This is a genomic window from Desulfomicrobium norvegicum (assembly GCF_900114595.1).
GTDB lineage: Bacteria > Desulfobacterota > Desulfovibrionia > Desulfovibrionales > Desulfomicrobiaceae > Desulfomicrobium > Desulfomicrobium macestii.
On record NZ_FOTO01000018.1, the window covers coordinates 1 to 57,242 of the forward strand.

The following is a 57,242-nucleotide window of genomic DNA, read 5'->3' on the forward strand; positions in this document are numbered from 1 at the left end:
TCGTCATTCTCTGCTCCCTAATCATTTGCGTTTGAAGGGGTCGGGACTAGCAGAGTTCCCACCTAAAGGCTTGTGCAAATTTCCGGGGCCACTTCTGTTGAAGAGGCACTTACCTTCGGGCACCCTCGTTTCATTATTATCCCCGATCCCAAAGGCTAGAGAACCAGCACCTGCTTGCCCATCATGGCTCCACTCTCCTGCCTGAGGTGCATCTGTCTGATATTCTCGGCCGTCAGTCCGTTCAACGTTTCGGAACAGGTCGACCTGATCGTGCCATCATCAAGCAGGGCGGCAACCCGAGCAAGCAATGCGCCCTGCTCGGCCATGTCCTCGGTCTGAAACATCGACCGGGTGTACATGAATTCCCAGACCAGGGCCACGCTCTTCATCTTGAAGATGGTGATATCAAGGGCGCTCGTCGGATCGTCAATAAAGGCCACCCTGCCCTGCGGGCGGATGGCCTGGGCCATGGCAGCCCAATGGCTTTCGAGGTGGGTCGTGCACAGGATGGCGTCAACCTGATCCGTCCCAGCCACCTTGAGTTCCTCAACGATGCCCTTGCGATGATTCAGGACAACGTCGGCGCCGAGACTTTTGCACCAATCCGCTGTTTCGGGACGCGATGCCGTGGAAAAAACAGTCAGCCCGACCCAGTGCGCCAGCTGTGTGGCGATGGACCCGACGCCGCCTGCGCCGCCGATGATGAGAATGCTCCGGCCGGAGTTGGCCCCTGCCTCGGGAATGAACTGAAGACGCTCGAACAGCGCTTCCCAGGCCGTGATGGAAGTCAGCGGCATGGCCGCCGTCTCCGCGTCGCCCAGGGATTTCGGGGCGTGAGCCGCGATGCGTTCATCAACAAGATGATACTCGCCGTTGGTTCCGGGACGGGTCAGGTCCCCCGCATAGTAGACACGGTCGCCCTTGGCGAACCCGATCACATCGCTCCCGACATCTTCCACAATACCGCAGGCATCCCAGCCCAGCACCTTATCACCTTCCATGCGTTCACGAACCTTGGTATCGACCGGGTTCATGCCGATGGCGGCGATCCGCACCAGAATGTCACGCCCTTTCGCCTCGGGAACCGGCTGTTCCCGGAGGACGAACGCCTCAGGATTACTGGCGGCAGAACCGCCTTTTGCGACAATAACCTTCACGACAACCTCCATTTCTTCAAAGTACTTTTCTTCATCGTCCCAGCCTCATGCGAGCACGCGGCATCACAGGCCCAACCCGTAAAACACGTGACTGGCTAAATCCAGTTCCTGCGATGGTTGTGAAATATCTCTTCCAAATGTACTGGATTGTACCCCTCCATGGCCCTTTTGACCATGGCACAGCGGCCTGTGTCTTCCATATCGTCCAGGCGGGCGTAGAACCTTTCCCTGCGGCCAAAGATGAAATGCCGCCTCGCTTCAGAATCCAACGCCAGGAAGCGCTCCATGACGGCCAGCATCCCGGCCTTGTCCCGGGGCAATTCGCCCTGCAGTTCAGGCAGAAGATTCACGGCGTGGTAGTTGCCATACGTGCATCTAACTCTGTCAATCAGCGACAGGATCCTGTGCTGTTCCTCGATCATCTCCGCCTCGGACAGCATGGTAAAGCTGCCCTCGCGCACCATGCCGTCCAGAACGCTGCCGGGCTTCACGGCCAGCGTGAGTACCCGTACCCCGGAGGGATCAATGGCATTGATGAGATCCGCCGTCCCCTTGGCATGGTCCATGGTCAGTTCCCTGCCCCCCAGGCCGAGAATGGTGAACAGCAAAACATCCATGCCGGCGTCCCGGGCCAGTACGGTGGAATTGCGGATGGCTTCGGCCGTGGCCCCCTTGCGCACCTTCCTCAAGACGTCATTGGAGCCGGATTCCATGCCGCAGTACAGCAAATTGAGTCCGGCGTCAGCTATCTCCCTGATCTCAGTCGGCGACTTCCGGTTCATGGACTGAGCCCGACCATAGGAACTTATCTGCCTGAGCGCAGGAAAGGCGTCCTTGAGAGCGCGCAGAACCTCGACAAGGTCCTGTGTTTTCATGGCAAAGGAGTCGCCGTCCTGGAGAAAGCAGCGCTCCACGTGGCGGCCGTCATGAACTTCCCTGGCTGTTACAATATCCTTCTTGATATCCTCCACGGAACGAATGGAAAAGGAAACGCCCTTGTAGAGCGTACAAAAGGCGCACCGATTCCAGGGACAGCCACGGGTCGTTCGTATAAGAAGACTGTCGGCTTCATCCGGCGGCCGGATAGGACCGAGTTCGATATATCCACTGTTCATTGTGATCTCTTCCTGTCTTTATTGGACGATCCGGCCCTCGCGCGCCCGGCGAGAAGGCCGGACCCATGCGCCCAGCTACGCGATCCGGGTCATCTCGTTCAGGGTGAAGCTGACGACATGACCATCCGTGGAACGCATGTATTCGGCGAGATGGGCTTTGCCCATGTGCGCCTGCCAGAGGTCGCGATCAATCCAGTTCTCATAGAACACAAAGACTTCCGGCTGCATGTTGTCCTGGTGCAGGTCGTACTGGACACAACCTTCTTCCTTGCGCGTCACGTCGATGAGCTTGAGCAGTTCGGCTTTCACCAGTTCCACGCTTTCCTTCCTGGCTTCGATACGGGCGACAATTGTCAGTGCCTTGTTCATAATGTCTCTCCTTTGGAATTGTACTGTCTGTGCAAACGAAAATTGCACCCAAGCTTTGATTAGTAAAGCGAGTTGTTTTAATGCTATCTATGAGGATTACAAATCAATGACAGGTAAAAAACATGGAACAAAAAAACGCCAAATACGTCTTGGACGCTGACCTGATCACGCTGAGGTCGGTAGTCTCGGTAGTTGACGAGGGCAGCTTTTCCGACGCGGCCAAACGGGTCGGTCGCTCACAGTCCGCTGTGAGCCTTCAGATCGCCAAGCTCGAAGAGCGCATGCATATCCGATTGTTCGAGCGAACCAGCAGATCGGTGACGCTCACACCTGCAGGCGAGGTGTTCACGGCCTACGCCCGAAGAATTCTGGCCCTGGCGGACGAGGCTTACGCCGCAGTCAGTTCACCCGTGATCAAAAACCCCCTGCGCATCGGATTCGCCGAATACCTTGTCCCGCACCATCTCTACAAACTCCTGACACGTTTCAAACGTCTCCATCCCAATGCGTCCGTCGAACTCACCCTGGGAGTCGGGAACTCGCTTGTCCGGGATTTGCGGGAGGGTCTGCTTGATATCGTTGTGGCAGGACCCGAGGGAGAAAAGGGCGTGCTCCTGATGGAAGAGGCTTTGGTATGGGTCGGACCACACGATGAACACATTGAATTGGGCGAGGGAAGACTTGAACTGATTTTGATGCAGCCCCCATGCAGCTACCGGAAAGTCGCCTTTGAGGCCCTGGCGGGGTACGAGCGTCCCTGGAACCTCTCCCTGAGCGCCAACTCCATTCAGGGCACCCAGTCCGCAGTTGCTGCAGGGCTTGGCGTTTCGGTGATCCCCAAATCGGCCGTCAGCAAGGATTTGAAGATCCTGACACATGGCCTGCCCGCACTGCCCCGGACAAGCATCCAGGCCTTCAGCAACGCTGCCGACTCCCATCCATTGATCGAACCGTTCATTGCCTTTCTCAAGGAGGAACTTGCGGAAGTCGGAGTGGGCTAGGCCAAGAAAATGGCCGTACCGCCTTGGTCACGGCCAAAAATCGGTGATTCGCGCATGAGTCGCCAATTTATTTCATTTCTTCATAGATAATATTTAAACAACTCGTTTCACTTCTCGATACAAAACGCCTACATCCTCAACTGAACACAAGCAATTCGTCACAAATTGTGCCACCTTCGCGCAGGAAAGACAGCTTGCGTGCCGACGGCATGACCGCAAGCCTCGGGTTCATCGTGACAGTTCCGTGGTGTCCACGAGAGCCCCCTGGCCCTCCACGGACAGGCCACCGGCACCATCGCATCGCCGGACGAAAAAACCGATGCAAGCTGCCCCGTGATGCGCGTGGAGGTGACGTTTTTTTCTGACCAACCATCAAAAGCAACGAGGACACAGCAATGGACGCCATTCAGATGATCAAGGAACGCAGAAGCGTTCGCAAGTACAAGAACCAGAAGGTTGACCGCGAACTCATGAAGGAAATCATCGACATCGCCCGGTGGGCACCGTCCTGGGCCAATTTCCAGGTTGCCCGTTACACCCTGGTGGACGATGCGGAAACCATCAAGAAGCTCGCGACCGACGGGGTGAAGGGCTTCACCTACAACATCAAGACCCTGGAAAATGCCCACGGTGTGGCCGTTCTGAGCTTCGTCAAAGGCAAATCCGGCAAGCTCGATCCTGAAAAGGATGAATACGCCACAGAAAAGACCAACATCTGGGAAGTTTTCGATGCGGGAATCGCCTGCCAGACCTTCTGCCTTGCAGCTCATGCCAAAGGCGTCGGCACCTGCATCTTCGGCGTCATCGACGAAAACACCATTCCCGGCATCGTGGGACTGCCCGAAGACGAAACCGTGGCCGCGCTGATCACCTACGGTTACCCCGACGAGCAACCCCCGGCCACCAAGCGCAAGAACGTCGAGGAAATACTTCGGTTCATCTAGCCTTAATCCTTCAAATAATACTAACTTGCCGGGGGAGTCTGTAGTGGTCAAGATAGTTGCACAAGCCTTATAATTGGTACAACCACGTAGTATCTAAATGAGTATACCTACACATCAACCCCCGGCATCAAGGATGACATGGTCAACGCAGGCGCCACTTGAGTAGACAAGGAAGCTATATTAATCACTGCTTTAATGGGCATATTATCTTTTTTTTGCACTGATTGTATTGCGAGTCACAACAACTGCTTCTTCTTAAAACATTGACTCCATAGTGAAAACTTTACAACTCTCTGAGTCAAACATCAACCACTGTAACAAATACAGTTCTAGGCGACGATACTCCGAATTTTTTATATTGGCATATAAAAAATACCATCGCTTAAAATGACTCTAAATTTTTCAGATATGATCACTTCACCCTTTTAACAGCGCGTCGATTAATTCATGACTCGACTTTCGGGGTTAGCAATTAGCAGCTAACCCCGAAAGTCGAGAAAATGAGGTGTCCGGTTATTCCAAGCGAAAACGCCTGACCAATTTTTCCAATTGAATTGACAATGCGGATAGATTGCTTGCGCTGACATCCACCTCCTTGCTGGCGGCGGTCATATCAACAGTGGTCGAGTGAACCTCGGCGATATCTTGGGCAATTGTGCGGGAAACACTAGCGCTTTCTGTCATGAGATTGTTTACATTTTGAACGCCAAGTGTTGCTTCCGCAATGTTCAGGACGATTTCACGAGTAGTGGCTGCCTGCTCATTGATGGACGTGGTAATAGTTTCGATGATTTCGCCTATATCATCTACGACCGTGGTAATGTCCTGCACCACGAGCTGGGCAGAATCCGTGGAGGCTTGAATGGCTGTGACACGTTGCCGGATGTGATCGGCAGAACCCGTGGTCTGTCGCGCCAGTTCCTTGATCTCATTGGCGACAACGGCGAAGCCCTTGCCAGCATCTCCGGCCCGAGCAGCTTCAATGGTTGCATTGAGTGCGAGTAAGTTGGTTTGAGAAGAAATGGCGGTGATAGTTTCCGTGACCTTGCCGATATCTTGGGCTGTCAGTACCAACTGTTGCATAATCTCGCTCATACCTTTGGCTTTTTGCGTGGCGCTGCTGCTAGTGGAACGGGCTTTAACTGAAAACCCAGCGATATCATTGATGGTAGTGCTCATTTCTTCGGCCGCTGAAGCCACTGTGGTAAGATTGGCGGAGGTTTGCTCCATACTGGCCGCAACGGAAGATGTGTTGGCGCTCATTTCTTCGGCGGCGGCGGATACTGTGGAAGAACGTTCAGTTGTGTCCGTTGCTCCAGCGGAAACCTGAGTGGAAAGGCTGGCCATGTGCGTGCTTGTCTGGGCCAGAGAGGTTGCATTAGCTTGAATGTCGACCATCATGTCTTTTAAATGCTGAACGAAGCTATTGAAATATTTAGCTAGCATGCCCAATTCGTCTGTGCCTTCAGGCAAACGTACGGTCAGGTTGCCATCCCCTTCGGCGATATCCTTGAGGGACGCGACAACCATGTTGATGCGTTTAACGATATTGTAGGCAAAGAAACTTGTGACTACAATGGCGCATACCGTCAACAAAGCCATCAGGCTGAGGCTAATGACCAGTGTACGAGTCATGTTCGCCTGTTCTGTCTCCAGACGTCCACCAAGCCTAGAGCTTTCGTCGAGAATGACCTGATCAATGTCGTCAATTTTAAGAGTCATCTGCTGAAAAAACGTGGACCCTGGAATATCGAAGCCACCGCTTTGCGTTTTTAAGAGCAAAACGTGTAAGATTCTATCAACTTCTTGCCAAGGTTTGGTATCAGGCAGGCTTCGAAGTTTTTCTTTGGAGTCTCGGCTTAGGACCAGAGCCGGAGAACTTAACCCCACATCAACTTCGCTTTTCAAACGGATGATGAGCGCAAATTGATCATTGGATAAAGGGGCATTCAACGCCAGCAAGCTCGAGCCATTAGCGCGTAGCAGGCCAGCACTTTCTTTGGCCACTTCTAAAGTCATAAGCGATCCAAGAACTTTACCTAACCCGCGTGCGGTGGGACCATTGGGAATTTCTCCCTGCATCCCAATAAGTCCTTGAATCAATTCCGTGTATCCGGCAATCTGCTGGATACGCAATTCTGGCTGTTTCTGGGAATACTCGGACCTTAGCTGCTTCAAGCTGATAACAATTTGGGCCTGTTTTTGCTTGGTGTTGTCTGGGAGGACGGCGTGTAACAGCGTTTGTTCAAATGCAGGCAGGGCGGAATCAGTTCGCTGCCGGAGTTCTTGGATCTGTGCGAACTCTAAACCGCCAGACAAAAACAGGGCTGTTCCCCCGCGTTCACGCTGTAGATGTCCAACCAACGCCGAAGTTGCCTGAAAAAGATGGATATTTTTTCCCATCGCGCTGAATATCGAGTGGTCCTTGAGTGTTTGAGATAGATTTACGCCAATAATAATGAAGAATGCGAACAGCGGAACAAGGCCGACCAACAGAATTCGGTGTATAATTTTCACGAAGATTTTCCCTTTTCGAAAAAAAAGTTCAAGGCCGGGGAGGCCATTCGATTTAGTCCGGGTTGGATTAGAAGGCAAATTATCTATTATTTATAATAGTAATTGTAAACATTTTTTTCGTTACGATTGGGACATTTCGAGTAAACCCAGACATTATCCGACTCCGCAAATCGTATGAATCAAAAATGCTTCTTGTTATCGAAAATCCATCTCCCAATCCTGGCCTCCAGATCCTCCAACCGTACGGGTTTGGACAAATAATCGTTCATACCTGCGTCTAGAAAAATCTGTTTGTCATCTTCCATGGCATAGGCGGTCAGAGCAATAATGGTATTTGCAGAATCTTTTTTCTCGATAACCAATCTTAAAAAATACGGAAAATTTCATACTAAGGCTCTCGCTGACAGAAAATCCCCCCCCCCCCAGAACTAATTGCGCCTCTCTGCATTATTTTTCGCTGCGAGGCGATAACAACAATCAACCGAATAAAAAACCCTTAAAACAGCAGCCGAACTGCTACTATCTGATCCTTGCGAAGTTTACCCAAAAATTTAACTTTCACTTTCTGGCCAGTCAATCGCTCATCTTGAATCTCAGGACTTATATTGTTGCACTGTAATAAGGACACCACAGCATCGAGACAGCCACGAGGCAGACCTAGATGCTGTGGATAATTTTCTGCGCAACCGATAATGCGTGCTTTATTCCAGACAGGCAAGCGCATAGCCTGAGCCTTACGAAATTCCGGGTTCTGAAAGGCTGCGATCCGGACCAACCGATTTGTCAGTTGTTGGGAGATATCTGCTTTAGCGATGAAAATCTGATTTGCCAGCACCAAAGTCAAGAATTCGGGCAAGCTTCCGACAATCATGCTTGGCACTGACTTCTGGCGGTGCCAAGGTTTGTGATTCTCTTCCTCAGTCGCAAATGCAACGTCCAAGGGATGACGACCGCCGCTGGCATGCAATATGGCTGCGTCCAGCGCACATCGTGTCATTGGTTGGTTTGATGCCAAAAACGACCACTGATCTTGGAAGGACACGAGATGTTCATCGACAAACACGCTCCGTCCCAATTCCCGAGGCTGTTTCTGTAAGGGAAGCGCGATCAGATTACCAAAGCCACCCTTTGGAAGGCTATCCTGATTGGGAAACAGTCGGTCGTAGCTGACCAAGGACAATTGACGAGTGCGATCGCAAGTGTAACTGATCAGTGCGGCACCGAGCTGTCGTGCCTCTCGGGCCGATACTGACTCAGCAAAAAAAATCCAAACGTGCGCACCATTTCCGGAACGGGAGATTTCCAGCGCCGCTGGAATATTCAAATCTTGGCAGGATCGCAGGAAGGCCCTAGCGTCCTCCCTCCAGTCTGACCCATCAAAGTCAACCGCCAGAAAAAACACGTATCATCATCTAATAACGGATAAACTCCAATGGCTTGCTTACCAGACAGGTGATCAAAAATTACCTGATCGGTCACCGGCAACAAATGACGCTGATCACAGTCACTACATTTGACCTTTGGTTTTTTGCATATCCCAGTCTTCCACTCATTGCCACATGTCGGCGAATAACCAGACGCCCCCTTTGCTGATTCCCAGCGATGAGGGTAAGTATCGGGGCGCCCCCGAAAAAGTTTTCGGAATAAAACTATCTTTTCTGTAATAGAAAATTGGACTTGTGGAATCAGTGATTCTGTTGTTTCGCAATTACTCGTTGCAAATTGAACATCATCAAATGAAATACCATGGCGATTCAGCAGAACTTTAAGGCGTTTATTTTCTACTCGAAGCCGCAATAATTCTTCTCGAACTACAGCGCTATTTTCTCCAGAAATATCACCATCATTATTCCGACACATTTGTTAACTTATCAAATAAATATAAATTATAAGATATGAGCTAAGCACACATCAGCAATAAAGTATGAATAAAAAATAGAACATGTGGCATTTAACAAATAAATACATTAGAAATATTCACGATGCTTGACGGTATGGTAATTGAAAATTTCCAGCAAAAATGCGGGGGTGTAAAATATTTTGTGTAAACGGTCAGTTGTCGATAATCGACCACCCCACAAGGAGACGACATGACCGCACGCAAGCCACTACCAGTCGAACTGATCGACGCCCTCCTGGCGGATTACAAGAAGCCTGAAGACCTCATCGGCGAGGAAGGCCTTCTCAAGCAACTGACCAAGGCCCTCGTCGAGCGGGCCCTCAACGCTGAAATGACCGACCATCTCGGCCACTCAAAGCATGCTCCCGTCGCCAACCTCACCGGCAATACCCGCAACGGCAAGAGCCGCAAAACCCTCAAGGGCGATTTCGGCGAACTCCCCATCGAAGTGCCCCGTGACCGTATGGGCACCTTCGAACCTCAACTCATCGGCAAGCACCAGACCCGCTGGACGGGCTTCGATGACAAGATCCTGTCCCTCTATGCCCGGGGCATAACCGTCCGCGAGATTCAAGCCCATCTGATGGACATGTACGGGACGGAGGTTTCGCCGACGCTCATTTCCACTGTCACCGACGCGGTCATCGAGGACGTCAAGGCCTGGCAGTCTCGCCCGCTGGAAGCCTTGTACCCCATCGTCTATCTGGATTGCATCCACGTCAAAGTGCGGGACAGCGGGGCCGTGCGGGTCAAGGCCGTATATCTGGCCTTGGGGATCAATCTGCGTGGGGAGAAGGAACTGCTCGGTCTTTGGATCGCCCAGACCGAAGGTGCCAAGTTCTGGCTCCAGGTGGTCACGGAACTCAAGAACCGTGGAGTGAACGACATCTTCATTGTCTGCGTGGACGGCCTCAAGGGCTTTCCTGATGCCATCGCAGCGGTCTTCCCGCATGCCGACGTCCAGCTCTGCCTGGTGCACATGGTGCGTCACAGCCTCAAGTTCGTGAACTGGAAGCAGCGCAAGGAAGTCGCCGCCGATCTGAAGGCCATTTATACGTCGACGACCGTCGAGGCTGGAGAACAACGACTCACGGAGTTTGAAGAGAAGTGGAACCAGACGCTGGCGCCCATCGGGCAGTCCTGGCGCAGGAACTGGGAGCGGATCATCCCGTTTTTCGGCTATCCACCCGAAATCAGGAAGGTTATCTATACCACCAATGCTATCGAATCGATCAACATGAGCCTGCGCAAGATCACCAAGAACCGGGGCTCGTTCCCGAGTGATGACTCCCTTGCCAAGCTCTTCTATCTGGCCCTACAGAACATCAGCCGGAAATGGACTATGCCGATTCGAGATTGGAAAGCTGCGCTGACCAGATTCAGCATCCAATTCGAAGACAGGATGATCAACCTCTAACACTGCCGTTTACACAAAATTCAGTACACCCTCACCCCAGAAGATGGTGTCGAGGATCGAGTTGATCGATCAGATCTGGGCAGAGGAAGCTGCGCTGACGGTCCGATTTTTTGGGCTGCATCGTTGGTAACCTCGGAGTGATTTCGACCAGAAAAAATGCATTTTTCACTGCATTACTGGTTATTTGAAATACATTATCTCCGATTAAATTTCAATTAATTTCGACATGTTGTCCTGTTTTTCAGGGCTGACTACTTAAGCACCACGCGCTCTGCCGGGGCACAACGGAAGCGGGCCGCCCCGGATGGAGCGGCCTCGCGTTTGCTGTCACCGGCTCGGGTTATTTCGGCACTCTGTTCAGATCGATTCCCAGGGCCTTCGCCACGCCAGCGCCATAGGCCGGGTCAGCCTTGAGGCAGTTACCAATGTGGCGGATCTTGATCTCGTCGGGCGCGTCACCCATGGCGCGGGCCGTGTTGCCGAACAGGGCCTCCTGCTGCGCGGGGCTCATGAGTCGGAAGAGCTTGCCGGGCTGGGTGAAGTAGTCGTTGTCGTCCTCGCGGAAATTCCAGTGGGCCGCGGCGCCATCCAGAGCCAAGGGCGGCTCGGAGTAGTCGGGCTGCTGCTGCCACTCGCCGTAGCTGTTGGGCTCGTAGGCCAGGGTGCTGCCGTGGTTGCCGTCCACGCGCATGGCCCCGTCGCGGTGATAGCTATGGAAGGGGCAGCGGGCCTGGTTGACAGGAATGAGGTGGTGGTTGACGCCCAGACGGTAGCGTTGCGCGTCGCCATAGGAGAAGAGGCGGCCCTGGAGCATTTTGTCCGGGGAGAAACCGATGCCGGGCACGACGTTAGCCGGGTTGAAGGCGGCTTGCTCGACCTCGGCGAAGTAGTTCTCGGGGTTGCGGTTCAGTTCCAGCACGCCCACCTCGATCAGTGGCGCATTCTTGTGATACCAAACCTTGGTCAGATCGAAGGGATGGTAGGACAACTTTGCGGCCTGGGCCTCGGTCATGACTTGGACGTACATGGTCCAGCGCGGGAAATCGCCTTTCTCGATGCTCTCATAGAGGTCGCGCTGGTGACTTTCGCGGCACTTGCCGACCAGGGCTTCGGCCTCGGCGTCGGTCAGATTCTTGATGCCCTGCTGGGTGCGGAAGTGGAACTTGCACCAGAAGCGTTCATTCTTGGGGCTGATGAAGCTAAAGGTGTGGCTGCCAAACCCGTGCATGTGCCGGTAGCTGGCCGGGATGCCACGGTCGCTCATGACCACGGTGACCTGATGCAGGGCTTCGGGCAGGTTGGTCCAGAAGTCCCAGTTGTTCTTGGCACTGCGCAGGTTGGTACGCGGGTCGCGCTTCACGGCGTGGTTGAGGTCCGGGAACTTCAGAGGGTCACGCAGGAAGAAGACCGGCGTGTTGTTGCCGACCATGTCCCAGTTGCCTTCCTCGGTGTAGAACTTGACGGCGAATCCACGGATGTCCCGTTCGGCGTCGGCCGCGCCGCGCTCGCCGGCCACGGTGGAGAAGCGCGCGAAAAGCTCCGTCTTCTTACCGATCTCGGAAAAGATCTTGGCCTTGGTGTATTTGGTGATGTCGTGGGTCACGGTGAAGGTGCCGTAGGCGCCGGAGCCCTTGGCGTGCATGCGCCGCTCGGGAATGACCTCGCGGTCGAAGTGGGCCAGCTTCTCCAGAAACCAGACGTCCTGCAGCAGTTGCGGTCCGCGCGGGCCGGCGGTCATGACGTTCTGGTTGTCGGGCACCGGGGCGCCGGCGTTGGTGGTCAGCTTTTTCTTGTCGCTCATGGGTTCCTCCTGTTGGCGGTTGGCGGTCGGGTTGGTCTGAAACGTTGGGCAGCGCCTGGCGAAAGCGGCCCTGCCGCATGGGAAAATGCATCTACAAAATAATTAATATCAGAAGATAATCATTCTTTAAAAGAGGCAAAAAAAAAGCCCGTCCTCACTTTTTCTGGCAGTCGGGGCACAGGCCGAAGAAGTCCAGACGGTGCGTGGTGATGCGAAATCCCGTCTCTCGCGCCACCTCTTCGGTCATGTCGCGCAGCATGGACAGGTCCGGGTCCATGATCTTGCGGCACACGGTGCAGATGACATGCGGGTGAGGGTAGGGCTTGTTGCCGTCGTAGCGGTTGCTTCCGTCGGCGAAGCCCAGTTCCAGCACCTCGTCGAGATCCTTGAGCAGGGCGACCGTCTTGTAGGTCGTGGCCAGGCTCGTGGTGGGGAACTTGGCCCGCACCTTGGCATGGATGTCCTCCACGGACGGGTGCCCCACGCTCTCGGACAGAATCCTCAGGATCTCCAGCCGTTGCGGCGTGATCCGCAGGCCTTGCTCCTTGAGACTGTCGAGCATGCGTTCGAGGCGCTGCGCGTTGGTGAGGGGATCGTGGGACATTTTTCCACCGTTGTTTAAAGAATGATTATTTTTTAGTATAAATTATCATTTGCGTCAAATCTTCTTGATATTAGACGTGAGGATGAGTGGCGTCACCCTGAATTTTCAATGCCCGGTCCGAAGAGGTGGCCGAGAAGCCGACCTGGCGCCACAGTCTACGCAGGTTGCGCTGTCTGATGCCTGCAGGTGGATGGTACGAGTTGAACGAATACGAACTGGTGAGGAGCGACTCAGGACGACAGCTAAAACAGCCCTACTTGATCTCCGCACCGAATGCGGATGCGGATGCTATCGCCTTCGCAGGGCTTTGGGCAGTTTGGACAGGACGGCACTCACGCCTTGCTCTCCAAGGCGGCATCGCCAGGCATCGTGCATATCCATGACCGCATGCCCGTGGTCCTCAAGCCCGAATACTTCGAGGCCTGGCTGGACCCTAACACGCCCGGACCGGACGTCCAGGAGATCATCGCCGACTCACGGAACGAATTCGCCAGCTACCCAGTGAGCACCAGGGTCCAACACTCGCAACGACTTCCCGGAACTCTTGGATGCTTATGTGGTGCCAAGTTCGTCCAACTAAGAGACAGCAGATGGCTCCACCCTGTGCCGACGTCGCAGCACCTCGTCGATGATCCGACTTAGGTCAGCCATACAGACAGGCTTGGCGATGTAGTCATCCATGCCCGCAGCCAAAAATCGGTCCTTATCACCGTCCATAGCGTAGCCCGTCAAGGCGATGATAGGAATGGTGCGCCGGTCTTCAAGGCCAAACTCACGTATGCGCCGGGTGGCCTCTAAGCCGTCCATGACTGGCGTCTGCACATCCATGAGTACGAGATCGAAATTCCGTTTCTCCAAGAGGTCAACAGCCTCTTTGCCATTACTCACTGTTTCGACGACGCACCCTCTTTTTTCCAGCATTTTGCGTACCGCGAAGCGACTGACCTCATCGTCTTCGACTACCAATACCCGTCCGTGCAAGGCTGAGGAGATCTGCCGCTCGACAGGGGAATCGACATTTAACTCGGTGGCTCGTTCGACTGTGATGCTGAAATGAATGCTCGTGCCAGTCCCAACTTCGCTTTCCACCGCCATATTCCCGCCCATAAGGGTCACAAGACGCTTACAGATTGAAAGCCCAAGGCCAGCCCCCTGCTGGCTACGCGCGTATCCCTGACTTGCCTGGGTAAAGGGGGAAAAAAGACTAGGCAATGCCTCATCAGGAATGCCACAGCCAGTGTCTGAAACAGTGAAAAGGATACGTGCCTGCCCTTCGACCTTTGCGGAGAAGGCGGAAGCTTCTACAGACACATGACCTCTGGGAGTAAACTTAAAGGCGTTACCGATGAGATTGACCAGGACCTGCTGCAGGCGCACGGGATCTCCCTCTACCCAGAGAGGGAGGGACGGATCAGTGAGATACTGGAGTTCCACGCCGGACTGTACTGAGATGGGCTCGAAGAGGTCAACTGCCTGCCGGATAATCTCGGGCAAATTGAAAATCTCAGAGCGCATCTGCATTTTACCAGCCTCTACCCTAGACAGATCGAGGATATCTGTCAGTAACTGGGTAAGTCGGTCGGTGGATTGCAGAGCCATGGAACAATACCGTAGAGGCTCCGGATCTGTGATCGAACTTTCAAGAAGTTGGAGCATGCTGACGATCCCGTTCAGAGGAGTTCTGATCTCGTGGCTCATGTTGGCAAGAAATTCCGACTTGGCGATGCTGGCCGCTTCGGCCTGGGTTTTGGCTTGCAGCAGGTCGTCCTTGACCCGTTTGCGGGAGGCGCTATGTTCAGCTAGGTCAGCGGCCATAGAGTTGAAAGCGCCTTTCAGGGCATCCACTTCGCCAATTTCAGGGACGCCGCTGACCCGCACGGTGTAGTCCCCAGCGCCAATGCGCCTGGCTGCAATGGCAATTTCCTCCAGACTCCGGCTAAGCTTCTTCCCGCCTAAAAACCAGCCACTAACGAACGTTAGACAAACAGCGAAAAGGAATACGCCTAGGTCCACCAACAGGTTCTGCCGGGCTGTAGAGTGTACTGCAGCTACAGGCATTCCCGCGAAAAAAAACATGTAGGGCGCGCTGTCCTCATCCAGGCGGATCTGGCGAAAGGCGATGATGCGTTTAATGCCATCCGACCCCACATCGAATTTCAGACCTTCGGACCAGTCTTGTCTGGCGATCTCAAACACGGACGAGCGGACGGGCCCCCCTATGGGTGTTTTGTCGGTGGCGGGAAAGCGGTACAGACGCAGGCCGGCATGGTCGCACACGCCGACAAATGATTTGTCAGGAAAACGCATGTTCTGAAATAGTTGCTTGTAACGGTCGAGATCAATGGAAGCGAGCAGCATGCCGTGGACTTGGTCCTGCGTGGTCAACACCGGGGCGGCGAAGGGGAAGATCGGTACGGGCTGAAGCCGGCCAATCATGAATTCGCCCACGGCAAAGCTCTTGGTTCGAAGGGCGTCCCGAAAATGCTTGCTCATGGACATATTGGCAGTCATCTGGGGCCGCGTGCTCGCCACGACGTTACCCGCTGGATCGGTCAAGGTGATTCCCGCGAGGTGTGGGCTTAACTGCAAGGCGTTCGCGAAAATTTCCTTGCAGGCTTTAGCATCGGCCTGCCGCACGGCCGGCATGCGGGCAACGTTATCCAGCAGCAGTCTGGTCGATAGCGTAGCCTGTTGCTGGATTTCCGCTATCTGGTTAACGAATCTCAAGAGGTCAGTTTCGGCCTTGGAAACCGAATCTTCATATTCTTGTATGCCATACAGCAGTAAGACGACAAAAGCGGGTAGAGCTGCAGCCAAAAAGAGAAAGGCAAGTGTTTTACGGATGGAACCGTGCAGAAATCGTGGCGTCATGCAGCCTCCGAATGCAAGCGTTCGCGGCGGCCGGCCTTCATGGCGCCTTGCAGGATCGTTTTCTTGGCGCGGGAGGCCCAAGCGGAGAGCGAGTACCCAACTCCTGCGCTTGTTATTAACTTTCGCACACACCCCCCTAGATGTCTACCGCGACTACGATCATGCCGTGTCTGAGGGCTACACACTGTCGACGACAATAACGTCCTCACCCCGGATGCACTCACCTGATCCGCCGAATTTAAACTCTATTTTTTACCTCACTGACTTTGGAAATGCTTGCGGTTCAGGTTGAAGACCAGCCAAATGGTCATGAACTGGATCGCCACAGCCAGCGCTGAAATCGTCCAGTACGCAACCGAAAACTTGTCGATAAGCCCGGCATCCACGAGTCCCCTGTTCAGCCAAAAATGGATCATCACCGCCAGTGCCACGCCTGGGCAGACAAGGGCGTAGGAGCCCGCCGACGCATCGCGTCCGTTGATGAACCTGTCCACATAGCCCAGGCGGCACAGCACGAGCCCGGTCAGGAGAGCGAAAAGCAACTGAGCCGAGAGATACTGCGACAGCATCATCAACCGCTCTGCGCCGCCGCTGGCCAGTCCAAAATGCTCGTCGAGGCCGTGGTTCTGGCGCAGGGACAGGATACCGATGATTGTCAGCAGCGGGATGAAGACCGAGAGGGTCGGGGCCGTCTCAATGTTGGCCCCGTTCTCTGCCAGGGATCGCAGGCCTAGGACCAAAGCGATGCCCGCGATGAGGACGGAGGCGATCAGGAAGAACGTCGACAGCACAAGTCCGATGCCGGCCACCAAAGGGGTTGAGGACAGCCCGGCGGGCGCGGCCAGCCCGACGCCGATCATGGCCAGGGCGAAGGCAGGCAGGGCCTGGGCAAAGGAGTTGTTAGAGGCGCAGCTAAACCCCCCGGACGTCAGTACCCGGCCCAGGAATCTCCCGAACATGCGGAAGGCCAGCACGCCTATGGCCAGGAAGGCAAGTATCGCCACAGGGAAGAGATATTCCACAACTGTCCACAGACCCGGCACGAAGACCATCCCGAGGATGAAGCAGACGTTTACGCTCATGGCCAGGGCCAACGGCATGGCCAGTATCTGCGTCTCGGCGTTCGTAGAGGACAGCTGGGCATATGCGGGCGTCCGCTTCCAGAGCCCGAAGCGGGCCAGGTTCCAGAAGAGGTACTTGAGGTTCAGGAACGCGTAATAGGCTATTCCGGCGACGGCCAGGACGATCATGGTGCGGCTGGCGACACCGCCTGCAGAAAATGCGGCGACGATGTTTTCGAAGACGGGCACGGAGCGGCCGGGATGCCTGGTCCAGTGCATGAGCCACATGAAGAACGTCACCACCAGGCCTCCGGAACCCAGGGAGGTCAGAAAATACAGCGGCGAGTAGGTCTCGGACGGTCTGCCCGAAATTGCATCCATGGTGTTTCTCCTTTTCGTTCTTTGGCTGAAGCCTACTTTCTCAGACGTCGCATGCACGCTGTCCGGTCCGCAAAAAGACGAGCGGCACCCGTATGAACAGGCGCCGCTCCGCTGGTTTCCACATCGTATCTAGTCGAAGGCCTTGTCGACGCTCCAGACTTCCCAGACCTTGCCGACGAGGCCGGGGCCGGGCTTCAGTGTTTGCTTGCCCGGCCGCCAGCCCGAAGGCGTGGCCTGGGTGCCCTTGCTCTCGCGCACCAGCTGGAAGGCCTGGATTTCTCGCACGGTTTCAAGAACGTTGCGTCCCACCGGAGGGGCCAGCACCTCGAAGGCCTGGATGACTCCGTCCGGATCGATGAGGAAGCGGCCACGCACGTCCACGCCGCCAGCCTCGTCATAGATGCCATACATCTTGCCGACGTTACCGCCGCCATCGGACAGCATGGGGAAGGGCACCGTCTTGGCGGTGATCATTTTGGAGAGCTCGTCGTCCACCCACATCTTGTGCACGAACATGCTGTCCGTGCTCATGGACAGGACCTGCACGCCAAGCTTGGCAAATTCGTCATGCTTCTCGGCGACCGCCGAGATCTCAGTCGCTCAGACAAAGGTGAAATCACCGGGGTAGAAACAGAGCACCACCCATTTTCCGAGGTAATCCGAGAGCTTGACCGAGGTGAACTTGCCGTTGAAGTAGGCCGGGGCGGAAAAATCCGGGGCTTTCTTGCCGATCTGGATCATGGGACGGGCTCCGTGGATGACTGGTTCTGCTTTGGTCTGGGACTCAGGCTCCTGCTGTTCGACTTCCGCGGTCGGGCGGGTGCAGCCGACCTCCAATTCTTCTTCCATAATGACCTCTTTAAGTTATGTTGGTAAACACTCATAATTAAGTCCAATTCTCAATAGCCTATCCAATAGAAAATCCTTATGCAAGAAAACTCAACAAATCTATTAATCGTACTGATCATGTCAGAAAACATATTCTTGAAGGAACGAAGACTTTAGGGCATAAAAAACTGTCTCATGTATGCACGCTTGGTAAATTTTTAAATGATATTACGTGTATTAATTTTCTTACTTTTTTAGGAGGTTGTCATGACGGATAAAATATCCAGAGAAGAGCGAAAAGCCCGTGTGGTGGAAGTACTGAACCAAGCAAGATCCATGGAACTCTTTGCCATTACTCAGTATATGAATCAGCACTATAATCTTGACGACATGGATTACGGCGAACTGGCAAAGAACATGAAACTCGTCGCAATCGATGAAATGCGCCACGCTGAGATGTTTGCTGAACGCATCAAGGAACTAGACGGTGAACCGACCACTTCGTATGAAGGCGAGTTACAGAAGGGCCAAGACGTGAACGTCATATATCCCTATGATACCCAACTTGAGGACGACACCATCGATGTCTACAGCCAGTTCCTTCTGACCTGTCGCGACAACGGCGACTCCATCAGTGCTAAGCTTTTCGAGACCATCATCGAGGAAGAGCAAGCGCATATGAGTTACTTCGACAACGTGGGGAACCACATCAATACCTTAGGCGACACCTACCTGTCCAAAATCGCAGGAACCTCCGCGTCCACAGGGGCTTCCACCAAGGGCTTCATAATCAGCGGTCAGTAAGCCAGTTAGGGGCTTCCAGCGTATCGAAATCGAGGCGTGCGGAGATCCGTGCGCCTCTTTTTTAATTTTATCATGTTGGACTATTCAGGAAGCTGACGAACATGACTCCTACCTGCTTCCTATTTCCCACGGAATATCGTTCAACAACAGAAGTAGTCCCGGAGATTTGTACAAGCCTTTAGGTGGTTATTCTCCAAGATTTGCTCAACGCGTTAACCGCGGACATGACTATAGAGATTCATTCCATGTATACCCTTTCTGGGCACTGTTATGGGCACGGGAATTCGTGCCCATAACTATTTGTTTTTGAAATTTTGGGCACACTGATTGTTTACATCTAGATCATTTTTGGGCACGCTCGACCCTACAAAACGCGAATTTCAATTCCGAGGATGCCGATGAAGGGACGACATGTAGGGTATGTCAGGGTGAGCACGCACGACCAGAATACAGTCCGCCAACTGGCCGACTGCACGGTCGATTTCTGGAAGATCTATGAAGAGAAGGCCTCCGGAAAGAATACCGACAGGCCTGAGCTCTTGGACTGCTTATCGCGCTTGGACGAGGGCGACACCTTGTGGATCCACTCCATCGACAGATTAGCCCGGAGCCTTCAGGATCTGCAAAACATCATTAGCCAGTTGATTGCAAAAGGCGTCACCGTAAAATTCGTGAAGGAAAACCTGACGTTCACCAAGGATAACCACGACCCTTTCACCAAGTTGCTTTTCGATGTCCTGGGCAGCTTCGCGGAATTCGAGCGCAATATCTTGAGGGAGCGTCAACGCGAGGGCATTGAAAAAGCCAAGGCAGCGGGAAAATATGCCCATGGCAAAGGCGGCAGGAAGAAAAGCGTGGACCGGGTCAAGGTGCGCACCCTGAGAGAGGAAGGCATATCGTTTCGCAAGATCGCTGAACAACTCGGTTGTAGTCTCTCCAGTGTTCAGCGTGTCATTTACGGCGAAAAGCAGTTACCTACTCCAGCGGTGACTGTGGAGGTATGACGAATATGCATCCCATGCATTCCTTGTGAAAAATTAATTTTTCTGCGCGACAATTGACATAGGTACGATTTATGCTTGAGTAACGCCTACGAAATTACCTCAGACCATCAGGAGACGCCATGGAAGATTATCTCAAGCAAGCAATCGAAATCGTCAAAGCCCAGGCATCGGTCCGCAACATGAACGAGGAAGAGATCACGTCCATGATCAAATCCTTGGCTGGAAGCATTCGCGGTGTCGCGGAAGGTGTCGCGCCTGCCGTTGAAACTGAAGCCGCTGTCGATCCCAAAAATGCCATCCGGGAAAAAAGCGTCATCTGCTGTGAGTGCGGAAAGTCATTCAAAGTTTTGACGAAGCGCCACTTGGCTACACACGGCCTCACGCCGGAACAGTACAAGGAAAAATATGGCTACAAGAAAGGCACTTCCCTGGTGGCGAAGTCCTTGGCGCGAGACCGCCGCAAGACCATGCAGGGCATGAAACTCTGGGAGAAACGCAAGAAGGCACCCAAGGCCGAATAAGTTGCTTCATCAGGCCGGCCTCCCCTCACCAAGGGAGCCGGCCTCTTGCTTCCTATCATCGGTGGATACTGCCTCTGCTGAACCCAAGCGCACGAGATGCCCATGTGCGGACGATTCTCCCTTCCAGACGAAGCAGCGGTTGCGCATATCCTGAAAATTGACCGCTGGAATTGGCATTGGCCGGAGCCGCGTTTCAATGTGGCTCCGACAACCCGTGTGCCCATGGTCTCCAGGGCCGAAGACGCTTTGCTCGAACTGAACGGCGCGCGTTGGGGGCTCATTCCCCATTGGTGGAAGAAGGATGCGTCACCCTCCCTGACCTTCAATGCCAGGTCCGAAGAAGCGGCCGAGAAGCCGACCTGGCGCCACAGCTTGCGCAAGTTGCGCTGCCTGATGCCGACACGCGGATGGTACGAGTGGAATGAAAAGGAACTGGTCAGGAGCGACTCGGGCCGGCAGGTGAAGCAGCCCTACTTCATCTGCGCACCGAATACAGAAACAATCGTCTTCGCCGGGCTTTGGGCCATCTGGACAGGACAGGAAAGCACCCAAGTGCTTTCCTGCGCCCTACTCTCCAAGGCGGCAGCGCCGGACATCTTGCATATTCATGACCGCATGCCTGTGGTCCTCAGGCCCGAAGACTTCGACACCTGGCTGGACCCAAACACACCCGAGCCGGCCGTCCAGGAGATCATCGCCGATTCACGGAACGACTTCGACAGCTACCCCGTAAGCACCAGGGTCAACAACACGCGCAACGACTTCCCGGAACTGCTCGTACCCCTCAAGGCCTGACTTTTCTGCGCCAAGCAAACGCTCCAGGCGGAATCGCTCACAGAAAGTCACCGATAGCGTTGCCTGGCCCAAGGACCTTCAGAAGAGCAACCGAACCGCTTTGCGAAGAAATTTCTCGCCCCACGATGTCTCATGTGCCACGACTTGCGCCACACAGCGGCGACAAGGCTTGCACAGGCAGGGACAACATTGCCTGACCTGCAAGCTCTTGGTGGCTGGAAGTCCCCAATCATGGCACTGCGCTACGCACACGACGACAAGCGAACCAAGCGCAAAGCCATGGCCGCTTTGGAAGCCATGACCCAAGTGTCATCTGGAAAGGTTGTGGAGATATCCGAAGGCAAAAAATAATTTAGACTCTGCAGCATTTCAGACACGGCTTCATCCCAGAACAGGCAGTGAATTTGTCTTCCCAGGCCGCAATGGCGGCTTGAGAAAAGATGTCAAACATCAAGCAGCCCGAATAAAACGCCGCGCCGGGCTTCCTGAAGATTTTCGAGCTCTGCATGGACTCAGGCATGTATATGCTTCAATGTTAGCCAGCTCTGGTCAAGTTGATATATATACACTACAGAAGCTATTGACACACAAATCTCCGCAAATGACACAGCGCTACGCACATCTTCGCGACGAAGCTCTAAAACGAGCAGCTGAAGTGGCAGGAGATTTATTTGCGAAAATTGAAAAGCCAAGCAATTCGATAGATATTGAAAATCTAAAAAAAGCATAAATCTTAAAATTAACGCAACGACATTATACAGCAAATATATCTTTATTATTTAATACAAATTTCGCAACACTATTTATTGAGGCTACATATTCTACACGCCGCACAGGCTGCTCCAAACCCGTTGTCGATATTCACTACAGTCACGCCGCTGGCGCAAGAGTTGAGCATGCACAGAAGAGCCGAAAATCCTGACAGAGCGGCGCCATACCCGACCGATGTCGGCACGGCCACCACTGGCCCCGATACCAGTCCGCCAACCACGCTGGCCAGTGCGCCTTCCATTCCCGCCACGACAATGACCACGTCAGCCCGCCGGATGTCTTCCAGCCTGTCGAAAAGACGGTGGATGCCGGCCACTCCGACGTCGGAAAACACGCGCGCCCGCGTCCCGAACATCTCGCAGGTCACCCGGGCCTCCTCGGCCACGGGCAGGTCGGATGTCCCGGCGGTGACGATGGCCACCGCCCCAGGTTTGGGGGTAATGTCCTCGCATGTGCTGGCCAAGGTGCGTCCGAGCGCGTTGTGCCGCACATGTGGACAGCGGCGCAGAACGTACTCTGCCATCTCCGGCGACACCCGCGTGGCCAGGACGTTGGACTCGCCCCGCAGGCGCTCAAAGATGTCACCGACCTGCTCGGGCGTCTTGCCCTCGGCGTAGATCACTTCTGGAAAGCCGTTGCGTGTGACGCGGTGCATGTCGAACTTTGTGTGCCCGAGATCGATATAGCCCTTGTCCTGCAGACGTCCCGCAGCCTGCTCCACATCCAGTTCGCCGCGCTGCACGGCGGCGAGAATATTTCGTATCATATCGTGATTCATGTTCATTTTTCCATTTCCGTCTTCGAGGAGTGCGGCCCGGCAGCATTGAAGCTCCCTTTTCAGTAGCCCGCCAGATCAACCGTCACATACGCATACCCTAACTCCCTCAGCCCGGCTTCCACGTCATGTTCCAGACCGACCCGAACCAAATCCCGGACGCTCCCGGCAGGCACCTCGATGCGGGCCAGATCGCCATGCTCGCGCACCCGCACGTCGAAAAAACCCAGGTCATGCAGCAATGCCTCGGCGTCTTCGAGACGCCGCAGACGGGATATCGTGATATCCGTTCCGTGGGGGAAACGTGTCAGCAAACAGGGCTGGGCCGGCTTGTTCCATGTGTCCAGGCCGCGCAGACGGGACAGTTCCCGCACGGCGGCCTTGTCCAAGCCTGCCCGCAGCAGCGGACTGCGGACTCCCAATTCGCTCACCGCCCTCATGCCCGGACGATGATCGCCCAGGTCATCGGCATTGCTGCCCTCGACGATGTGCATAAAGCCTTGATCGGCCCCCAGAGCCTGAAGCCGCCCCAGCAGATCGCGTTTGCACACATAGCAGCGCTCCAGCGGATTGGTTCGAAGTTCGCCTGGAAACGGGACATAGACCACTTCATGCCGTACCCCGAAAGCGATCGCCAAGCGCTTGGCGTCGCGAATCTCTCTTTGCGGTACATAGGGCGTGGCCAGGGTCGCGGCCAACACACGCGTCGGTCCCAAGGAATGCAGACAGGCATCGAGCAGCAAGGTGCTGTCCACTCCCCCGGAAAAGGCCACCACGACCGAACCAAGCGGCCGTATCTCCGCCAGCAGGCGCTCGTACTCTTCGATGTGGCCGGTCATCTGTGCTCCGCCCGGCCCTGGGCGATACGCGCGCAGACCTCGATCAGAGGGATGCCGTGCAGAACGGACAACCTGCGGCAGTCCTCCAGTTCCGGCTTGGAGCGGACGACCTTGCCGTTCCGAAGGGCGTGCTTGAAGGTCACCGGGCCAAGGGGCGTCTCGATCTTCTCGAACGCGATTTCGAGCACAGATTTGCCGACCGGGAAGCTCTTGATCCCCAGCGTCGTGGTTTGGCTGAAAATGAGATCCGTGAAGCGTGCCTCATCCTTTTTCGTGCACAGAAGCGACAGGCATGTGGCCGGGCGGTTCTTCTTCATCTGGATCGGCGTGAAATGAACATCCATGGCACCTGCGGCCATGAGATCCTCAATGACCACGCCGAGCATTTCGGCCGTCATGTCGTCGATATTGCATTGCAGCAGGCTGGCATCCCGGCGGATCCAGGCTTCCGGACCGTCCTCGACACGGGCCAGATGGACCCGCAACACGTTGGGGATGTCCGAATGCCGGTGCCCGATGCCGTAAGCGGTCCTGTCCGCGACCATGCGCGGCGAATCCGTGAATCTGTCCACCAGGGCCGCGAGGACGGCCGCGCCCGTAGGAGTGGTCGTCTCCTGGAGCACGGCCCCGCGCGTGGTCGGCACGCCATGCAGTATTTCCACCGTGGCCGGAGCCGGGACCGGGATCGTACCGTGGGCACAGTGCACGAAGCCACCGCCCAGCTCCACCGGCGATGCCCAGACCGCGTCCACGCCGAGACGATGGAAGCAGATGGCCGCGCCGACAATGTCCACGATGGAGTCGGTGGCGCCCACCTCATGGAAATGGACCTCCTCGACCGCTTTCCCATGGACCTTGGCCTCGGCCTCGGCCACCCGGCGGAAAATGGCCAGGCTCGTTTCCTTGACCGCCGGGCCCAGGGAGCTTCCCTGGATGATGGCCTCGATCTTCGCGAGATTGCGGTGTGGACCGTGCGTCTGCCCATGATCATGCGCATGGCCGTGAGCATGTCCACACTCATGACTGGCGTCACCATGATGGCGCCCGTGATCGTCGTGGCCATGATGATAGCCGGCGTGGGGCGTATCGCCGTGGATATGGCCGTCATGCAGATGCTCGTCGCCGCCGTTCTTCAGAACCACGTCCACCCGCGTTCCGTGGATGCCGTGGCGGGAGTCTTTGGCAATGACCAACTCAAACTCATGGTCCAGCCCGAGCCTGGAGAGTTCGCAGCGCAGATAGTCGGGCTCCACGCCCAGATCGATCATGGCGGCCAGGTTCATGTCGCCGCTCACGCCGGCGAAACAGTCGTAATAAAGTATGTTCATCGATCGATGCGCTTTTCGCGCCTGTTTTGGTTTTTCCGTGACTGCGTCATGAACGCAGTGAGAGAAGGCCATTCCTGCTCAAAAATGATCTAGGCTGGAGCGACGAGTCTTGAGACACGCCGCCCCGGTCAAGAACTACTTGAGTTTGGTCTTGAAGTGGTTCCTGATCGCGTCCACCCGCGTCTGAAAGTCCGGGCCTTCCATCTCGGTGGCGACTCGTTCGAGAACTTCCGGAATTGCGATATCCTGCGGACATTTCTCCACGCATGCGCCGCAAGCCACGCATTGCGAGGCGAATCCGGGCTCTGCGTTGCTCGTCACGCCTCCAGCAAAGGCGATATAGAGATATTTCGCCTCCTCAACGTTCCCGAACATGTGCATCTTGTTGAAAAAGTCGAAACACTTGGGAATCTGGACGCCCATTGGGCAGGGCATACAGTATGCGCAACCCGTGCATCCGACCTGCATCAGTTCCTGATACTTGACTCGCACGCGCTCGACCAAGGCCAATTCTTCCCCGGTCAGGGAGGCGACCTGGGCCTGGCCTGCGATGGCCAGGTTCTGCTCCACATGGGCCTCTTCGTTCATGCCCGAGAGGACCACCGTGACTTCCGGATGATTCCAGACCCAGCGCAGAGCCCATTCCACCGGGGAACGCCGAGTTTTGGCCTCGTCCCAAATTTCGGCCACGGCCGGGGGCGGGGTAGGCAGACCCAGATTTCCCCCGCGCAAAGGCTCCATGATGATCACGCCGATATCTTTTGACGCAGCATACTTCAGGCCTTGTGTTCCGGCCTGTAACTTCTGATCGAGGAAGTTGTACTGGATCTGGCAGAACACCCACGGGTAGGCATCGACGATTCGGTTGAAATCCTCGGGCAGCCCGTGAAAGGAGAACCCGGCGTTGACGATGCGCCCGTCCGTTTTGGCCTGATCGAGGAACTCACGGATGCCGAGGGGCTCGATGCCGTCCCAGGAGGTTCCATCCAGGGCGTGGACCAGATAATAGTCGATATGGTCCGTCCCCAGCCGCTCCAGCTGGGCGTTCAGGTAGCGGTCCATGTCCTCGCGGCTGCTGACCAGCCAGGTCGGCAGCTTGGTGGCGACCTTGACCCGCTCGCGATATCCGTCCCGAAGGGCCTTGCCGAGCAGGGGCTCGCTCTGCCCTCCAAGGTAGGGCCAGGCCGTGTCCACGTAATTCACCCCGTTGTCGATGGCGCCACGAATCTGGGCGATGGCCCGCGCCTCATCGATCTTTCCGTCCACCATGGGCAGCCGCATGCACCCGAAGCCCAGGATGGAAAGTTCATCGCCGTTTTTCGGCATTTTTCTGTACAGCATCACACTCTCCTCAAGGTCAAATTCTCGATTCTCCGAGCGCCTTATCGGCGTCCTGACATCACTTCATGGACACACCCGACTGCCACTCGTGCAACTGGTCCAGGCCGTCCAAACGTATCAATGAGTAGGTAGTACTCCCGACCTGTCTCATGAAGACACAATCCTGTTGATTTCTTGCCTGATTCTCCTGCACGCCTCCCGGCCTCCTCCTTCCATTGTCGGCAAGCATTCTTGCACCGAGACAATCTTTCCGGAGAATCGGGCAATAATCCCGGAGGATCGTGTCTGGTTTCCTTCACAAGACACAGCTAAACATCAAAAATGACATCATGAAACGGAAGGGGCCATCTATTGACACATCCCGGAATTTCGAGCGCCATCATACCGAACCAGATAACCGACATCGGTTGGTGGACCTGGGGTCTCAACTGATTATTTTCCATCACCGACGTACCTAACCCATCAACCAGCAGGCTGTTCACAAGCCCATCAGGACTGTATGCGACTCTTTCTCCCATCCTTGTTTCTCTTCATGTACGCGTTCTTGAGCCTCGTTCTTCCCCTGCGCTGGCCGTTGCCCGGCAAGGCGGCCGCGGCTGTCGCTCTTTTGGCTGCCAGCATGAAGTACCTTCTGTACGAACAACTCGGCGGCTCCTTTTTTGCTCCGGACCTGCCGCGCCCGGTCATTCTGACCATGGAGGCGCTGTACGCCACTCTGGTCATCCTGGCCGTCCTGCTGCTCGTGAAGGACGTAGCGGCGCTGGCGGCATGGCTGGCTCGTCAGGTCGGCGCCACATGGCGGCTGCCCCTGACCCCTGCCTTCCGAAGCACGTTCCTGCTCGCAGCCGCACTGGTCATGGCGATCTGGGGCACGTGGCAGGCCGTGAAGGTTCCGGATATGCGCAAGGTCGAGATCACCGTGCCGAAACTGCCTGCCAGCCTGGACGGATTTTCCATTGTCCAGTTGTCGGACCTCCATATCTGGCCACTGGTGCGCAGGGACTGGCTGCAAAGCGTGGTCGAAAAAACAAACAGCTTGCAACCGGACGTCATCGCCGTGACCGGAGACATGATCGACGGCTTGCCGGAACTGATCGGGCGCGAGGTCGAACCGTTTGGGGATTTGCGGGCAAAGTACGGCGTGTTCGGAGTGACCGGAAATCACGAATACTATTTCCAGGCCGACGGGTGGCTCCCGGTCTTCGAAAGACTTGGCATCGACATGCTGCACAACGAGCACCGGGTGCTGTCGGTCGATGGAGAGGAGATCGTCATCGCAGGCGTTCCGGATATCCAGGCGCAGCGTTTCGGCGGAGAAGGGCCGGATGTGAACAAGGCATTCCGCGGCGCTCCGGATACGACACGTATCCTTCTCGATCATCGACCCGGCACGACCGGCAGCACTCTGGCCAATGTTCAGCTCTCTGGGCACACGCACGGCGGCACGATGTTCTTCATCCAGAAGCTGATCGCAAATTATAATGGAGGGCTGGTCAACGGCCTGTATGACGTGAACGGCATGCATCTCTATGTCAGTCCCGGCACCGGAATCTGGGGAGGATTCGCCAGCCGCATCGGCGTGCCGTCGGAAATAACGCGCATTGTTTTGAGAGCGGAAAAGGCGTAGCCGGAAAATAGTCTTTCCGGCTATGTGACCTGCTTTGGTAATCCGACTCCCGCCTGTCAGATGTCGATTGAGACCAATGCATACTTCTGGCTGCCCAAGCCGAGGCTTTCGGCATGCTCCAGTGTATGCGCGCCGCTTCTGGACTCGATACGTTCACGCAGGGCCGCGCTCCTGGTTTTGTCCGCCGCATAGACCAGGTCCACGCATGCCCTGTCCAGGGCAACAGGATCGAATGAGGCAAGTATGCCGATGTCATCCAGTTCAGGGGCGGCAGGATTGTTGTCGCAGTCGCAGTCAACAGACAAATTGTTCATCAGGTTGATGTACACAAGATTGCCGTCCATTTTTTTCATGACCGACCCGGCGGCTTCAGCCATGGATTCCAGAAAAAGCTTCTGATCGGTCTTGAAGCAGCGGCTGAAATCATCGAGGCTTCTGGTCACCCCGGCGGTGTGAATCCACATCTTCCCCTCGCCAGAGGCAATGCCGATGGACATGTTCTTGATGGCGCCACCGAAACCGCCCATGGCGTGGCCTTTGAAATGGGACAGGATCAGGCAGGAATCGTAGTTTGCGAAACCGGCGCCGACAAAATTCTCCTTGAAATTCTTGCCTCCCGGACACGGCAGGCTGAGGGAACCGTGCTCGTCCATGATCTCCACCGGAGCGATGGCGGTAAAACCGTGGTCCGCAAGTGCCTGCTTGTGATCCGCTGTCTTGAACCGCTTGCCCGGATAGGCGGTATTGCACTCGACAATGGTACCACCGACGGACTGTACCAAGCCTTTGATCAGGACCGGTGCTGGATAATGATGGCCTCCGGGTTCACCGGAATGAACCTTGAACGCGACCTTACCGGGCAGCCTTCGTCCTTGCATGAGTTTGGAATAGATGTTCGACAAGCCCGCCGGGCTGAGATCCTTGGTGAACAAGACCTCCGATCCCTGACCTTCGGCGGCGAAAACGCCATGGCCGCTTACAGCCAGGGCCCCCAGTGCGATGGCACTGCTCTTCAGAAAACTGCGGCGAGAAATATGGGTGTCCATTTTACCTCCTCGATAACGTTAGCGACGATGCAAACCGCTTTGCATTTTCCTTTATTTTGCATCGAAACGTCCTGGGATAAATAGACGATCCTCCGGAATTCTTGCCTGTTTCTCTCATGAATATGGTTGATCCGATGAGAAGAGAACGCAGGATTCCCTGCGTTCTTTTAGATTACGACACCGACGGATTCCACTCAGACAATCCGCTGCACCGCGAGCAGGGTAATATCGTCAGACTGAGGAGCCTTTCCCGCGAAATCGAAGACCTGCTGCCGAATTCGCTCCAAAAGATCTTTGGCGGAGCTCATCGGCTGGCCGAGAATGTCCTTGACCCGGCTGCGGGTGAACAGCTTATTTTCGGCGTCGAAGGCCTCGGTCACGCCATCGGTGAGACCAAGCAGCAGGTCGCCGGGTTCAATCTGCAAACGGTGCGCTTCCACCTTGAGATTCTCGATGACCCCGATCACGGGGCCTGTCGGGCGCAGTTCTTCCTTAACGCCATCCTTCCCGATGATGTAGAGCGGTTCATGGCCGCTATTGACGTAAACGAGACTTCCGCTGGTAGGGTCCAGCACACCGAAAAACATCGTCGCGAACATTCCGTCCTGGCCATGGTTCCGCACCAGGTAGCTGTTGGTCCGCCGGATTACCTCCAGTACCCGGTCATGCGCATGTGTACTTTCCCCGCTCGAACCGCTCTGCTTGGCAGAGGGTTGCACAGTATCTTCGGGGAGGATCTGCTCGGAAAAGACACGGACAAGGCTGCGAATCAGGGCCATGTACAGCGCCGCCCCAACTCCTTTTCCCGAGACGTCCGCGATCACGAGGCCGAGGAACCCTCCGGGAAGATCGAACACGTCGTAAAAATCGCCGGCAACTTCATTGGCCGGATAAAAGCTGGTCGCAATGTCCCAATTGGAGACACGAGGGAGCTCGGTTGGCAGGAAACTTTGCTGAATTTCCCGCCCTTTTTCCATCTCGACTTCCATTATCTTGATCCGCTGCCATTCACGGAGCCCCATGATCATCGTGTTGAAATTGCGCCCCAGGTCGCCAATCTCCGACTGACCCAATGCAGGCACTTGGGGACTCAGATCGCCCTTCGCAACCTTTGCGGCGGCCGCCGAAAGGATTTCAAGCGGAGCGGCAACCCGTCTCGCAAAAAAATATCCGATGCACCGCAACAGAAACAAGACTGCAAACGAAATCGCGAGGAAATTGAGCGCGCGATTGCCCAGCAGACATGTCACCCCCTCCCTGTCGATAATGACCTTGTAATAATACTGCCCTCTGTCTGCAGGGGTGGTGATGTTGATGAACACGGCCATCTCGCTTCGACCCAAATACAAATCAGAATCCGGCTGAATAAAATATTCCTTCAAGCCGGTGCTGAGATGCTGAATGCTTGATTCATCCAAAGAGGAAGTTCTCAGGGTACGGTTTTTATCAAGATAAAGACGCTGCCAATCTTCTCCTTTGGTCAGCCGAGCGTAAATGGACACATCCCGTATGGTGTGACTGCCTGACGCAAAGCTTGTCAGTACTTGCGCCAAGGACAGCAAACCCTGCTGCTCCTGACCCACTAATCCCCACCAGGCGTCAGGCTGGTCCATGCCCTGTATCTCGGAGATTTGGGCGCGAACGATGCGGGTTACGGAATTTACAAGATACGACTTTGTGATCAATAGATAGGCGAACGAAGTAATATAGAATACCAATAGACCAAAAACAGCAAAATAGAGCGTGATCTTCCGAGAAATTGTCGGCTTCCAAAAAAAGAAAAACTCTCTGATATGATACATCACAGACATGCATTTTGCCTCATTTTCAAATATACGCCCTGGCAATTCAATAACAACTGCATCAAATTATAAATATATCCGAATTATAACTTCACGGACATAGACAATGCTCTCAACATTCACCTAATATAGAAGTGCATATCGACCCAGCTGGTCTATGCGCTGCGACCAAATTCATAGGCCAGATTCATGGCAGGGGTCTTTGAAACATCACCCCTGGCCCAAGCCCCAACGCCATACAGCACGCCTTTTTCCACCGCGTCGTCCAGGCAGACGAAAAAGCCGCGGAAACTCTCGACTGTCCGTGTCATCATATCCAAACTTGAATCGGCCGCGGTTAGAATCACGTAGAATTCCTTTCCACGAATCTCTGTGTAGTGGGCGTAGGTCCTGTCGATAAGGGCCTTCATCTGCGCATTCATGGTATAGAAGTAGACCGGCGTAGCCATGACGATCACATCGGCTTCAATCATCTTCTTCAGGATTTCCGCCATATCGTCGTGTTGGACGCAGGCTCCTTCGTGTCGCTTGCAGTGATCACAGCCAAGACAGAAGCCGATCTGCCTCTCCGCGACGCGAATTGTTTCCGCTTTGTGTCCTGCTTCTTGCGCACCTCGTAAGAAACGGTCGCACAGGATGTCCGAATTTCCGCCTTTTCTCGGGCTTGAAGCGAGTATCAGGATGTTCTTACTCATGCCGTATTTTCCCCTATGGATATGTGTTCGTTTCAGGAAACCAAGCCGATGTCCCGCAACCAGCCCGTGACATCATTTTTTGATGAGCTGATGTTGTCTCCCCAGATGGCCAACCCCTTGAGCACCTTGGAATTCGGACACAGCGATTCCACATGCGACTGAGTCCGGCCCAGCCCGCTGCCCTTGTGGGTCATGAACGGGACCACGGTCTTTCCGGCAAGGTCGTTTTCGGTAAGGAAAGTGATGACCGGAGGGGCGATGGTTGCCCACCAGCACGGCGACCCGATGAATACGACGTCATACGATGCCAGATTGGCGATTTTTGTCGTGATCGGCGGCTTGAAACCGGAATCCAGTTCCTCCCTGGCCTGACGGGTGGTGGCCCGGTATGCCTCGGGATAGGGATGAACCGTCTCGATCCTGACCAGATCGCCGCCTACCGCTTTCTGAACGAAGCCGGCCATGACCTGGGTGTTGCCGCTGCGAGAATAGAATACTGTCAAAAACTTCCTGGCATCGACCGGAGCGGCGAACAGCGTCCCGCTCGCGAACAACGGGGCGGCCAGCCCGGCCAGCATTCCTCCCGCAAGTCCTCCTGCGGTGCGGCGCAGCATTTCCCGACGGGACAGGGGACGTTCCAATATATCGATGTCTTTTTTCATGGCATAATCTCCTTATGGTTATTGATTGCAGATCGGGACATTGACCGGCGTGAAACGTGGACGAATGACGAGAAGCCAGACCAGGGCCAGGGCCAGGGCGAGCATGACCGAACTGCCAGTCAACGCAGCAGAAATACCGTGAACCAGGGCTTGGGGCGATCCTGCCGCACCCCCGGCAGCCGCGAAAAGCACGACCTGCGCGGCCAGACCCATGGAGCCTCCCAGCTGATGGGCGACATTGACCAGCCCCGAAGCCGCTCCGGCATCCTCTCCGGACACGTCGGCCACACCGGAAACGGTCAGCGGGCTGAGCGTGCATCCCTGACCTATGCCGATCAGGACCATGGGCAGGGCCACACCCGTCAGGTAAGAGACCCCTACCCCGATCCGGCTCAACCAGAACATGCCCAGCAGCGAAACAAGCAGCCCGCCGATCATGAGTCCGGCATTGCCGAATCGACGAGTCATTCTGGGCACGGACAGGGCGCTGATGAAATTGGGAATGGTCACCGGCAGAAAGGCCAATCCGGCCTCGGACGCGCTGAAGCCAAGCACGCGCTGCAGGAACTGGGCGGTGAAGAACCAGAATCCGACCATGGCGCCGAGAAACAGAAACCGGCCCAGATACGCGCCCAAGCGCTCATGATGCGCGAACAGGCGCAGGGGCATAATCGGCTGCGCCACTTTGGTCTCGTTGATCACGAGTACGATCAAGAACGCCACGCCGCCCATGACCATCGCCAGGGTCAGGGAATCGGCCCAGCCGACACGGGCCGAACGTACGATGCCGTACACCAGGGCGGTCATGCCCAGGGTCGAAGTCAGGGCGCCGATGATGTCGAAGCTGCCGGACCTGCGTTCGGACTCGGGGATCCACCGCCAGGCCCCGATCATCAGGGCGATGCCCAGAGGCACGTTGATCAGAAAACCGACTCGCCAGGACAGCCAGTCCGTGAGGACACCGCCCATGACCAAGCCGACGCTGGCTCCCATGCCGGCCACGGCTCCGTACATGGCCACGGCGCGGGTCCGCTCAGAACCTGCCGCGAAATTGGTTGTCAGCAACGCCAAGGTGGAGGGCGCCAGAATCGCGGCCCCGACGCCCTGAATGGCGCGAAACATGATCAACATCTCTGCCGTGTGCGCGAGGCCTATAGCCAGAGACGCCAGCGTGAAAAAAATCAGCCCAAAGATGAACATGCGCCGCCGACCAAGCATGTCTCCGGCGCGAGCTCCGAGAAGCATCAGGCCCCCAAAGGCCAGAATATAGGCATTCTGCACCCAAGACAGGCCAGTGGCCGTGAAACCGAGGTCAAGCTGCATCCTGGGCAGCGCGGCGATGACGATGGAAATATCGAGGACGATCAGCAGATAGCTGCAGATGATGACCAGCAGGACATACGCCTTGTTCGATGGTTTTGCTGTTGCGGACATAGTGTTCATGATCCCTTCTCCAGAGAAGATGCCGAAGTAATGGATATTCAAGCGGACGCGGCCGACCGCCTTTCGTTTTGAACATCTGTACGCATTCCGGGTTCCGGAGCGGTAGACCAATCCTCGCGAATTCTTGCCTGAAGGTCCGAAAATGAAGACTATCGCCGTATTTCAAAGGTTGCAAAAGGAGGGTCGATTCAGCCCGGAAGAGGGTCCTGGGTAAAAAAAGGCTTGAGACGGGGAATCTCAAGCCTTCATCATGTGACGATGCATCTGGGCCATCGTCCATTAAATATTTGGAACTTAGTCGAGTCGTTTTTCCTTCAGCCAGGCTGACAGCAGGTCTGCGACCGCCACGTTGTTCAGATCGGAAAACGGGAAGTGCGTGTTGCCATGGACGCCGACCTCGGGGAGGTGCACCACTGTGACGTCGCCGCCATGACGGTTGACGGCGTCGGCCCATTTTCGCGCCATTTCCAGGCGAATCCTCCACTGGTCCCGGCCGAGATCTTCTGAAGGCTCGCTCGGAATATTGTCCCCATAGTAGATGATGATCGGAATACGGGTCAGCTTCATGAAATCCGCCAGGGGCACGCTCACGGCCTTCAGGTCGCCGAACTTGCTCGTGACCGGCGCGGGCGCCTCGCCTTCGGGGAACACGAAGTTGCTGCCCGGTTCATACGAGGCCACGCCCCTGATTTTGTCGCTCTTCATGACCGCGTCCCAGCCCATGCCGCCGCTGTGCGAATGGGTGACGAGGATGCCGGGGCCGATCCTGTCGAACAAGGCGACAACGGCGGCCGAATTGACGCCGATGTCGATGGGTCCGGTGTCGGGCGTCATCTGTCTGAAATACTGGTTCAGGGCCTCGGGTTCCTTGGAGAACTGCACACCGGGATAGAAATCCGGCCATGCGCCGACCCGGAACATGTTGAACCAGAACTGCTCATCCGGGGTCGGAGTGATGGTCGCCCCCACCGTGCCGCGCCCGGCGTTACCGCGGCGAGGCTGGTCGATGACGTACACGCTGTAATCCCGGCGCAGGAACAGGTTCTGATAGCCTTCACGTCCGTCCGGCGTGCTTTCCCAGGTCTTGGAGAACTGCCCGAAGCCGTGCCAGAGCACGAGGGGCAGTTTGCGGGCGTTCTTTGGCACCTGATAGAACACGTAGGCATGATCGCCGTGATAGGTCTGGCCTTCAGGGGCGCGGGAATTGAGAGCGTATGCGCCGGGTACGGTGACGACGCTCCCGCCGACCGCAAAACTCCCCTGCTCCTGGATGGCCATTGGCGTGGGCTTGACGCCGCGTTCGGCGGTTGCGCAGGCCACGAGGCTCACGCCGACGAAAGTCAGCGTGAGCGCAAGCATCAATTTTTTCAATTTCATACTCATCGTTTGCCTCCTTACTTGAGCGTATCACCGAAGAACTGGGCCAATTTGCCCATGGCCTGGTCCACATACTGGGGCTTCCAATAGGTTTCGATGTGAGTCGCGCCGTCGATCAGAAACAATTCTTTATTCTTCGCATTGACGGCCTTTTGAAAGGCATCCTGGGTCATGTACAGCGAATCGGCCTTGCTGCCTGCGATCATCAGAAAAGGCTGGTTGATGAGGTCCATGTTGCTGGCGGCGTCAAAATTCATCAGCGCCAGCAAGCTGCTCATCGTGTACCTGAACGTCGAATTCGGGTGGGCGTGGGTCTTGCCGTAGTATTCGAAGCCCTGGCGGTACAGATCGAACGGCAACTTGGCGATTTGCTCATCGGTCAGCTTGGCATCAGCCGCATAGATGATCTCGCCTCCGGCCGCTTCTTGCGCACGGGCGTCCGAGGCCTGCTGTAAACGTTGCTGAATGGTGGACACTTGCGAGTCCATATAGCCGTTGCGTCTCACCAGACCGGAATTGAACATGCTCAAAGTGGCGACTGCTTTGAAACGCTTGTCGGTTTGGGCCGCTTTCAAAGAATAGCCGCCACCGCCGCAGATGCCCAGCAGGCCCAAACGATCGGCATCGACTCCGGCGTAGCGACTGATGAAATCCGCCATGCCATGAATGTCCTCGATACGATTGGCCGGCTTGTCCACACTGCGCGGCGTGCCGCCGCTCGCGCCCTGGTACGCGGCATCGGCGGCAATGGCGATGTAGCCCTTTTCCGCCAGACGCTGGGCATACAGGCCGGCGACCTGCTCTTTCACGCCGCCATTGGGATGAGCCACGACCACGGCAGGATATGTCTTACTCGGGTCATAGTTCGCAGGCGTATACACGTTGGCCGAAATATCGATACCATTCAGTTTATACGTGACCTGATTCATGTTCACAGCGCCTTTCACATTTTCCGTAATCGCGCCGTCATAGACCAAAGTGAAAGGGTTCTTTTTATAGTCGGTCGCCATTACTCCTCCTGCGGAAACAACAATGGCCACCACCAACCCCATCATGACTTTAAATATAAACATACTCATTCTCCTTATTTTAATAACTTTATTGATTGCTATACTTTGGCGTCGAGCTTGATACTCTTACATGACCTTTTTGCAGGCTTGACTTTGCGCTACTTCTTCCGCTCCTCCGTCACCTGCTGAAGAACCGACAGGGCGTTATCTTCCCGTTCCTTGCCAAGGTACGTTCCCAGGACAGCAAAAAGATGTTTCATTTGCTGCTCGGTAAAGCCTTGCACCAAGGCGAGGCCGATGTGGGAGCGGAGCTGGGCGTTCGTGCCCGGCAAATTGCTCAATACTCCGACGGTCGCTATTTCGCGGCATTGGTAATCAAGCACGTCGCGCATGAAGATATCCGCGAAAAGATGCTCTTTCAGAAAGACTTCGATGGTCGGGGTAAACGTCTCGTATCCGGGCCGCGATGCCGGTCTTTTCAGGGAGCCTGCCGGGCCGGGCACGAACGATGGGTTGCGCAGCTTCGCCAGGACATCATGGCCGTATTCATACCTGCTCTTGTCCGTGGCAATCTTGCCTGCTTCCGGACCGTGCACATCCTTGATGCCCTGTTTTTCACGTTCGTCCATGACGCCGATGAAGGCGTTGATCCCGTTCAGGGCGCGGGGAAAGCCCGCATAAACATAGGTATGGATCAGGACTTCCTTGACCTGGTTCACGGTGAGGCCCGCCTCCAGCCCTTCGACCAGCACCGTCTTCAGACGGTCCATGTCGCCACTGGCCGTAAACGCCGCGATTAGCGCGATTTTCTGCAATTTAAGCGGCACTTCATTCGGCTTGACCGCCCCATACTCCTCGTCGGTTACTTTCGCGCCCCATGCCACGGACTTGCCTTCAACCCGCTCGGAGAGCGCGATATGCGCCATGGCGGTATCCGGGGCCGCGCCATGCCAGTGCACGACATCGGCCGGTGTCCAGGCGATATCGCCCTGCCTGAGTTCATGCAGCGGCCCGCCCAGACGCTGCACATAGCCACGGCCGGCAGTGACAATCAGAGTCTGGCCCATGGGGTGGCTGTGCCAGTCGGTCCGCGAGCACGGCTCAAAGGTGACCACCGCGCCATAGGCTTGTGAACCGTCTTTGGGAGTAAACAGATAATCCGTCCGGGCGATGCCGGTAAAATGAGCCGGATCGGCCTTGCCGGAAGGCAAAGAACCGGCACGGGAAATCGTCAGATTCATGGATTTTTTGTCTGAAGAACTGCTCTGGTACTGACTGTCACTCACGTGTTCAAACCAGGTCGCGGTGCCGCCGTCCACGGCTTCGGCCATCACCAAGACGGACGCGGCCGTATCGGGAGATGCCCCGAACCAGCCCTTCACTTTGGGCGGAAAAATCACCACGTCGCCCGAAAACGCCTCTTCCATGGGGCCGTTTTCTTCCTGAACGATCATTTTTCCGGAAGTGATGAGCAGAGCCTGCCCCATGGGGCTTGAGTGCCAGGCCGAACGCTCCCCCGGCTCAAAGGTGAACTGCTCGCCGACCAGACGCGCCGGAGGGCTTGCCGTGAAGCTTTGTTCAATGCGTACCGTGCCGGTATAATACTGGGCGGAAGCGGGTTTGGAAACTTGCAAGCCTCTCCGGGTGATAGTGATTTGGCCATCTGATTCAGTGGCGAACGCACCTGCATCGAAAGCAGTCAAAAATATTAACAACGCAAGGGACAAATTTCTAACGGGTCTAAAGTGCATAAATTATCCTTTTCTCGTTTACGACAAACGCCTTAGTAGCCGAGCTTGGCAAGCCAATCCGCCACGGGCTTTTGCGCACCGCTGTCGGGTGATTTTCTGATGATGTTCCTGTCAACAGCAAGCCCCTCCAAAATCTTTGCACCTGGGTGGAGCTTTTGAATAACGTCCTCGGTGCCCGATAAACGACTTCCGCCATGGGTACAGAAGGGAATGACTATCTTTCCGGCGAGGTTGTATGATTCCAAGAAGGTGAACAACGGCATGGGGAGCGTATACCACCAGATCGGATAGCCAATAAAAATTACGTCATAGGACGCCATATCTTCGACCGATGCTTTGAGGACCGGGCGGGCATTGGAGTCTCGCTCTTTTTCAGCATAATCGACCGTTTCCCGGTGTTCTGTCGGATACGATTGCACCGTTTCAATCTTGAAAAGATCACCCCCAACTCTTCTATGTATTTCCAAAGCCACATTTTCAGTTGTTTGCGTGTGTGAAAAGTAAGCAACGAGAATTTTTTTCTGCTGTGCTTGGGCCGAAACTGGTACAACAAAAGATAGTGACAAGACGGCCAACAGGAGCGATATATTATTCATTGCAATCCCTCTTAGGATCTGTTTTCAAACGTTTCATGTTGTTGCTTTCTTGATATACTTGCAATCTTTCAAGCGTTTGACCTGCGGCCAACAAACACTGACAAAGCCTGACGAATTCAGACGGTCAGCCGAATCAACGCAAACAGACAAAATTGCTGTAGTATCGGGTCTTTGAAGTGCACTATTTGTCAGGAACGTTCTAGACGGGGGAGCATTATCCGCGCCCGCAATCCGCCTTCAGGCCTATTTTGCAAGCTCAATGTTCCATTGTTGAGGAGTATCATGTTCCAGGCGATGGACAGACCCAACCCCGTTCCGCCGGATTCCCGAGCTTCGGCACGCGGATTAGAGATCGAGCTTCCTCGTTCCCAGCCACCTGACAATTTCGGGATCGCGATGGTCGAAGAAACTGCTGACGCCCATATCCAGCTTGCCGATTTCCGCCATATCCTCCATGGTCAGCGAAAAATCGAATATCGCGAAGTTTTCGGCCATGCGATCGGGCCGTACGGATTTGGGAATGGCGATGATTCCGCGCTGGGTGAGCCAGCGCAGCACGACCTGGGCCACGGTCCTGCCGTGCTTCGCAGCAATGGTTTGCAGAACCTCATTGCCGAAGAGGTTGTTCCGACCTTCCGCAAACGGCCCCCAGGACTCGATCTGGACGTTGCTGTCCTTCAGGAACCGCTGCGTCGCAACCTGCTGGCAGAACGGGTGCGTCTCGATCTGATTGATGGCCGGGAGCACCTCGTTGTGCAGGATCAGATCAAGGATGCGGTCCGGATAAAAATTGCTGACGCCGATGGCCCGGACCCGTCCTTCCCTGTACAGTTCCTCCATGGCCCGCCACGCGCCGTACACGTCGCCATAGGGCTGATGGATCAGGTACAGATCCAGATAATCAAGCCGCAGTTTGGCCAAGGATTTGTCGAAGGCTTTTTTGGTCTTTTCGTATCCGGCGTCTTCCAGCCAGAGCTTGGTGGTGATAAAGAGATCCTGGCGTGGAATGCCGCTCTGACTGAGCGCCCGGCCCACGGACTCCTCGTTCTGATAGGACGCGGCAGTGTCGATGAGGCGGTAGCCTGTTTCGAGTGCCTGGGCGACGCATTGTTCGCATTGGGCCGGATCGGCGATCTGGAAGACGCCAAAGCCCAGGATCGGCATCTCCACGCCGTTGTTCAGAATAATGGTATCCATATGGTTCTCCTGCGAAATGCTGCATGGTGTTTTTCCGGCTCAGTCCTGCCGCCGACACCGCAGCGACAGGCCAAGCCTTCATGTCCGGTCTACTCTCTGGGTACGTTTCGGATAGACAGATCCTCGCAATTTTTTGCACGATCCTCCGAAAAGCTTGGCGACCATGTTGTTTTGTCGAGCGCCCCTGCTACATGGACCGCAATAAGGAGTCGCGTATGAACGAACACAATCAGATGGCATCAGAGATGGAACTGGACGAGGCGCGCGCGGCGCTGGCTGCGCTTATCGCCCGCTGGACGGAAAAGCAGGACCGGCTGGAGACCCGCATACCGGGTTTGCTGTTGCGCAGGTACGAAGCGCCCACGGAACCCATGAGCTATCTGCACGAACCAAGCATCTGCCTGGTTGCCCAGGGCACCAAGCGCATCTGTCTGGGAGAGGAATCCTATCAGTACGACGCCAATCACTACCTGATCACATCCGTGGGCGTGCCCGTGATGGGCAATGTCATTGAGGCCAGCCCCGAAGCCCCCCTGCTTGGGCTGGTTTACAGGCTGGACCTGTCCGTGGCCGCCCAACTCATGGCCGACAGCGCCCTGCCTGTTCCGCAGGCGCCGCCAGTGGATCGGGGCATGGCCATCAGTCCGGTCAGCACGACGCTCCTGAACGCCTTCCAGCGGATGATCAGCCTGCTCGACCAGCCAGCAGGCATTCCCATTCTGCTGCCGCTGATCCAGAAGGAAATCCTCTATTACCTGCTGACCGGCGACCAGGGCGCACGCCTGCGCCAGATCGCCACGGAAGGCAGCCACGGCCATCAGATCGCCGAGGCCATCGGCTGGCTCCGGGGCAATTACTCGCAACAGCTCAAGGTGGAAAAATTGGCCCGGCAGTCGGGCATGAGCGTGTCGACCTTCCATCATCATTTCCGGACCCTGACGACGATGAGCCCGCTCCAGTTCCAGAAGTGGCTTCGGCTGCACGAAGCGCGGCGGCTCATGCTGGCCGAAAAGCAGGATGTGACGCATGCGGCGCTGTCTGTAGGCTATGAAAGTCTGTCGCAGTTCAGTCGCGAATATAAGCGCCAGTTCGGAACCCCGCCCCTGCGCGACATCAAGAGCTTGCAGCAAATGGGACAGGCCTGAGCGAAAGCTCATTCTACAGCGGATTCAAGAACCTTGAGCAGCAAACATGAGACCATTACTGGTCCAGAAATGTTTCCAAGTCCGAAGTAAATTTCAAAGGATTTTCAAAAGCCAGAAAATGGTCGCCCTGTTCCGCTTTGGTATAGACATAAAGCTTGGCTCCCGGGATCACGGACTGCATCCATTTCTGGCTTGACACGTTGATGCTGTACTCGCCGGTGAAAATGGCCGCAGGCACCCTGATCTTGTGCCGGATCACGTCGCGCCAATCATTCGTGACATGATCGAACAGGATCAGCTTCAGGTATTCGGAATCATTACGAATGAACGACCACGCAAAGCCCTCGGAGTTCTGATAGTACGGCGAATCCATGGCCGCAAAGCGTTCCATGATTTTCATGTCGGCAATCAGACTGCTGACCGGCGTACCCTGCGTGAAGGCTCTGATCATCCGTTCCGGCGACGAGGTCATCCCCCCGGCATCCAGACGTTCCTGCTCGTTCCAGTCCGCATGGGCATAGATCGAGATCGGCTCGTCGATAAAGGCCAATTTGCGGATGCCTTTCGTACCGAACAAATCGACGTAGCTCCAAAGCATCGACGCGCCCATGGACCATCCGCAATAATCGGCCGAGGTGAATCCTTCGTGACCGGCAAATTCCTTAAGGTCCACGGCATACCGCGAGATTCGGTTCCCGTAGTCCACGCGCTGGGAAAGCCCCTGATTGCGCGGGTCCAGAACGTAGACATGGTATTTTTTACTGAGCAGATACAGCACGTTGACGTATTCCGCCCCATTGGCCGACCAACCGGGAATAAAGACCAGCGGCTTCCCCTGCCCGGCCTCCCAGTAGGCGAGTCGCACGTCATCGCTAGTCGTGAAGACATTGATCTCTAGATCCTTGAAATCCGAGAGTTTGGCCGGCAACCCTTCGATGGCATTGAGAAACACATAGTCCTTGCCCAGCACGGTCAAAGCGGAATCAGCAAGAGCAAAGTTGGCACAGAAACAAAACAACATCGCGCCAATGAAGGCATTCAAAATGGGACGCTTGATCACTCCATGGATGCGTCCGGGCACTGTGGCCCGGACGGTAATCGCAACAATTTTCCTATTCCGTGAACAGAAATCCTGCGGTCATCTCCAGATAGTTCAGTCCGACATAGTCGGGAAAGGCACGCTTTACGCGCGCGATAAAATCCGCCCTGTCGGCGCTTTGCGCGGCCATCGTACGCACCGCTTTGACATAGGCGATCTTGGCGGCCACATCCGTTTGCGTTTCCGGAGCGTGATGGCCGGAAAGTATCAACTGGTAACCTTTGGCCTTTATACTCTCCAGCGAGGCGAGCACGGCCGTGATGTGGTCCTGCCCCGCGAGAATGGAATGGCTGTCCGCACCGAGCATGTGGGTGTAAATGGCATTGATGGCCGGAATCGCGATCTCGTATCCGTCACCGGCCTCGGTGATGACGAATTCCATGCTGCCGACCGTGTTCGGTCCGGGCGTAAGTACCGCATCGATGCCGGGAATGTCCGTATCGAAGGCCGGGGAAAAGGTCTCGCCGAGTGATTCGGCCAGTTTTTTGGTGGCCCCTTCGGTTATGGCTTGCTTGGCCCCGGCGGTGGCGTGGCTTGTGGCGTTGCCATACCATCTGCCGCCTGCAGGATGCGCGGCGAGCAGGATGTCGGTCAACGGCTTGCCCAAGGAACCGACATAACCCTTCCAGTTCGCGATATCCTGCTTGAACGCCGGAGACTCGATGGCCACGATCTGTTTCGGCCCCTCCAGTAGAAAACATGTGTCGCCCAACGGATCCCCTGTCTGGAAGGCATGCAACCGCGATGAACCGAAGTCGTATATCCGTACCGTTCCCTGCCCGAGTGGCGTCTCGCGCAGGGCTGAACCGGCGGCCATGGCCGGACTTGCGACAACGACCATACCCAGCAAGACGACCAAAACCGCAACCAATTTGTTCTTTTTCATATGCAATGCTCCTAGTGTTGAACTGTTACCTGCCATGCACGGACGCCGCGTCCCGTGCTGATGCCCCATCATGACGCACCGACAGCGAAAAACAGGCAGTACACATCTCGAACATGCTGAAAAAGTACGCACTTTTCTATTGGGTCAGTTACCTTTTGGTAAGATTTGCGTAATTTCGGCGAGTTGGGTGGAAAAAGAATTTTCAGCCGGAAATCCGGTGCATTGATGAGGCCACAGACTTGGCGTAGCCTGCCGACGAACCGCGCCCGGAAGGTCCCTGGCGTGCAAAGCCCCCGCAATACGGAGAGACAGAATGATCGTGAAGAAAGATTTACCGGACTGCCCAGTCGCCACCACCGTCGGCCTGATTGGCAACAAATGGAAACTGCTGATTCTGCGCGACGTGCTGACTGGCCCGAAACGTTTTGGAGAATTGCATCGAAGTCTGACCGGAATCAGCCAAAAAGTGCTAACCGAAAACCTGCGTTCCATGGAAAAGGATGGGTTGCTGAAGCGCACCGTGTTTCCGGAAGTGCCGCCGCGCGTAGAATACATGTTGAGCGAACTGGGCACGTCCATGCGTCCGATAATTCACCAATTGGAAGAATGGGGAATTGGTTACAAAGAAATTATGACGAGAACGGAAACTCCGACCATCAGGACGGCATAGCGGTAACGAACTAGGGGCCGTCGAAACCCCCATGCTCCTCCCAGAACCGGACGGCGCGTTCCATCCAGCCGACCGCGTCAGTGCCGGCACCGGTGCCGAATCCGTGGCCGGCATGCCTGTATTTCCGGTATTCGACAGGAACGCCAGCCCTTCGCAACCCCGCTGCACGTTCATCCATGACCGCCTCGCTTACGATCCGGTCGTCGCTGCTGACGGTCATGAACGTCGGGGGATAGGTGGATGAAATACCGGACTGTCCGGTGTAGGCGATGACCACGGCTCCAGGGGCAGGGACTCCGACGCCTCCGAACCTGGCCGCTCCATACTGGGCGATATTGCCGACCATCCGGGCTCCGGCCGATCCGCCCCACAGCGAATATCCGTCGACCCCAACGCCAAGCTGACCGGCATGGTCCGTGACATACGCAAGCGCCGCCGCCAGATCCTCCGTTGCCCGCAATTCGCTCCCCACCCGGTATCTGAGGACAAATGCGTTGTATCCTCTGGCGCTCAACTCCACGGCGAGGGGAAACCCCTCATGCAGGGAGCCTACATAAGAAAACCCACCGCCCGGACAAATCAAGGCAAAAGGCGCTCCCGGCTTGCCGCGAAGAAAAAACAGCGCGGTCATCTCCTTGCCGGAGTCCGCCTGTTTCTGCTGTTCCGTGTAGAAATCGTAACAAATGGGCAGTCCCTTGGCGGCATCATCCAGCATGCGATTCAGGGCATGCACAACCACATCCGGCCGTACATGCCCGTGATAGGGCATGAGCCTGCCGACATCCGCCAGCGTCGTGTCCAGATACGCCGAATTGTCGTCCCAGGGCAGCAACAGATGGGCGAATCCGCGAAAGCCCGGATGACGCACGATGTCGCCAACACGGTCCCGCACCGTCAACGGAGCGACTTCATGAGTATCCGGAGTAGGTGCAACATTCATGGCAACACCATTCTCCACACAGACCACGAGAAACAGCATGATCATCGCAAGGAACCGACATACGTATTCCTTGGAAATCAGGGCATGATTGTCTAACGGATAAAGTTCGTCCCGACCCATTTTTCCAACTCCGGTCTTGGAATCTCCGTTTTACGGCCTGCTTCCAAGCACGCCAGCAACCAAGCCATGTTACGGCCCAGAGTGCGCATGATCTGCATGCCTTCCAGATCCCGGCGCACTTCGTCTGGCGAATGACCGTGAACCATGTTCCAATAGCGAGAAGAAACAACCGGCATCTCACCCCAGGTCATGTATTTGTTAAGCTGATCGAGAGTGGCCGTCGTGCCGGATCGTCTTGCGGACACCACCGCCGCGCCGGGCTTGAGGCGGAAAACCGAGCGCCCTGAAAGCATGGATGAAAAGAACGACCGGTCCATGAAGCTGGTCATGGCCCCGCTGGCGGCGGCGTAATGCACGGGCGAGCCGAACACGAAGCCATCGGCCTGTTCGGCCAGATCCACGAACTCGTTGACCTTGTCGTCAAAGACGCAGCGTCCGGTCTTAGCGCAGGTGCGGCAGTCGATGCACCCCGCCAGGGGTTTGGTGCCGACCTGAAAAAAGCTGGTTTCGATCCCTCCTTCCCGCAGTGTCGAAGACACCTCTTCCAAGGCTGTATATGTGCAGCCGTGGGGATGCGGGCTGCCGTTGACAAGAATCACGTGCATGAAAAACTCCTTTGATTACATCTTTCCAATTCGGAGCCACTCTCAGATTTTGCGATGGGCCATGGTGGTCATTCGAAATCCGTACGGCCACACTTCGCATCAGGCGTCGCGCTCAACGCAGAGGGCCAATCGCGGTTTCGTTCGAGAACGATTATTTTTTTAATGGCGCTTCCACATCCGAGAAAACCTGGACGAAATCCGGCAGGCGCGTCCCCTGAATCTCAGTGGCCGCGACAGCCTTGTTCAGTTCGTCCAATTCGGCTGAAGTGAAGCGGACAGCGGCAGCGCCGATGTTTTCGAGCATATGCGCCATCTGCGTCGTGCCGGGAATGGGGACGATCCACGGCTTCTGCGCCAGCAGCCAGGCCAGCGAGATCTGGCCGGGCGATGTCTCTTTGCGCTTGGCCCAGCTTTTGAGCAGGTCCACGAGGGCCAGATTGTGGGGCAGGTTCTCCGGCGCGAACCGGGATTCAGTCTTGCGAAAATCGCCTTCGCCAAAGCGCGTCTTGGCGTCGATGGCCCCGGTCAGGAAACCCACGCCAAGGGGGCTCCACGGCACAAAGCCTATTCCGAGTTCCTGACAGAGCGGGATGACTTTTTCTTCCGGGCCGCGCCACAGCATGGAATATTCGTTCTGGACCGCTGTCACGGGAAGTTCGGCATGGGCGCGGCGCAAAGTGTTCGTGCCCATTTCGGACAGACCCCAGTGCAGCACCTTGCCCTGCGCCATCAGTTCCCTGACCGCGCCGGCGACATCTTCGATGGGCACCTGCGGGTCAACGCGGTGCTGGTACAAAAGATCTATGCGATCGGTGCGCAGACGCTTGAGCATGCCCTCCACCGCCAGTTTGATATGCTCGGGGCGGCTGTTCAGGCCGGGCAGCCGTTCGCCCGTTTCGAGGTCTATGTTCCAGCCGAATTTGGACGCGATCACGACCTTATCCCGAAACGACTGTACTCCTTCACCGAGAATCCGCTCCACCTCATGCGGCCCGTAGGCTTCGGCCGCGTCAAAAAAAGTGACGCCACGGTCATAAGCTGTGCGGATGATGTTGTGCATTTCAGACCGGGTGGGAATGGTCGTCTGGTAGGTGCGGCTCATGTTCTGCACGCCGAGGCCTATGCTGGAGACTTCAAGGGAGCCCAGCCTGCGACGATCTTCAAGCGTGTAGGCGTTGCCGCCGACCGGAGCTTTGTCGGTATTGGCCTGAGCGACCGCGAGGGGAAACACGGACGCCGCGGCCAGCGCCATCCCGGTCTTTAGCAGATGACGGCGACCGGGCAGGGCCGGACTGTCGCCATGGTCTTGTCGTGTGGTTTTCATATTCGTCTTTCCTTGAGGGTGTTGTTTGCCCACTTGTTGAGCATATTCTGTGAATTTTCGTTCTTCTGATTACCAGCCAGGGAGCAAAAGAGTAGACCGATCCTCGCATATTTTTGCATGATCCTCCGAAACATGTGTAACCGCAGCGACTCAAGGTGAAAAAGCTGACCCGACAGCCGGACCGCGCCCCCTTTTTTCAGCATTTCAGAAAGTTGGCGCTTCCAGAAAAGAATGCGGCGACCCGCAAACCGGACCGCCGCATATTTCGCATGCTACGATATAGTGTCTCCGGAACATTTCCGGATGCATCCGACCTACCCGCAGGGGGTCGCGCCGTACTCCTCGTCCGTGACATGATCGGACCATGCCACGCTTGATCCATCCAGCATCTCCTGAATGGCAATGTGCGTCATGGCAGTGCGGGGAGCCGCGCCATGCCAGTGGCGCTCGTCCGGCGCGATCCAGACCGTGTCGCCGGGGCGAATTTCCTGCACCGGGGCACCGTCCAGTTGCACGCGGCCGCATCCGGCCGTGACGATGAGCATCTGTCCCAGGGGATGCGCGTGCCACGCCGTTCGCGCGCCCGGCTCAAAGGTCACGGCCCCGCTGGTCACACGGGCCGGAGCCTGGGCTTCGAACAGCAGGGGGTCAATGCGCACCCTGCCCGTAAACCAGTCCGCCGGGCCTGGGATGGAGGCTTGAGATCCGTTGCGTTTGATTTCCATATCTCAACTCCTAAAATGCATGTTGTTACAGCGCGTCTCGCAGCACCGTCACAATATCTGCCTTGGTCATGGGCGGACGACCGAGCAGTCTGCCTTCCTCATCACGCAACACGAGCGCGGCGTCCGTGGCATACTGATCGAACAGTTCATCACCGATGCCGACATCCGACAAGCGCGTGGGGCAACCGATTTCCCGCAGGAAGGCTACGTAGGCGTCGATACCTTCCTTTGACAAAGTTTGAACGTCTTTTCCTTCAGGCGAGATGCCGAAAACACGCTCGGCAAACTGGGCAAAACGCGCGGGCAGGGCTTTGGCGGCGAACCGCATCCAGGCCGGGCCGACAATGGCCAGGCCGGCGCCATGGGTGATGTTGTGGTGAGCGGACAGAGCGTGCTCGATCATGTGCATGGGCGGCACCATATCCACCCCAGCCTGAATCCAGCCGTTGAGCGCCACGATGGAAGCCCACTGCACCTGCTCGCGTGCTTCGAGGTTCGAACCATCGGCCACAGCCTTACGGCCCCATTCCATCGCATTGATGATAACGCCTTCGGCGAAGCGATCCTGAATGGGCGTGCCGTCCACGCCGTTGAAATAGCCCTCCATGACATGGGTGATGATGTCGCACACTCCGTATGCGGTCTGATCCTTGGGCACGGTCAGGGTCAATTCGGGATCGACCACGGCCACCTTCGGAAAGAGGCAATCCGTCTGCACAAAGGATTTCACTTTGGTGTCGTCATTGCTAATGACGGCCCCGCTGTTCATTTCCGAACCCGTCGCGGCCAGCGTGGGGACGGTGACGACAGGCAGCGCCTCGGTCGGGATATGCCAGTCCTTCTGACCATGCGCGATCAGGTTCCAGGGATCTCCTTCATACAGAACCGCTGCGGCGATGACCTTGGAGGCATCCATGGTACTGCCGCCGCCCAAGGCTACGACCACGTCGCAACCCTCCCGCCTCGCAATCTGGGCGCCGCGCATGACGGAGGTGATGCGTGGGTTGGGCTCGATGCCCGCGCACTCTGTCACGGCAACGCCGGCGGCATTCAAGCTGGCCACGGCCCGGTCAAATATCCCGCTCCTCTTCACGCTGCCGCCGCCGGTCACGAGCAGGGCGTGTTTACCCAGGCTGCTTACGGTTGCGCCGAGTTTTTCGAGAGAGCCGGCACCGAAAATGATTTTCGTGGGATTGAAAAATGTAAAATCCATGTGAGTCTCCTTGCTCCAAATTGCGGAGCGTCTGTGATCCAATTACTTGAGCATTCTTGGCTGACAGGCCGTGGCGCCAGGGGTGGCAGCTTTCGCAACCACGCCTGTTCCAGGCCGCTTGCCCATTCTTGAATGAATTCCTACGGTGAAAAAACCGGAAGCGGGTAGAACGATCCTCTCGAATTCTTGCCTGATCATCCGAAAGATCAAATCAATGTATTGTTCTTGGACCGATGGTTCTGCTAGGCGCTCAAGAAAAGGGGGGAAAGACAATGGCTGCTTCAAATCTGGCTTGGAATGACGACCTGTTTGATGCGCGCGAGGCGCTGGGCGAGAAGATCGCGAGGTGGACACAAAAGGAAAACGCGGTGGAGACAGCCATCCCCGGCCTGGGCCTGCGCCGTTTCACAGCACCCAACGAACCGACGAGCTACATGCATGAGCCGAGCATTTGCCTCGTCGCCCAAGGTGCCAAGCGCGTCTTCCTCGGCGAGGAGGAGTACGTCTATGACGATCACCACTTCCTCATCACTTCGGTGGGACTTCCGGTGGTAGCGCAGATCACCGAGGCAAATCCAGACAAGCCATATCTGGGCCTCATCCTCAAGCTGGATCTGCGCGAGCTTGCGCAACTCATGGTCGATAGCAGCCTGCCCATCTCCCGAGTGCAACAGGCAGGGCGAGGCATGGCCGTCGGCAAGCTGAGCGTGCCGTTGCTCAATGCCTTCGAACGCCTCATCGACCTGCTCGACGGGCCGAGCGACATCCCCGTCCTTGCGCCGCTCGTACAGCGTGAAATACTGTACCGCATGCTGATGAGCGATCAGGGACCGCGCTTGCGGCAGATTGCTACTGCCGGCAGCCACAGCCACCAGATCGCCAAGACGCTGGATTGGCTGAGAGACAATTTCAGCAAGCCCCTCAAAGTCGATGAACTTGCCTCATCCGCCGGCATGAGCACATCCACGTTCCACCACCATTTCCGGACCATGACGGCCATGAGCCCGCTGCAGTACCAGAAATGGATCCGCCTGCACGAGGCCCGTCGGCTCATGCTGACGGAACATCAGGACGCGACCGGAGCGGCATTCCAGGTCGGTTACGAGAGTCCGTCTCAGTTCAACCGCGAATACAGCCGCCTGTTCGGCGCGCCGCCGCTGCGTGATATTAAAAAGTTACAGCAAATTTCCGCACGTTGAAAAGGAATTCGCGCTGTTAGCGTTTTTGGTCAACACTAGTCAGGACAAGTGCATTATTGGGCATCCTTCTTAGACACAATTATAGGCATGATTTATGCTTAACGATGCGTCAAATTGCACAATATATCAGGAGACACCATGGAAGATTATCTCAAGCAAGCTATCGAAATTGTGAAAGCACAGGCATCAGTCCGTAACATGAACGAGGAAGAGATCACATCCATGATCAAAGCCTTGGCTGGCAGCATTCGTGGAGTAGCTGAAGGTGTCGCACCGGCAGTTGAAACTGAAGCTGCTGTCGATCCTAAAAATGCTATCCGGGAAAAAAGCATCCTCTGCTGTGAGTGTGGCAAGTCATTCAAAGTTTTGACAAAGCGTCATTTGGCGACACATGGACTCACGCCAGAACAATACAAGGAAAAATATGGATACAAGAAAGGCACATCCCTTGTGGCAAAGTCCTTGGCACGAGACCGCCGCAAGACCATGCAGGGCATGAAGCTCTGGGAGAAACGCAAGAAGGCACTCAAGGCCGAATAAGTTGCTTCATCAGGCCGGCCTCCCCTCACCAAGGGAGCCGGCCTCTTGCTTCCTATCATCGTCGAACAATGCCTCTGCTGAACCCAAGCGCACGAGATACCCATGTGCGGACGATTTTCCGTTCCAGACGAAGCAGCGGTTGCGCATATCCTAAAAATCGACCGCTGGAATTGGCATTGGCCAGAGCCGCGATACAATGTGGCTCTGGCAACCCGTGTGCCCATTATCATCAAGACCGATGACGCTTTGCTGGAACTAAACGGCGCGCGTTGGGGGCTCATTCCCCATTGGTGGAAGAGGGATGCGCCGCCGTCCCTGACCTTCACTGCCAGGTCCGAAGAGGCGGCCTAGTGTTGCGTCCACGAAATTGATCCATATCAGGTGGTCAAGGGTTTTCCCGTGTAGGTCCACTTGAATGGTTTTGCCCAGAGTTGGTTGTAGTTCTTGATGTAGTCCATGATCTGATCAACCAATTCCTGTTTTGACTTCCAAATACCGCCTCGAATCACGTCTCGACTGAAGATGTTGAACCAGATTTCTATCTGATTCAGCCAGGAAGAATATGTTGGCGTAAAATGCAGCGTGATCCGCCTCTTGCCCGCCACCCAGTCTTTGATTTTCTGGTGCTTATGGACTGCCAAGTTGTCTACGATCACATGCAGATGCCTGCCGGGATTTTTTCGATATAACTGTTTCAAAAACAAAAGAAATTCTTCATGGGTTGCGCTGTCCACACATCGGCCAGAGACGGCTCCGCTATGCACTGCGAGGGCTGCCAACAGGCACGTCGTGCCATTTCTTTTGTACGTTGCCGTTAACCTTCGACTTGCGCCTGGCTTCATGGGCAACAAGGGCTGAGTCCTGTCCAGGGCCTGTATCTGAGATTTCTCGTCAACCGACAGCACAAGAGCGTTTTCCGGCGGATTCATGTAAAGCCCGACAATCGCCGCCTGCTTTTCTTCAAACTCGGGATCAGGACTTTTTCCACACCAATAGGCGGTCTTGTGCGGCTTGATGACCGCCTCAGACAAGATTTTCTGAACTGTGGACTTTCCGTGTCCCGTCACTTCCGCCAATTTGCGCACGCTCCAACGAGTACTTCCATCAGGCGGAGTTGTGCACGCCAGCGCGACTACGCTCACCCGCTCATCTGGTGAAATTATTTGTGGTCTTCCACGGCCTTGCTTGTCTTTGAGCCCATCAAGACCTTGCTCCAAGAAGCGTTTGCGCCATTTCAAACAGCTTTGCCAGTTCAGTCCGGTTTTTTCGGCGATATTATGCAAACTCAAACCCTCTGAGGCGAGTAAAATCACCTTCGCTCGCAAGGCCAGTCGTTGCTCTGTTTTCCCTGAACCAACCCACATCAAAAGGGTGGTTCTCTGTTCCTGATTCAAGTCAAGCCGAACTCGTGCAGCCATAAACACCTCCTTGGATGGGAGGCATTATTATCTATTTATTTGAAGGACGCAACACTAGAAGCCGACGTGGCGTCACAGCCTGCGCAGGTTGCACTGCCTGATGCCAGCACGCAGATGGTACGAGTGGAATGAAAAGGAACTGTTTAGGAGTGACTCGGGCCGACAGGTAAAGCAGCCCTACTTCATCTGCGCACCGGATTCGGAAGCCAGCGCCTTCGCCGGACTTTGAGCCGTCTGGAAAGGACAGGACGGCACTCAGGTGCTTTCCTGCGCACTGCTCTCCAAGGCGGCAGCGCCGAGCATCGTTCATATCCATGACCGCATGCCCGTGGTCCTCAAGCCTGAGCACTTCGATGCCTGGCTGGACCCGAACACACCCGGGCCGGCCGTCCAAGAGATCATCGCCGACTCACGGGACGATTTCGACAGCTACCCCCTCTGGCATTACCGGTTCGACTATTTGACTCTGCAGCTTCTTTGCGAGAGCGTATTGCTGTACTTGGAATTGCTTATCTCAGGCGTCCTGCTTCAAATCAGCATAAAGCTCCTTTTATCGTAATGACAACTTCACGTGACACCGCAACATTTTGGATTGAGCCAGACCTTCATAGCATGGAGTGCCTACGAGCGACGTACATTCAGCACCACTTCGCTCCTCATGCCCACGCTGAATTTGTCATCGGTGTCATAGAAACCGGAGCCCAGCGTGTTCGATACCGGGGCGGACACGAGATCATGCCAGAACGTTCCTTATGTGTGATCAATCCCGGGGAACTGCACACTGGACACGCGGCCACGAGCGCTGGCTGGTCCTATTCCACCATCTACCCCGATCCTTCGCTGCTAGTGGACGTGGCAAGTCAGATTAAAGGCAAGCTGTGCGGGGTGCCCAATTGTGGTCAACTCGTGAACTTCGACTACGAGTTGGCCGACGAATTCAAATATCTCCACAGAGCACTATTTTCTGGCATGGCTAGCCGACTGGCACGTCAGAGCTTGCTGCTGCAATTCCTCGCCCGTCTGGTGACCCGCCATTTTGATATTCAGCCCCCCTCAGAGCTACCCATTGCAAATCGCCGGTCCATCTTGCGTACCCGAGATTATCTTCAAGAACACTTTGGCGAACAGGTTGCGCTGGAAGAACTAGCCCGTCTCGCAAATCTCAGTCCTTTCCACTTTGCTCGTTCATTCACCCGGTTCATTGGCATTTCACCCCACGCCTACCAACTCCAAATCCGAATCCGTGAGGCCAAACTCCTTCTCGCCAGCGGCATGCCCATTGCTCAAGTCGCGGTCTCCACTGGCTTCGCAGACCAGAGCCATCTGGCTAATCGTTTCAAGGCTGTTTGCGGCATCACTCCAAGGCAGTACCTTAAAGTCAGCAAGAAACTACAAGAATTCCCTGACAGCTAGTCTCTATAACCTCCAGAACATTCAGGAGGCTATAATGACATACATCTCCCGCACAATGGCGCGATTTCCTTGGCTCTGGCTTTGCATACTTGGCTTGCTCTGGGGCGCCAATTTTCTGTTCATGAAAAACGCTGCACATCTAGGAGCTACGCTGATCGTATGGTTCAGGCTCTTTTTCGGGGCGATTGTCCTAACTCCAATCATCCCTACAGCGCTTAAAAAAATAATACGATCCCCCAAACCTTGGCTGCACCTACTGGTCATGAGCCTTTCCGCCAATGTTCTCACCTTTCATTGTTTCATGGAAGGAACCCGGAGACTCGGTACCGGCACGGCGGGTGTTATCAGCGGCGCCATCCCACTCATGACTGCTCTGCTGGCAAGCATTCTTTTACCGAATGAACGTCTTACTAAGCTCAGCATTCTGGGCCTCTTGCTCAGCTTCAGTGGAATCGTAGTCATTATGGCGCCAAAAGGAACCGGCTCGCTCGATGTCCTGAGCGGAACGGGCTACATGCTTGTCGGAGCACTGGGATACGCAGTGGCATTTGTCTATGCTCGCCGATTTCTGACTCATGGCGACCTGTCCCCCCTGGAACTGGCGGCTCTGCAGATGGCAATAGCCACAATACTCTACGCGCCACTGGTCAAATGGTCCGACATGACGGATATAGGGTGGAACTGGATTTTTTTCGGGAATGTTGTCTTAGGGTTGGGTGTGTTTGGCTCAGGATTGGCATATGTGATCTATTACGGACTCATTGAGGCTATCGGTGCCATTTCTACATCGTCGGTCACTTACCTGCCCCCCCTTGTAGCACTCGTTCTTGGTTGGATAGTCCTGCACGAACCCATGCATCTGTATCAAGCAACAGGGACAGCCATGGTTTTGGCTGGCATCTTCATCATCCGAAAAAACCGACAGAAGATTCTGCCTAGCACGAAACGATGAGTATCACATTAGTCGGCACCGTCTTTCCTGATTAGGAATAAATCAATACGGCCCGTTAAATGACAAGGATCCAAAACCCCGGAAACCTGGAAAATAGTGTTTTATGCGCGTAGTTTCTGGAACTTTTTGAACATCCGGCTTGAACAACTCCAATGGCTACGAATGATATCACACTGCAGACATTGGGGCCCCAAAACAACCCATTGACTTTGGCTATCCTACTCATCAACTACCAAACCAATTCAAAATAGCGGACAGTTGTGGCACAAACAGTCTCAATATCGAGGCAGATCTCTGATCTCCTCGTAATATCGTTCAACCCCAACCTCCATCATCCGCCGGTTGATCGCCACATGGCGGCGATACAGATGCTCGTCGAACCCCGTCCTGTCGCAGGGAAAGACCGCACACTGGAAGCAGAAGTCCACCTCCCGCTCCTCTGCGCACGGACGAACGCCGCACGAAGCAAAGAGCTTGCATTTTTCCTTGCGGCACCCGCGACATGCACCCTTCGCCAGATGGGCCAGGACTGTCCCGAATTCCGGGTAACTGGCGAAGACGGGGGCGTTGAGCAACTCCACAAACCGGGCGGCATACACCCCGAAATTGCCCAAAGCGGCCTGCAACTGGCTGCTCAGCAGATGAATCTGCCCGCCGACGAAAGCGAAGCAGTGCCCGCAATGCAGTCCGCAGGGGGCGAGCCGCTCCCTGATGAATTCGATCCGGTTGTCATTCATGATGCGATCTCCTTCTGCACATGATCGGGGACACGGAAAAGATGCTGGAACCATTGCCAGCCACTGACCAGCGCGATACCCGCAAGCACCATGGCCGCCCCGAGGACGAACCGTAACTCCACGTGTTCACCCAAGAGCAGCACGCCGAAGACGATGCCGAAAACAGGCGTCAGAAAGGACAACACGCCCAATTGGGACGCAGGGTAGACCGTCAGCAGCCAGAACCACAGCAACATCCCGAACACGCACACGAGCAGGACCTGGAACATCAGGCCCGCCCAGACGACGCCGGTCATGGTGAAGGAGAGACGGCCGGTCAGCGCGGCGGCGGGGACCAGCAGACAGAAGCATGTCAGGAGCTGGATGAACAGGGTCTGGGCCGGTGGCGTCCGCGACAGCCGCGTCCGGATGACGACAGTTGTCGCACCCCATGACATGCCCGCCAACAGGCCCAGGAAGTCGCCCAGGAGGATATCGGAGGAACCCGACGCCGAAGACGCGCCCCGTTCGAAAAACGCCACGGCGATGCCGCAAAACGCCAGAATCAGCCCGATCCATTGCATCGGACGCAGACGCTCCTCCGGGATGAGCACATGCAGACCCAAGGCCGCGAACGCGGGAGCCGTATAGAGCATGGTCACCATGTGCGACGCACTGGTGAAACGCAGACCTTCGGCTACAAAAAAATACTCCACCGTGAACAGGATGCCGGCCACTATCCCCGCAAGCCATTTTCCGCCCTCCGGCAAGAGCCCCATTCCCTTATGGCGCAGATACATCCCAATCAGCAGGACAGCCCCGCCGGAGCGCAGGCCGATCTGCAGCATGGGCGACATGTCCACAGCCGCGGCCTTGATGGCGATCTGCTGCATTCCCAACACCGCGCAAAAAATGATCATCAGGCGCACAGCCCGCCCATCCAACGCTTTTCGACAACTCATTGACGAATCCTCCTGACGGGAAGATTGTACGACGGGCTGAAAAAAAATATATAGCGATTATCGGACATCCCATATTGTGGAGAAGACACGTGAAGCACCCCTTGCAAGCCCCCTTCACCAACGCCCTGCCCACCCCGCTCTTCCTGCGCACGATGCTCATGCCTGATGACGCGATCTTTCCGGGACATGAGCATTCCTGGGGGGAATTCGTCTATGCGTTCAATGGCGTGGTGCAGGTCGAGGTGGGAAGGGACAAGTATCTGGCCCCGCCGCAATACGGCGTCTGGCTGCCGCCGAACATGCCGCACATGGGGTTCAATCGCCGCGAAGTCCTTCAGGCATCCTTCTATGTCGTCGACGAGTTGTGCCAAGGCCTGCCGCCTCGGCCTCAGGCCCTGCTGGTCACCCCCTTCATGCGCGCGCTGCTGAACCGGGCGAGCACAGATGCTCGTGATTTTGGAAGTGAAGAGCATCAACGCCTTCTACGCACCCTTCTGGATGAACTGAAAGCCGCCCCCGTCACGGGAACGTTCCTGCCGGCGTCCGACGACCCCGTCCTTGGTCCTCTTCTCAATCATCTGGAAGAAAACCCGCAGGACAGCCGTTGCGTGTCCGAACTCGCCCGCGAGGCAGGGATCACGGAGCGGACACTGGCTCGCAAGTGCCATCAGGATCTGAAGATACCGCTGACAGAGTGGCGCAACCGCATGCGCATCGTCAAAGCCATGGCTCTGCTTGAAGCGGGCCGCACCGTCGAATCCGTCGCCAAGGAGTTCGGCTATTCCAGTTCTTCGGCTTTCATCGCCATGTTCAGGAAATTGACGGGCACAACACCGGCCTGTTTTCGAATACCATCACGACAGGCGGGGGCATCCCCATAACTGACTGAAAATTTTCAAAAAAACAGATTTATTCTTCTCCAAATTCGCACCCTGCAACTTAATTGCTTGTGCGCCAGGAAAGTCGTAGCTATGCATTACGTGCTTCTGTTTTGAAACCGCCCATCAAGTTCTCTGTCTACACCGGAACTCTCCGTTGTGGTCTGTTGAGCTCAGCTATTCCTCGAACAACAAGTGGTTAATATGTTATTCTCCATACGCAAATCACTCAGTATCGTCTTGCTCATCCTGACCGCGCTGTACGCAATTTCAGCGACGATCAACACCATGAGTGCAATTTCCGAATACCGCAGAGCCCTCAAAATTCATTCCAACAATATTATCGCGGACGCACTGTTTAATGCAGTGCAACATTACGGTTTCGAGCGAGGACGAGTCAACGTAGTTCTGAGGGATGCCGGACCTGTCTCACAGATGGAGAGCAACAGAATTTTTATCCGGCAGCAGAGAGATGCCGGCGATGACGCCCTGAATAACGCCATGGACCGCATCAAGATGGCAGGACTCTTCACTCCGGAAGTGGACAGGATCACATCCCAGTGGACCGCCGTGCAATACCTGCGTGCGGATGGAGACCGAGAATGCAGCATCCCTCTAGCGGAGAGGACGAAAGAACTCGTGCCGCGCTGGTTCGAAACCATGACCAGCTTCATCAACAGCATCGAAGCCCTGCTCGAAGTGTTGTCATCTGACGAGGACAACTTCGATGCCACGGCCCGGGAGCTGTTCTACATCAAGATGCGCACTCTGGCTCTGCGCAATACCTCCGGTCCCGAGTGTTCCATGGTTCTGGCTTCCTACGGCACGAATGGCACCCTTCCAGCAGAAGATCTGAAGAAGATTTTCAGCCTGCGCGGCGCCTCCACTCTCCTTGTCGAGGATGTCGCCAGCGCCGTGCAGCGCATCCGAGACCCCAGACTCAAGGAGGCCATGCTCAATTTCAGACAGCTTTACGAACAGGAATTCCTCCCTATTCAGCGCGCGAGCCTCGACGCGATCTACTCCGGGGCACCGCTACCTCTAGAGCGGGCGCAGTACAGCAAAATCATGGTCGATGCCCTCAAGT

Annotated in this window: 55 protein-coding genes and 2 pseudogenes (1 of these 57 running past the window's edge); 22 read left to right on the forward strand and 35 right to left on the reverse strand. The window is 55.7% G+C overall.

Translation table 11 applies throughout. The annotated features are described in order from the left end of the window. Window positions 1-155: 155 nt before the first annotated feature. The 3 genes from BMZ24_RS17855 to BMZ24_RS17865 all read right to left on the reverse strand — a co-directional run bounded on the left by BMZ24_RS17855 (window position 156) and on the right by BMZ24_RS17865 (window position 2,641). On the reverse strand, window positions 156-1,157 hold the full coding sequence (locus tag BMZ24_RS17855) for a zinc-binding alcohol dehydrogenase family protein (protein WP_092194304.1): 1,002 nt from the start codon (window positions 1,155-1,157) through the stop codon (window positions 156-158). 95 nt (window positions 1,158-1,252) lie between these two features. Further along, a complete protein-coding gene (locus BMZ24_RS17860) occupies window positions 1,253-2,272 on the reverse strand; it encodes a B12-binding domain-containing radical SAM protein (protein ID WP_092194207.1) in 1,020 nt (339 codons plus the stop codon). A 75-nt stretch (window positions 2,273-2,347) separates the two neighbouring features. Beyond that, on the reverse strand, window positions 2,348-2,641 hold the full coding sequence (locus BMZ24_RS17865) for a putative quinol monooxygenase (protein WP_092194209.1): 294 nt from the start codon (window positions 2,639-2,641) through the stop codon (window positions 2,348-2,350). Window positions 2,642-2,763: 122 nt separating this feature from the next. On the opposite strand from BMZ24_RS17865, the gene BMZ24_RS17870 reads away from it, so the two are divergent. Both BMZ24_RS17870 and BMZ24_RS17875 read left to right on the forward strand, forming a co-directional pair. Beyond that, complete coding sequence (locus BMZ24_RS17870; protein ID WP_092194211.1) at window positions 2,764-3,642, forward strand: LysR family transcriptional regulator; 879 nt, start codon at window positions 2,764-2,766, stop codon at window positions 3,640-3,642. A 395-nt stretch (window positions 3,643-4,037) separates the two neighbouring features. Beyond that, the gene (locus tag BMZ24_RS17875; RefSeq protein WP_092194212.1) at window positions 4,038-4,586 is read left to right on the forward strand and encodes a nitroreductase family protein; all 549 of its coding nucleotides are present in this window, start codon (window positions 4,038-4,040) and stop codon (window positions 4,584-4,586) included. A gap of 513 nt (window positions 4,587-5,099) precedes the next feature. On the opposite strand, the gene BMZ24_RS17880 is transcribed toward BMZ24_RS17875, so the two are convergent. The 3 genes and pseudogenes from BMZ24_RS17880 to BMZ24_RS20550 all read right to left on the reverse strand — a co-directional run bounded on the left by BMZ24_RS17880 (window position 5,100) and on the right by BMZ24_RS20550 (window position 8,963). Next, a complete protein-coding gene (locus BMZ24_RS17880) occupies window positions 5,100-7,103 on the reverse strand; it encodes a methyl-accepting chemotaxis protein (RefSeq protein WP_092194213.1) in 2,004 nt (667 codons plus the stop codon). 179 nt (window positions 7,104-7,282) lie between these two features. Next, the gene (locus BMZ24_RS17885; protein WP_092194214.1) at window positions 7,283-7,465 is read right to left on the reverse strand and encodes a response regulator; all 183 of its coding nucleotides are present in this window, start codon (window positions 7,463-7,465) and stop codon (window positions 7,283-7,285) included. Window positions 7,466-7,599: 134 nt separating this feature from the next. After that, window positions 7,600-8,963: pseudogene (locus BMZ24_RS20550) on the reverse strand (TOTE conflict system archaeo-eukaryotic primase domain-containing protein). A gap of 230 nt (window positions 8,964-9,193) precedes the next feature. On the opposite strand from BMZ24_RS20550, the gene BMZ24_RS17895 reads away from it, so the two are divergent. Then, window positions 9,194-10,420, forward strand: coding sequence for an IS256 family transposase (locus BMZ24_RS17895; RefSeq protein ID WP_092194215.1), 1,227 nt, complete (start codon window positions 9,194-9,196; stop codon window positions 10,418-10,420). 340 nt (window positions 10,421-10,760) lie between these two features. Here the strand turns inward: BMZ24_RS17895 and BMZ24_RS17900 are convergent, their stop codons facing one another. After that, window positions 10,761-12,221: a catalase gene (locus tag BMZ24_RS17900; RefSeq protein ID WP_092194216.1), complete on the reverse strand. Its 1,461-nt coding sequence runs from the start codon at window positions 12,219-12,221 to the stop codon at window positions 10,761-10,763. Between the two features lie 154 nt (window positions 12,222-12,375). After that, window positions 12,376-12,825, reverse strand: coding sequence for a Fur family transcriptional regulator (locus BMZ24_RS17905; RefSeq protein WP_092194217.1), 450 nt, complete (start codon window positions 12,823-12,825; stop codon window positions 12,376-12,378). 125 nt (window positions 12,826-12,950) lie between these two features. On the opposite strand from BMZ24_RS17905, the gene BMZ24_RS20555 reads away from it, so the two are divergent. Then, window positions 12,951-13,208: an SOS response-associated peptidase family protein gene (locus BMZ24_RS20555; RefSeq protein ID WP_161949226.1), complete on the forward strand. Its 258-nt coding sequence runs from the start codon at window positions 12,951-12,953 to the stop codon at window positions 13,206-13,208. Then, entirely contained in the window at window positions 13,111-13,467 is a 357-nt protein-coding gene (locus BMZ24_RS17915) for an SOS response-associated peptidase family protein (protein WP_244150411.1), read from the forward strand. Before BMZ24_RS20555 ends, BMZ24_RS17915 begins: the two co-directional genes overlap by 98 nt. Here BMZ24_RS17915 and BMZ24_RS17920 read toward each other — a convergent pair. From BMZ24_RS17920 to prxU, 3 genes are all read right to left on the reverse strand, one after another. Continuing rightward, window positions 13,402-15,696, reverse strand: a complete 2,295-nt coding sequence (locus BMZ24_RS17920) for an ATP-binding protein (RefSeq protein ID WP_092194223.1) — start codon at window positions 15,694-15,696, stop codon at window positions 13,402-13,404. The genes BMZ24_RS17915 and BMZ24_RS17920 overlap by 66 nt on opposite strands. 257 nt (window positions 15,697-15,953) lie before the next feature. Then, window positions 15,954-17,138: a TsoY family (seleno)protein gene (locus BMZ24_RS17925; protein WP_092194224.1), complete on the reverse strand. Its 1,185-nt coding sequence runs from the start codon at window positions 17,136-17,138 to the stop codon at window positions 15,954-15,956. A 129-nt stretch (window positions 17,139-17,267) separates the two neighbouring features. Continuing rightward, the gene (prxU, locus tag BMZ24_RS20265; protein WP_092194226.1) at window positions 17,268-17,987 is read right to left on the reverse strand and encodes a thioredoxin-dependent peroxiredoxin; all 720 of its coding nucleotides are present in this window, start codon (window positions 17,985-17,987) and stop codon (window positions 17,268-17,270) included. Between the two features lie 246 nt (window positions 17,988-18,233). On the opposite strand from prxU, the gene BMZ24_RS17935 reads away from it, so the two are divergent. The 6 genes from BMZ24_RS17935 to BMZ24_RS17960 all read left to right on the forward strand — a co-directional run bounded on the left by BMZ24_RS17935 (window position 18,234) and on the right by BMZ24_RS17960 (window position 21,820). After that, window positions 18,234-18,770, forward strand: a complete 537-nt coding sequence (locus BMZ24_RS17935) for a ferritin-like domain-containing protein (protein WP_092194228.1) — start codon at window positions 18,234-18,236, stop codon at window positions 18,768-18,770. A gap of 398 nt (window positions 18,771-19,168) precedes the next feature. Continuing rightward, complete coding sequence (locus BMZ24_RS17940) at window positions 19,169-19,774, forward strand: recombinase family protein (RefSeq protein WP_279625557.1); 606 nt, start codon at window positions 19,169-19,171, stop codon at window positions 19,772-19,774. Window positions 19,775-19,893: 119 nt separating this feature from the next. Continuing rightward, window positions 19,894-20,295 (forward strand): Ros/MucR family transcriptional regulator, encoded by a 402-nt coding sequence (locus BMZ24_RS17945; protein ID WP_092194232.1) that lies wholly within the window; start codon window positions 19,894-19,896, stop codon window positions 20,293-20,295. Window positions 20,296-20,397: 102 nt separating this feature from the next. Further along, window positions 20,398-21,090, forward strand: a complete 693-nt coding sequence (locus tag BMZ24_RS17950) for an SOS response-associated peptidase (RefSeq protein ID WP_092194234.1) — start codon at window positions 20,398-20,400, stop codon at window positions 21,088-21,090. A gap of 132 nt (window positions 21,091-21,222) precedes the next feature. Next, window positions 21,223-21,441: a tyrosine-type recombinase/integrase gene (locus BMZ24_RS17955; protein WP_092194236.1), complete on the forward strand. Its 219-nt coding sequence runs from the start codon at window positions 21,223-21,225 to the stop codon at window positions 21,439-21,441. Continuing rightward, complete coding sequence (locus BMZ24_RS17960) at window positions 21,413-21,820, forward strand: tyrosine-type recombinase/integrase (protein ID WP_279625558.1); 408 nt, start codon at window positions 21,413-21,415, stop codon at window positions 21,818-21,820. Before BMZ24_RS17955 ends, BMZ24_RS17960 begins: the two co-directional genes overlap by 29 nt. Window positions 21,821-21,889: 69 nt before the next feature. Here the strand turns inward: BMZ24_RS17960 and larB are convergent, their stop codons facing one another. From larB to BMZ24_RS17980, 4 genes are all read right to left on the reverse strand, one after another. After that, complete coding sequence (gene larB, locus BMZ24_RS17965) at window positions 21,890-22,639, reverse strand: nickel pincer cofactor biosynthesis protein LarB (RefSeq protein ID WP_425266285.1); 750 nt, start codon at window positions 22,637-22,639, stop codon at window positions 21,890-21,892. Window positions 22,640-22,698: 59 nt separating this feature from the next. Beyond that, a complete protein-coding gene (gene larE, locus BMZ24_RS17970; protein WP_092194242.1) occupies window positions 22,699-23,475 on the reverse strand; it encodes an ATP-dependent sacrificial sulfur transferase LarE in 777 nt (258 codons plus the stop codon). Further along, window positions 23,472-24,803: a nickel pincer cofactor biosynthesis protein LarC gene (gene larC, locus BMZ24_RS17975; RefSeq protein ID WP_092194244.1), complete on the reverse strand. Its 1,332-nt coding sequence runs from the start codon at window positions 24,801-24,803 to the stop codon at window positions 23,472-23,474. The genes larE and larC overlap by 4 nt, the downstream gene beginning before the upstream one ends. Before the next feature lie 135 nt (window positions 24,804-24,938). Then, window positions 24,939-26,144, reverse strand: a complete 1,206-nt coding sequence (locus tag BMZ24_RS17980; protein ID WP_092194246.1) for an aldo/keto reductase — start codon at window positions 26,142-26,144, stop codon at window positions 24,939-24,941. Window positions 26,145-26,643: 499 nt separating this feature from the next. Here BMZ24_RS17980 and BMZ24_RS17990 point away from each other — a divergent pair, with 499 nt between their 5' ends. Next, window positions 26,644-27,771 carry a metallophosphoesterase gene (locus tag BMZ24_RS17990; RefSeq protein ID WP_143077953.1) on the forward strand — a complete coding sequence of 376 codons (1,128 nt, stop codon included), beginning with the start codon at window positions 26,644-26,646 and terminating at the stop codon, window positions 27,769-27,771. A gap of 56 nt (window positions 27,772-27,827) precedes the next feature. Here the strand turns inward: BMZ24_RS17990 and BMZ24_RS17995 are convergent, their stop codons facing one another. The 10 genes from BMZ24_RS17995 to BMZ24_RS18040 all read right to left on the reverse strand — a co-directional run bounded on the left by BMZ24_RS17995 (window position 27,828) and on the right by BMZ24_RS18040 (window position 39,350). Then, entirely contained in the window at window positions 27,828-28,817 is a 990-nt protein-coding gene (locus BMZ24_RS17995) for a DUF362 domain-containing protein (RefSeq protein WP_092194252.1), read from the reverse strand. 194 nt (window positions 28,818-29,011) lie between these two features. Next, the gene (locus BMZ24_RS18000; protein ID WP_092194254.1) at window positions 29,012-30,628 is read right to left on the reverse strand and encodes a PP2C family protein-serine/threonine phosphatase; all 1,617 of its coding nucleotides are present in this window, start codon (window positions 30,626-30,628) and stop codon (window positions 29,012-29,014) included. 146 nt (window positions 30,629-30,774) lie between these two features. Then, complete coding sequence (locus BMZ24_RS18005; RefSeq protein WP_092194256.1) at window positions 30,775-31,314, reverse strand: flavodoxin family protein; 540 nt, start codon at window positions 31,312-31,314, stop codon at window positions 30,775-30,777. 32 nt (window positions 31,315-31,346) lie between these two features. Beyond that, window positions 31,347-31,976 carry a flavodoxin gene (locus tag BMZ24_RS18010; protein WP_092194258.1) on the reverse strand — a complete coding sequence of 210 codons (630 nt, stop codon included), beginning with the start codon at window positions 31,974-31,976 and terminating at the stop codon, window positions 31,347-31,349. A gap of 18 nt (window positions 31,977-31,994) precedes the next feature. Further along, the gene (locus BMZ24_RS18015) at window positions 31,995-33,419 is read right to left on the reverse strand and encodes an MFS transporter (RefSeq protein ID WP_208599890.1); all 1,425 of its coding nucleotides are present in this window, start codon (window positions 33,417-33,419) and stop codon (window positions 31,995-31,997) included. Between the two features lie 294 nt (window positions 33,420-33,713). Next, on the reverse strand, window positions 33,714-34,802 hold the full coding sequence (locus BMZ24_RS18020; protein ID WP_244150413.1) for an alpha/beta hydrolase: 1,089 nt from the start codon (window positions 34,800-34,802) through the stop codon (window positions 33,714-33,716). A gap of 11 nt (window positions 34,803-34,813) precedes the next feature. After that, window positions 34,814-35,869, reverse strand: coding sequence for an alpha/beta hydrolase (locus BMZ24_RS18025; RefSeq protein WP_161949228.1), 1,056 nt, complete (start codon window positions 35,867-35,869; stop codon window positions 34,814-34,816). 95 nt (window positions 35,870-35,964) lie between these two features. After that, a complete protein-coding gene (locus tag BMZ24_RS18030) occupies window positions 35,965-37,440 on the reverse strand; it encodes a (R)-mandelonitrile lyase (RefSeq protein ID WP_161949229.1) in 1,476 nt (491 codons plus the stop codon). Between the two features lie 149 nt (window positions 37,441-37,589). After that, window positions 37,590-38,153, reverse strand: coding sequence for a flavodoxin (locus BMZ24_RS18035; RefSeq protein WP_092194264.1), 564 nt, complete (start codon window positions 38,151-38,153; stop codon window positions 37,590-37,592). Window positions 38,154-38,498: 345 nt separating this feature from the next. Beyond that, window positions 38,499-39,350, reverse strand: a complete 852-nt coding sequence (locus BMZ24_RS18040; RefSeq protein WP_092194266.1) for an aldo/keto reductase — start codon at window positions 39,348-39,350, stop codon at window positions 38,499-38,501. Window positions 39,351-39,565: 215 nt separating this feature from the next. On the opposite strand from BMZ24_RS18040, the gene BMZ24_RS18045 reads away from it, so the two are divergent. Further along, on the forward strand, window positions 39,566-40,495 hold the full coding sequence (locus BMZ24_RS18045; protein WP_092194268.1) for an AraC family transcriptional regulator: 930 nt from the start codon (window positions 39,566-39,568) through the stop codon (window positions 40,493-40,495). Between the two features lie 55 nt (window positions 40,496-40,550). On the opposite strand, the gene BMZ24_RS18050 is transcribed toward BMZ24_RS18045, so the two are convergent. After that, window positions 40,551-41,513 (reverse strand): alpha/beta fold hydrolase, encoded by a 963-nt coding sequence (locus tag BMZ24_RS18050; protein WP_244150414.1) that lies wholly within the window; start codon window positions 41,511-41,513, stop codon window positions 40,551-40,553. Window positions 41,514-41,607: 94 nt separating this feature from the next. Further along, entirely contained in the window at window positions 41,608-42,480 is an 873-nt protein-coding gene (locus BMZ24_RS18055; protein ID WP_092194270.1) for an MBL fold metallo-hydrolase, read from the reverse strand. Between the two features lie 313 nt (window positions 42,481-42,793). On the opposite strand from BMZ24_RS18055, the gene BMZ24_RS18060 reads away from it, so the two are divergent. Further along, window positions 42,794-43,150, forward strand: coding sequence for a winged helix-turn-helix transcriptional regulator (locus BMZ24_RS18060; RefSeq protein ID WP_092194272.1), 357 nt, complete (start codon window positions 42,794-42,796; stop codon window positions 43,148-43,150). Window positions 43,151-43,160: 10 nt separating this feature from the next. Here the strand turns inward: BMZ24_RS18060 and BMZ24_RS18065 are convergent, their stop codons facing one another. The 5 genes from BMZ24_RS18065 to BMZ24_RS18090 form a co-directional block, all read right to left on the reverse strand. Continuing rightward, a complete protein-coding gene (locus BMZ24_RS18065; protein WP_092194311.1) occupies window positions 43,161-44,090 on the reverse strand; it encodes an alpha/beta hydrolase in 930 nt (309 codons plus the stop codon). A gap of 92 nt (window positions 44,091-44,182) precedes the next feature. Beyond that, the gene (locus tag BMZ24_RS18070) at window positions 44,183-44,815 is read right to left on the reverse strand and encodes a flavodoxin family protein (RefSeq protein ID WP_092194274.1); all 633 of its coding nucleotides are present in this window, start codon (window positions 44,813-44,815) and stop codon (window positions 44,183-44,185) included. Window positions 44,816-44,966: 151 nt separating this feature from the next. Further along, window positions 44,967-46,139 carry an aldo/keto reductase gene (locus BMZ24_RS18075; protein WP_092194276.1) on the reverse strand — a complete coding sequence of 391 codons (1,173 nt, stop codon included), beginning with the start codon at window positions 46,137-46,139 and terminating at the stop codon, window positions 44,967-44,969. Window positions 46,140-46,453: 314 nt separating this feature from the next. Further along, window positions 46,454-46,864 (reverse strand): (R)-mandelonitrile lyase, encoded by a 411-nt coding sequence (locus BMZ24_RS18085; protein ID WP_092194280.1) that lies wholly within the window; start codon window positions 46,862-46,864, stop codon window positions 46,454-46,456. Between the two features lie 25 nt (window positions 46,865-46,889). After that, window positions 46,890-48,077, reverse strand: a complete 1,188-nt coding sequence (locus tag BMZ24_RS18090; RefSeq protein WP_092194282.1) for an iron-containing alcohol dehydrogenase — start codon at window positions 48,075-48,077, stop codon at window positions 46,890-46,892. A 272-nt stretch (window positions 48,078-48,349) separates the two neighbouring features. Between BMZ24_RS18090 and BMZ24_RS18095 the strand changes: the two genes are divergently transcribed. From BMZ24_RS18095 to BMZ24_RS18105, 3 genes are all read left to right on the forward strand, one after another. Then, window positions 48,350-49,276 carry an AraC family transcriptional regulator gene (locus tag BMZ24_RS18095; RefSeq protein WP_092194284.1) on the forward strand — a complete coding sequence of 309 codons (927 nt, stop codon included), beginning with the start codon at window positions 48,350-48,352 and terminating at the stop codon, window positions 49,274-49,276. Between the two features lie 138 nt (window positions 49,277-49,414). Beyond that, window positions 49,415-49,816: a Ros/MucR family transcriptional regulator gene (locus BMZ24_RS18100; RefSeq protein ID WP_092194285.1), complete on the forward strand. Its 402-nt coding sequence runs from the start codon at window positions 49,415-49,417 to the stop codon at window positions 49,814-49,816. 102 nt (window positions 49,817-49,918) lie between these two features. Further along, window positions 49,919-50,167, forward strand: a complete 249-nt coding sequence (locus BMZ24_RS18105) for an SOS response-associated peptidase family protein (RefSeq protein ID WP_092194287.1) — start codon at window positions 49,919-49,921, stop codon at window positions 50,165-50,167. Window positions 50,168-50,193: 26 nt separating this feature from the next. Here the strand turns inward: BMZ24_RS18105 and BMZ24_RS18110 are convergent, their stop codons facing one another. Then, window positions 50,194-51,234 carry an IS630 family transposase gene (locus tag BMZ24_RS18110; protein ID WP_092194289.1) on the reverse strand — a complete coding sequence of 347 codons (1,041 nt, stop codon included), beginning with the start codon at window positions 51,232-51,234 and terminating at the stop codon, window positions 50,194-50,196. A gap of 70 nt (window positions 51,235-51,304) precedes the next feature. On the opposite strand from BMZ24_RS18110, the pseudogene BMZ24_RS18120 reads away from it, so the two are divergent. From BMZ24_RS18120 to BMZ24_RS18130, 3 genes and pseudogenes are all read left to right on the forward strand, one after another. Beyond that, window positions 51,305-51,793 (forward strand): annotated as a pseudogene (locus tag BMZ24_RS18120) (SOS response-associated peptidase); the annotation flags it as partial. A 53-nt stretch (window positions 51,794-51,846) separates the two neighbouring features. After that, entirely contained in the window at window positions 51,847-52,647 is an 801-nt protein-coding gene (locus tag BMZ24_RS18125; protein WP_161949230.1) for an AraC family transcriptional regulator, read from the forward strand. A 34-nt stretch (window positions 52,648-52,681) separates the two neighbouring features. Then, on the forward strand, window positions 52,682-53,599 hold the full coding sequence (locus BMZ24_RS18130) for a DMT family transporter (RefSeq protein WP_092194297.1): 918 nt from the start codon (window positions 52,682-52,684) through the stop codon (window positions 53,597-53,599). A gap of 275 nt (window positions 53,600-53,874) precedes the next feature. On the opposite strand, the gene BMZ24_RS18135 is transcribed toward BMZ24_RS18130, so the two are convergent. Beyond that, window positions 53,875-54,336 carry a DUF3795 domain-containing protein gene (locus BMZ24_RS18135; RefSeq protein ID WP_092194299.1) on the reverse strand — a complete coding sequence of 154 codons (462 nt, stop codon included), beginning with the start codon at window positions 54,334-54,336 and terminating at the stop codon, window positions 53,875-53,877. Next, entirely contained in the window at window positions 54,333-55,277 is a 945-nt protein-coding gene (locus tag BMZ24_RS18140; protein ID WP_092194301.1) for a DMT family transporter, read from the reverse strand. Before BMZ24_RS18140 ends, BMZ24_RS18135 begins: the two co-directional genes overlap by 4 nt. An 89-nt stretch (window positions 55,278-55,366) precedes the next feature. Between BMZ24_RS18140 and BMZ24_RS18145 the strand changes: the two genes are divergently transcribed. Continuing rightward, window positions 55,367-56,158, forward strand: a complete 792-nt coding sequence (locus tag BMZ24_RS18145; RefSeq protein WP_092194302.1) for an AraC family transcriptional regulator — start codon at window positions 55,367-55,369, stop codon at window positions 56,156-56,158. A gap of 201 nt (window positions 56,159-56,359) precedes the next feature. Continuing rightward, window positions 56,360-57,242, forward strand: the beginning of a protein-coding gene (locus tag BMZ24_RS18150) for a PAS domain S-box protein (protein WP_092194303.1). It continues 1,064 nt past the right edge of the window; the window shows 883 of its 1,947 coding nt (coding positions 1-883); the start codon lies at window positions 56,360-56,362; the stop codon falls past the right edge of the window.

Bases quoted from the DNA above. Each gene is read 5' to 3' on its own strand.
- BMZ24_RS17860 (WP_092194207.1), bottom strand. From the start codon at position 2,272: ATGAACAGTGGATATATCGAACTCGGTCCTATCCGGCCGCCGGATGAA.
- BMZ24_RS17865 (WP_092194209.1), bottom strand. From the start codon at position 2,641: ATGAACAAGGCACTGACAATTGTCGCCCGTATCGAAGCCAGGAAGGAA.
- BMZ24_RS17870 (WP_092194211.1), top strand. From the start codon at position 2,764: ATGGAACAAAAAAACGCCAAATACGTCTTGGACGCTGACCTGATCACG.
- BMZ24_RS17875 (WP_092194212.1), top strand. From the start codon at position 4,038: ATGGACGCCATTCAGATGATCAAGGAACGCAGAAGCGTTCGCAAGTAC.
- BMZ24_RS17895 (WP_092194215.1), top strand. From the start codon at position 9,194: ATGACCGCACGCAAGCCACTACCAGTCGAACTGATCGACGCCCTCCTG.
- BMZ24_RS17900 (WP_092194216.1), bottom strand. From the start codon at position 12,221: ATGAGCGACAAGAAAAAGCTGACCACCAACGCCGGCGCCCCGGTGCCC.
- BMZ24_RS17905 (WP_092194217.1), bottom strand. From the start codon at position 12,825: ATGTCCCACGATCCCCTCACCAACGCGCAGCGCCTCGAACGCATGCTC.
- BMZ24_RS17915 (WP_244150411.1), top strand. From the start codon at position 13,111: ATGCTATCGCCTTCGCAGGGCTTTGGGCAGTTTGGACAGGACGGCACT.
- BMZ24_RS17920 (WP_092194223.1), bottom strand. From the start codon at position 15,696: ATGACGCCACGATTTCTGCACGGTTCCATCCGTAAAACACTTGCCTTT.
- BMZ24_RS17925 (WP_092194224.1), bottom strand. From the start codon at position 17,138: ATGGATGCAATTTCGGGCAGACCGTCCGAGACCTACTCGCCGCTGTAT.
- BMZ24_RS17935 (WP_092194228.1), top strand. From the start codon at position 18,234: ATGACGGATAAAATATCCAGAGAAGAGCGAAAAGCCCGTGTGGTGGAA.
- BMZ24_RS17940 (WP_279625557.1), top strand. From the start codon at position 19,169: ATGAAGGGACGACATGTAGGGTATGTCAGGGTGAGCACGCACGACCAG.
- BMZ24_RS17945 (WP_092194232.1), top strand. From the start codon at position 19,894: ATGGAAGATTATCTCAAGCAAGCAATCGAAATCGTCAAAGCCCAGGCA.
- BMZ24_RS17950 (WP_092194234.1), top strand. From the start codon at position 20,398: ATGTGCGGACGATTCTCCCTTCCAGACGAAGCAGCGGTTGCGCATATC.
- BMZ24_RS17955 (WP_092194236.1), top strand. From the start codon at position 21,223: ATGTGCCACGACTTGCGCCACACAGCGGCGACAAGGCTTGCACAGGCA.
- larB (WP_425266285.1), bottom strand. From the start codon at position 22,639: ATGAATCACGATATGATACGAAATATTCTCGCCGCCGTGCAGCGCGGC.
- larE (WP_092194242.1), bottom strand. From the start codon at position 23,475: ATGACCGGCCACATCGAAGAGTACGAGCGCCTGCTGGCGGAGATACGG.
- larC (WP_092194244.1), bottom strand. From the start codon at position 24,803: ATGAACATACTTTATTACGACTGTTTCGCCGGCGTGAGCGGCGACATG.
- BMZ24_RS17980 (WP_092194246.1), bottom strand. From the start codon at position 26,144: ATGCTGTACAGAAAAATGCCGAAAAACGGCGATGAACTTTCCATCCTG.
- BMZ24_RS17990 (WP_143077953.1), top strand. From the start codon at position 26,644: ATGCGACTCTTTCTCCCATCCTTGTTTCTCTTCATGTACGCGTTCTTG.
- BMZ24_RS17995 (WP_092194252.1), bottom strand. From the start codon at position 28,817: ATGGACACCCATATTTCTCGCCGCAGTTTTCTGAAGAGCAGTGCCATC.
- BMZ24_RS18000 (WP_092194254.1), bottom strand. From the start codon at position 30,628: ATGTCTGTGATGTATCATATCAGAGAGTTTTTCTTTTTTTGGAAGCCG.
- BMZ24_RS18005 (WP_092194256.1), bottom strand. From the start codon at position 31,314: ATGAGTAAGAACATCCTGATACTCGCTTCAAGCCCGAGAAAAGGCGGA.
- BMZ24_RS18010 (WP_092194258.1), bottom strand. From the start codon at position 31,976: ATGAAAAAAGACATCGATATATTGGAACGTCCCCTGTCCCGTCGGGAA.
- BMZ24_RS18015 (WP_208599890.1), bottom strand. From the start codon at position 33,419: ATGAACACTATGTCCGCAACAGCAAAACCATCGAACAAGGCGTATGTC.
- BMZ24_RS18020 (WP_244150413.1), bottom strand. From the start codon at position 34,802: ATGAGTATGAAATTGAAAAAATTGATGCTTGCGCTCACGCTGACTTTC.
- BMZ24_RS18025 (WP_161949228.1), bottom strand. From the start codon at position 35,869: ATGTTTATATTTAAAGTCATGATGGGGTTGGTGGTGGCCATTGTTGTT.
- BMZ24_RS18035 (WP_092194264.1), bottom strand. From the start codon at position 38,153: ATGAATAATATATCGCTCCTGTTGGCCGTCTTGTCACTATCTTTTGTT.
- BMZ24_RS18040 (WP_092194266.1), bottom strand. From the start codon at position 39,350: ATGGATACCATTATTCTGAACAACGGCGTGGAGATGCCGATCCTGGGC.
- BMZ24_RS18045 (WP_092194268.1), top strand. From the start codon at position 39,566: ATGAACGAACACAATCAGATGGCATCAGAGATGGAACTGGACGAGGCG.
- BMZ24_RS18055 (WP_092194270.1), bottom strand. From the start codon at position 42,480: ATGAAAAAGAACAAATTGGTTGCGGTTTTGGTCGTCTTGCTGGGTATG.
- BMZ24_RS18060 (WP_092194272.1), top strand. From the start codon at position 42,794: ATGATCGTGAAGAAAGATTTACCGGACTGCCCAGTCGCCACCACCGTC.
- BMZ24_RS18065 (WP_092194311.1), bottom strand. From the start codon at position 44,090: ATGAATGTTGCACCTACTCCGGATACTCATGAAGTCGCTCCGTTGACG.
- BMZ24_RS18070 (WP_092194274.1), bottom strand. From the start codon at position 44,815: ATGCACGTGATTCTTGTCAACGGCAGCCCGCATCCCCACGGCTGCACA.
- BMZ24_RS18075 (WP_092194276.1), bottom strand. From the start codon at position 46,139: ATGAAAACCACACGACAAGACCATGGCGACAGTCCGGCCCTGCCCGGT.
- BMZ24_RS18085 (WP_092194280.1), bottom strand. From the start codon at position 46,864: ATGGAAATCAAACGCAACGGATCTCAAGCCTCCATCCCAGGCCCGGCG.
- BMZ24_RS18090 (WP_092194282.1), bottom strand. From the start codon at position 48,077: ATGGATTTTACATTTTTCAATCCCACGAAAATCATTTTCGGTGCCGGC.
- BMZ24_RS18095 (WP_092194284.1), top strand. From the start codon at position 48,350: ATGGCTGCTTCAAATCTGGCTTGGAATGACGACCTGTTTGATGCGCGC.
- BMZ24_RS18100 (WP_092194285.1), top strand. From the start codon at position 49,415: ATGGAAGATTATCTCAAGCAAGCTATCGAAATTGTGAAAGCACAGGCA.
- BMZ24_RS18105 (WP_092194287.1), top strand. From the start codon at position 49,919: ATGTGCGGACGATTTTCCGTTCCAGACGAAGCAGCGGTTGCGCATATC.
- BMZ24_RS18110 (WP_092194289.1), bottom strand. From the start codon at position 51,234: ATGGCTGCACGAGTTCGGCTTGACTTGAATCAGGAACAGAGAACCACC.
- BMZ24_RS18125 (WP_161949230.1), top strand. From the start codon at position 51,847: ATGGAGTGCCTACGAGCGACGTACATTCAGCACCACTTCGCTCCTCAT.
- BMZ24_RS18130 (WP_092194297.1), top strand. From the start codon at position 52,682: ATGACATACATCTCCCGCACAATGGCGCGATTTCCTTGGCTCTGGCTT.
- BMZ24_RS18135 (WP_092194299.1), bottom strand. From the start codon at position 54,336: ATGAATGACAACCGGATCGAATTCATCAGGGAGCGGCTCGCCCCCTGC.
- BMZ24_RS18140 (WP_092194301.1), bottom strand. From the start codon at position 55,277: ATGAGTTGTCGAAAAGCGTTGGATGGGCGGGCTGTGCGCCTGATGATC.